40 protein-coding genes are annotated in these 42,632 nt (G+C 43.1%); 9 read left to right on the top strand and 31 right to left on the bottom strand.

Annotation, left to right across the window (positions count from 1 at the left end; genetic code table 11):
- Positions 1-184: 184 nt before the first annotated feature.
- Positions 185-589, top strand: coding sequence for a hypothetical protein (locus FFM80_RS11390; protein ID WP_171001095.1), 405 nt, complete (start codon positions 185-187; stop codon positions 587-589).
- Positions 590-931: 342 nt separating this feature from the next.
- On the opposite strand, the gene FFM80_RS11385 is transcribed toward FFM80_RS11390, so the two are convergent.
- Entirely contained in the window at positions 932-1,390 is a 459-nt protein-coding gene (locus FFM80_RS11385; protein ID WP_137640907.1) for a DUF3825 domain-containing protein, read from the bottom strand.
- A gap of 173 nt (positions 1,391-1,563) precedes the next feature.
- A complete protein-coding gene (locus tag FFM80_RS11380) occupies positions 1,564-1,824 on the bottom strand; it encodes a Mor transcription activator family protein (protein WP_137640906.1) in 261 nt (86 codons plus the stop codon).
- Between the two features lie 188 nt (positions 1,825-2,012).
- Here FFM80_RS11380 and FFM80_RS11375 point away from each other — a divergent pair, with 188 nt between their 5' ends.
- Positions 2,013-3,074, top strand: a complete 1,062-nt coding sequence (locus FFM80_RS11375; RefSeq protein ID WP_137640905.1) for a helix-turn-helix transcriptional regulator — start codon at positions 2,013-2,015, stop codon at positions 3,072-3,074.
- 38 nt (positions 3,075-3,112) lie between these two features.
- Here FFM80_RS11375 and FFM80_RS11370 read toward each other — a convergent pair whose 3' ends face one another.
- The 10 genes from FFM80_RS11370 to FFM80_RS11325 form a co-directional block, all read right to left on the bottom strand.
- Positions 3,113-4,711, bottom strand: a complete 1,599-nt coding sequence (locus FFM80_RS11370; protein ID WP_137640904.1) for a hypothetical protein — start codon at positions 4,709-4,711, stop codon at positions 3,113-3,115.
- A gap of 20 nt (positions 4,712-4,731) precedes the next feature.
- Positions 4,732-6,399 carry a hypothetical protein gene (locus tag FFM80_RS11365; protein ID WP_137640903.1) on the bottom strand — a complete coding sequence of 556 codons (1,668 nt, stop codon included), beginning with the start codon at positions 6,397-6,399 and terminating at the stop codon, positions 4,732-4,734.
- Between the two features lie 375 nt (positions 6,400-6,774).
- Positions 6,775-7,014, bottom strand: a complete 240-nt coding sequence (locus FFM80_RS11360) for a hypothetical protein (RefSeq protein ID WP_137640902.1) — start codon at positions 7,012-7,014, stop codon at positions 6,775-6,777.
- A gap of 62 nt (positions 7,015-7,076) precedes the next feature.
- Positions 7,077-8,873, bottom strand: a complete 1,797-nt coding sequence (gene lepA, locus FFM80_RS11355; RefSeq protein ID WP_137640901.1) for a translation elongation factor 4 — start codon at positions 8,871-8,873, stop codon at positions 7,077-7,079.
- Between the two features lie 9 nt (positions 8,874-8,882).
- Positions 8,883-9,545 carry a TetR/AcrR family transcriptional regulator gene (locus tag FFM80_RS11350; protein ID WP_137640900.1) on the bottom strand — a complete coding sequence of 221 codons (663 nt, stop codon included), beginning with the start codon at positions 9,543-9,545 and terminating at the stop codon, positions 8,883-8,885.
- A gap of 101 nt (positions 9,546-9,646) precedes the next feature.
- Positions 9,647-10,366 carry a GntR family transcriptional regulator gene (locus FFM80_RS11345; RefSeq protein WP_137640899.1) on the bottom strand — a complete coding sequence of 240 codons (720 nt, stop codon included), beginning with the start codon at positions 10,364-10,366 and terminating at the stop codon, positions 9,647-9,649.
- An 86-nt stretch (positions 10,367-10,452) separates the two neighbouring features.
- The gene (gene deoC / locus FFM80_RS11340) at positions 10,453-11,190 is read right to left on the bottom strand and encodes a deoxyribose-phosphate aldolase (protein WP_137640898.1); all 738 of its coding nucleotides are present in this window, start codon (positions 11,188-11,190) and stop codon (positions 10,453-10,455) included.
- Between the two features lie 502 nt (positions 11,191-11,692).
- Positions 11,693-12,535, bottom strand: coding sequence for an aldo/keto reductase (locus FFM80_RS11335; RefSeq protein ID WP_137640897.1), 843 nt, complete (start codon positions 12,533-12,535; stop codon positions 11,693-11,695).
- A gap of 81 nt (positions 12,536-12,616) precedes the next feature.
- Positions 12,617-13,612, bottom strand: coding sequence for a tRNA dihydrouridine synthase (locus FFM80_RS11330; RefSeq protein WP_137640910.1), 996 nt, complete (start codon positions 13,610-13,612; stop codon positions 12,617-12,619).
- Between the two features lie 593 nt (positions 13,613-14,205).
- The gene (locus FFM80_RS11325; RefSeq protein WP_137640896.1) at positions 14,206-14,400 is read right to left on the bottom strand and encodes a hypothetical protein; all 195 of its coding nucleotides are present in this window, start codon (positions 14,398-14,400) and stop codon (positions 14,206-14,208) included.
- Positions 14,401-14,610: 210 nt separating this feature from the next.
- Between FFM80_RS11325 and FFM80_RS11320 the strand changes: the two genes are divergently transcribed.
- Entirely contained in the window at positions 14,611-15,504 is an 894-nt protein-coding gene (locus FFM80_RS11320) for a LysR family transcriptional regulator (RefSeq protein ID WP_137640895.1), read from the top strand.
- Between the two features lie 47 nt (positions 15,505-15,551).
- On the opposite strand, the gene FFM80_RS11315 is transcribed toward FFM80_RS11320, so the two are convergent.
- The 17 genes from FFM80_RS11315 to FFM80_RS11235 all read right to left on the bottom strand — a co-directional run bounded on the left by FFM80_RS11315 (position 15,552) and on the right by FFM80_RS11235 (position 29,139).
- Positions 15,552-16,160 carry a Fic/DOC family protein gene (locus tag FFM80_RS11315; RefSeq protein ID WP_137640894.1) on the bottom strand — a complete coding sequence of 203 codons (609 nt, stop codon included), beginning with the start codon at positions 16,158-16,160 and terminating at the stop codon, positions 15,552-15,554.
- Positions 16,153-16,587, bottom strand: a complete 435-nt coding sequence (locus FFM80_RS14590; RefSeq protein ID WP_179951414.1) for a helix-turn-helix domain-containing protein — start codon at positions 16,585-16,587, stop codon at positions 16,153-16,155. Before FFM80_RS14590 ends, FFM80_RS11315 begins: the two co-directional genes overlap by 8 nt.
- Positions 16,588-16,695: 108 nt before the next feature.
- Complete coding sequence (locus FFM80_RS11305) at positions 16,696-17,634, bottom strand: nitronate monooxygenase (protein ID WP_137640893.1); 939 nt, start codon at positions 17,632-17,634, stop codon at positions 16,696-16,698.
- Positions 17,635-17,939: 305 nt separating this feature from the next.
- The gene (locus tag FFM80_RS11300; protein WP_137640892.1) at positions 17,940-19,412 is read right to left on the bottom strand and encodes a UbiD family decarboxylase; all 1,473 of its coding nucleotides are present in this window, start codon (positions 19,410-19,412) and stop codon (positions 17,940-17,942) included.
- Positions 19,413-19,914: 502 nt separating this feature from the next.
- On the bottom strand, positions 19,915-20,535 hold the full coding sequence (locus tag FFM80_RS11295; RefSeq protein WP_137640891.1) for a cation diffusion facilitator family transporter: 621 nt from the start codon (positions 20,533-20,535) through the stop codon (positions 19,915-19,917).
- Positions 20,525-20,854: an ArsR/SmtB family transcription factor gene (locus tag FFM80_RS11290; protein ID WP_137640890.1), complete on the bottom strand. Its 330-nt coding sequence runs from the start codon at positions 20,852-20,854 to the stop codon at positions 20,525-20,527. The genes FFM80_RS11295 and FFM80_RS11290 overlap by 11 nt, the downstream gene beginning before the upstream one ends.
- 258 nt (positions 20,855-21,112) lie before the next feature.
- A complete protein-coding gene (locus FFM80_RS11285) occupies positions 21,113-21,460 on the bottom strand; it encodes a hypothetical protein (RefSeq protein ID WP_137640889.1) in 348 nt (115 codons plus the stop codon).
- 19 nt (positions 21,461-21,479) lie between these two features.
- Positions 21,480-22,028, bottom strand: a complete 549-nt coding sequence (locus FFM80_RS11280) for a hypothetical protein (RefSeq protein ID WP_137640888.1) — start codon at positions 22,026-22,028, stop codon at positions 21,480-21,482.
- A gap of 122 nt (positions 22,029-22,150) precedes the next feature.
- Positions 22,151-22,804 carry a TetR/AcrR family transcriptional regulator gene (locus FFM80_RS11275; protein WP_137640887.1) on the bottom strand — a complete coding sequence of 218 codons (654 nt, stop codon included), beginning with the start codon at positions 22,802-22,804 and terminating at the stop codon, positions 22,151-22,153.
- A gap of 95 nt (positions 22,805-22,899) precedes the next feature.
- Positions 22,900-24,096 (bottom strand): ABC transporter permease, encoded by a 1,197-nt coding sequence (locus tag FFM80_RS11270; RefSeq protein WP_137640886.1) that lies wholly within the window; start codon positions 24,094-24,096, stop codon positions 22,900-22,902.
- The gene (locus FFM80_RS11265; RefSeq protein WP_137640885.1) at positions 24,096-24,818 is read right to left on the bottom strand and encodes an ABC transporter ATP-binding protein; all 723 of its coding nucleotides are present in this window, start codon (positions 24,816-24,818) and stop codon (positions 24,096-24,098) included. The genes FFM80_RS11270 and FFM80_RS11265 overlap by 1 nt, the downstream gene beginning before the upstream one ends.
- 211 nt (positions 24,819-25,029) lie before the next feature.
- Positions 25,030-25,305: a hypothetical protein gene (locus tag FFM80_RS11260; protein ID WP_137640884.1), complete on the bottom strand. Its 276-nt coding sequence runs from the start codon at positions 25,303-25,305 to the stop codon at positions 25,030-25,032.
- A gap of 152 nt (positions 25,306-25,457) precedes the next feature.
- Positions 25,458-26,990 (bottom strand): Ig-like domain-containing protein, encoded by a 1,533-nt coding sequence (locus FFM80_RS11255; protein ID WP_137640883.1) that lies wholly within the window; start codon positions 26,988-26,990, stop codon positions 25,458-25,460.
- A 165-nt stretch (positions 26,991-27,155) separates the two neighbouring features.
- Complete coding sequence (locus tag FFM80_RS11250; RefSeq protein WP_137640882.1) at positions 27,156-27,521, bottom strand: hypothetical protein; 366 nt, start codon at positions 27,519-27,521, stop codon at positions 27,156-27,158.
- A 40-nt stretch (positions 27,522-27,561) separates the two neighbouring features.
- Positions 27,562-27,819, bottom strand: coding sequence for a Mor transcription activator family protein (locus FFM80_RS11245; RefSeq protein ID WP_137640881.1), 258 nt, complete (start codon positions 27,817-27,819; stop codon positions 27,562-27,564).
- Between the two features lie 85 nt (positions 27,820-27,904).
- The gene (locus FFM80_RS11240; RefSeq protein WP_137640880.1) at positions 27,905-28,177 is read right to left on the bottom strand and encodes a Mor transcription activator family protein; all 273 of its coding nucleotides are present in this window, start codon (positions 28,175-28,177) and stop codon (positions 27,905-27,907) included.
- A gap of 233 nt (positions 28,178-28,410) precedes the next feature.
- Positions 28,411-29,139 (bottom strand): hypothetical protein, encoded by a 729-nt coding sequence (locus tag FFM80_RS11235; RefSeq protein ID WP_137640879.1) that lies wholly within the window; start codon positions 29,137-29,139, stop codon positions 28,411-28,413.
- 71 nt (positions 29,140-29,210) lie between these two features.
- On the opposite strand from FFM80_RS11235, the gene FFM80_RS11230 reads away from it, so the two are divergent.
- The gene (locus tag FFM80_RS11230) at positions 29,211-30,407 is read left to right on the top strand and encodes a helveticin J family class III bacteriocin (RefSeq protein ID WP_137640878.1); all 1,197 of its coding nucleotides are present in this window, start codon (positions 29,211-29,213) and stop codon (positions 30,405-30,407) included.
- 1,025 nt (positions 30,408-31,432) lie between these two features.
- Here FFM80_RS11230 and FFM80_RS11225 read toward each other — a convergent pair.
- A complete protein-coding gene (locus FFM80_RS11225; protein ID WP_171001094.1) occupies positions 31,433-32,530 on the bottom strand; it encodes a glycoside hydrolase domain-containing protein in 1,098 nt (365 codons plus the stop codon).
- Between the two features lie 889 nt (positions 32,531-33,419).
- Positions 33,420-33,824 (bottom strand): arsenate reductase (thioredoxin), encoded by a 405-nt coding sequence (arsC, locus tag FFM80_RS11220; RefSeq protein ID WP_137640876.1) that lies wholly within the window; start codon positions 33,822-33,824, stop codon positions 33,420-33,422.
- A gap of 300 nt (positions 33,825-34,124) precedes the next feature.
- Between arsC and FFM80_RS11215 the strand changes: the two genes are divergently transcribed.
- The 5 genes from FFM80_RS11215 (at position 34,125) to FFM80_RS11195 (ending at position 42,566) form a co-directional block, all read left to right on the top strand.
- Complete coding sequence (locus tag FFM80_RS11215) at positions 34,125-36,101, top strand: glycosyltransferase family 2 protein (RefSeq protein ID WP_223877349.1); 1,977 nt, start codon at positions 34,125-34,127, stop codon at positions 36,099-36,101.
- Between the two features lie 23 nt (positions 36,102-36,124).
- Positions 36,125-38,041 carry an ABC transporter permease gene (locus FFM80_RS11210; protein WP_223877348.1) on the top strand — a complete coding sequence of 639 codons (1,917 nt, stop codon included), beginning with the start codon at positions 36,125-36,127 and terminating at the stop codon, positions 38,039-38,041.
- 583 nt (positions 38,042-38,624) lie between these two features.
- A complete protein-coding gene (locus tag FFM80_RS11205; RefSeq protein WP_137640875.1) occupies positions 38,625-39,710 on the top strand; it encodes a bifunctional glycosyltransferase family 2/GtrA family protein in 1,086 nt (361 codons plus the stop codon).
- Entirely contained in the window at positions 39,697-41,673 is a 1,977-nt protein-coding gene (locus FFM80_RS11200) for a glycosyltransferase family 2 protein (protein WP_137640874.1), read from the top strand. The genes FFM80_RS11205 and FFM80_RS11200 overlap by 14 nt, the downstream gene beginning before the upstream one ends.
- A 56-nt stretch (positions 41,674-41,729) precedes the next feature.
- Entirely contained in the window at positions 41,730-42,566 is an 837-nt protein-coding gene (locus FFM80_RS11195) for a hypothetical protein (protein WP_179951413.1), read from the top strand.
- Positions 42,567-42,632 lie beyond the last annotated feature (66 nt).

The raw sequence follows: 42,632 nt of genomic DNA, 5'->3' as shown, positions 1-42,632 counted from the left end.
TGCCTGAACTAGCTTAGCAACTAGACCACTTCTAAGAATAGATTCTTAGTGTTGCACTTGATTTGACAATTGAGGAATTATTTTAATCGTTAGTATTTTATTAATTATCTTATTTGGAATCATCGATCGCAAATCGATTCAAAGTATTGGAACCTTTAACAAAATCGGTATTTTAACTTACTTAGTGGCCTTAATTTGTTTCACTATTTCAGAATTCATTAGCGATGTAAGTATCAACAATGACATCGCAATTGCTGGTATGATTTTTGCCGCGATTACTGTTTTAGCAATTCTAAATCTAGCTATTACTCTAGTTGATAAATTAGACATTTCAAAATCCAGCCGTATTTTCTTCGATGGCGTTTTAGGAATTGCAATTTTTGGAGCAACCGCAGCAATTGTTAGCGTCCTGCCAATTGAAGGAAATATGAAGTCTATTATAGAAGGGATTGTTCTGATTCTAGCAGGTGTTGCTGGGGTAATTGCAATTCTAGCACTACTTGTAATTATCGTAAAAATTCTCTTTGGGTCAAATAAAAAACAGGAAACAAAGACAAGCCAACAAAAAACTGAACAAAACATCAAATAGCCAAACCTAAAAGAGCCCATATTTCTGGGCTCTTTTATTATTCCCAAAGTACTAATTACTGTCATTAACACGTTTCAACTACTTTCGACAAACTCCTTTCAATTATTCCCACGAGTTAGTCTACTAAAGACTATTGGTCCATTAATTCGCTTTAGTGATTGACATAGATTCTTCTTTTCACTCATTTGTTTTTCGCTTCTTTGTTTTCATGACCACAAGTTCCGAAACACCCTGGTTGACGTGGCTTAATTGGTGACTTAACTAGATGTTCTAGTTGATATCCTGTTTTGGAATTCATTGGCATGAGCAACCGTAAACTGAATGGTAACATAGGACACCCCCTTAGCTTACTTCACAGTCCAGCGACAAGACTAAAGGTGGCAGTAGAACGCGCTGAGGTAAGGTTTCAAAGCCTAACAACTCCGACGCATTAGCCGTTTTAAAGCCTTTTAAATGCCAAGCTTGGACAGCCTCTAATTCATTGCGTTTAAAGTAAGCATAGATGGGCTCATCATATTGGGTGAATAGTCCTGTATTAAAGCAGCAGCACATCCCATAACTAGTTGTTGGAAAGTAAGTTTCAGCCGTTACTCGACCTTGATTAACCGCAATCGCCAAATTTTCAAAGGTATAGCTGACATAATTTTTTAACACTTGATTCTGCGGCCCCCAGGCTTCTGGTCGCACTAATGTCGCTAAGTTTTGGATATGTTGATCCCAGGATGTCGTGTACGAATTGCCACACCAAGCAAAATCAAATAAGTTCGTCGTCATTTTTTGTGTCATTGCAATAGTCATCATTACGTCTCTCCTTTAGTGATTACCAGTTCACTTTGGACAGCTCCAAGTACTTGTACCGGTAACTCAACTTGATGGCTTCAGTATAGTGACCCCTATAGACAGCCAGTGTCCACCAAATGGGCAAAATAAAAAGCCGTATCAATTGATTACGACTTACAACTTTCCTTATTAGATTAGACCTGCTGGCGATGTAATACTTGTTGCACCCACTTCTGTGAATACCCATACTTGCGCGCTAATTTTTGCTGATTGTGCCCATCAAATTCCGCAACGACTTTCGCGGCCGCTAATTGTCGATCATATAGATGGGTAGGAATTGTCATTTGCATACCTTTATATTGGTGGTAGATTTTTAACATCGCATCGACCCCAATCAAATCACTTAATCCGCGGTAGAATTGATGCAGGGCTCGAATATCGACCTCTTCTGTCATTGGTTGGTCACACTCCTTTTTTACTGATTATAATCAGTTCAACCGCCTTTCGATACCGCACTTATACTTGTGCTCTTACTTGAAAACGACCAGCTAAAGTGGCTTTAATTTTCAAACGTGCAACTTGACCGAACTTTGTTACACTGAACTTAACGACTCACAATTTATACAGAAAGCAGTGGTTCATCTTGGCAGCAACAGATTTTAAAACTAGTGGTCAACGCCAACTCGCCATTTATCACGACTTGATCAATGAGAATCGCCTCAAAAAGGCCGAACTTGCAGCTGCTTATAATGTCACCCCACGTTCAATTCAACGTGACATTAATGCCGTCAATGACTTTTTAACAACGATCAATGATCCTCGACAGATTAAGTACAATCCGACTTACAAAAGTTATGAGCTTCAGGTAGACACACCAACTAACGAAGTCACCGATAAACACCAACTCGTTGCTCGTGATGTTCTGGCCATCGCCAAGATTGTCCTCGCCAGCCGCGCGTTTACAAAGCCAGAATTAGACGACTTATTAGATGGTCTGACCAACCTCATTCAGCCCACTAGTCGTAAAGCCGTTAAAAGCATCATCGGTGATGAAAAAATCTTTTACACCCCGGTTCATCATGGCCAGTCACTGCTTAACTTACTATGGTTTTTCAGTGATGCGATTCGTCATCAAACGACCATGACCATCACTTATCAACGGCGCGAAAACTTTGAAGTGACTCGGACGATTTTGCCAGAAGCGGTCATCTTTTCAGAATATTATTTCTATATTGCCTGCTACAACGCCAAGCATCAGACGACGTTGTTCTACCGTGCTGACCGCATCAAAACATACCGCCCGAGCCAACCTAGTCAGCAGATTACGCGCAGTCGAAGTGATCGCTTTAACGATGGTGAATTTCGCAAGCGTATCCAATTTATGTATCCTGGCAACATTCTAAAAGTACGGTTCCAATTCTGGGGTATCGTCGAAGCCGCCTTAGATCGGTTTCCAACCGCGGAAGTCGTGCAACGGTATTTCGCCAATGGCCAAGTTGAACCGTTTGACCCTAAAAATGACCATGAACGTTACCGTCAACCAGATCAGGGCGGTAGTGTCGTGATTGAAGCTGAAGTCCTAGGTGACTACGGCGTGATGATGTGGTTGCTGAGCCAAGGCGCTGCAGTTAAGGTGTTAGGGCCGAGTGACTTTGTTGAAAAGGTTAAAACGGAGTTAACCAAGATGCAAGCTCGTTATAAGTAAACAAAAATTCGCCGCAAAAAAGTTGCGACGAATTTTTGTTACGGGATTAAAATCCGATCCCATTCTTGTTGAATATCACGATCAATCTTTTCAGTTAACTGACTATGTTTAGCCTCATTACGCATTACCTGAATAGAGCGAAAGCCCAAATCAAGTGCATTGACATAATTTAACCTTAATAAAAATTCTCCCATATTTTGAAAAAAGCCAGAACGAACGGTTGCATCTGAAAAATCTAGTGCACCAAATACTGATGTCATCGTTAATAATAATCGGTTTACATCCGGATTCTTTCCGGTTGGTAAGCTTTGTTGCACAGACAACCCATAATAAAAATGCTGCTTAGCAAACCAATACATCCGAATCAGCGTTTCGCCAACTAATACTGGAATCGATTGTGCCGCAAAAGCACGAAAATCAAGTCCTTGTTTATATAGCCAGTCACTAGTCTGAGCAACAGTCATATCCTGCCCTTTGATTGATATCGAACCAACGTTCAATGATTGTGTTGCTGCATAAAAAGGTCCTGGTACGCCAGCACCACGTCCTTTAGCACCACTTGATCCGGCCACATCAGATAAAATATGTCCAAACCAGTTTTCAGTCGCTTTGACAATCCGAACTGGTAGTGGTCCTTGAATCACACCATCTTTTTCCATATTAGTAGTTGTTGCGCGAACAATGCTACCCGTACTGTCTATAAAGGTCGCTTTGCCTGTTAACTGATCAACAATCCCAGTAATTAATCCTAAGATTCCAGGATCATGGGCTAAAGATCTCAAATGATGGTTATTTGCACTCATGCCGGCAATACCATCACCGATAATACTGGCATTATTAGCAGCATCATAACTAACCTTAAAGTTCTTCTCTAACGTTTTAATTGCACGATGCTTATCAATACTACCAGCATCTTTAATACGTTGATCCCACTGTGCTAATTGAGATGGTGTTAGCTTACCGGCTGCGCCTTTGATAGCTGCCGCTTTTTGCGACCGTAACTCAGATTGTCGGCTAAAACGACCAGCACCAATCACAATCTTATCAAACCCTTGATCAACTGTTTTTTGTAGACCAGTAGCATCTTTACCGGTCTTAATTCGGCCAACTAATAACGCATCGACCAACCCCATAATCACACCGACAACACTACTAAAAACATAATCCACTTTCTGCAAACGTGAAATTTGAAATTTATTGACCAACTCTGTTGATAGTTCGCTAAATTCACGAGTCGACATCATTTGATAATATGGATTTGATAAGTCCAACTCATGCCGATCAGCATACTCATTAGACGCTTGAACTAAGCTCGTCCAATCATTTGCCGGCGTTACTGAATCTAAAGGCTTAAATTTAGTTACTGGCTTAGATACAGTTGGTTTAGCTGTTAAAATCTGTTCCATATCACCTAGGATTTGGTCAAGCTCATCCAATTGATTATCAGCCACGCTTTCCGCATCTAATGCATCAAGAGCAGATTGGGCATCAACTTGAGTCCGTGATTGTTTTTCCAGGTCACCCTGAACACCATTCAATGCCTGATTTAGCTCATCAGTTCGCTGATTTGCAACGGTTTGTTCATGATGTTGAGTCGCTAAAATTTTAGCAACATCATTTAATAAATCATCATCCATCTTGCAAAATCACTCCAATTTTAACTCAACTTATCTGATAAAAATGCTAAGCCCTTTTTTCCAATGTTCTTTACATTAGCAGCCGTTGCAACTTTATAATAACCAATCTGGGTTAAAATCTGACTTGCTGCTTTTAAGTAACGCAAACCAACAGTACGATCTAATTGATTGTCGCCATCCCGGAAATGATAACAACCTTCCAAGATTTCACCAAATTTAGTCGCATATTTACTCTGTGCTAGCAGATCTTCTAGCTTTTCGATGTTTAGGGCATCTGGTAAATCTGCCATAACCAATTCACGTTCACCATCACCTTGCGAAGCTTTAGCAGTCGCACTAGCATTTTTTGCTGCTTGCAATTGACGTATAAATTGACGTAATTTATCAATCTGATCAGCCATTGCTGCATCCTTTTGATTAGCAAAATCTTGGGTATTAACTAATTGATCAATTCGATCAGTAATATAGTTAATATCTCCCATCAATAACGTCATTGCAGCACTTTGCCGGGTAACCGTTTTCTGTAGCAGTGACTGTCGAATATCACTTTTTTCGACAGTGTTGCCGTTAGATAACTTCTGAATACCTTGATAACCTGCAATACCCGCTGCACCAATCCCGACAGCCGCCAACGCCAAACCACCGGTCGACATAGTTGCAAAAGCCAACATTCCCATTCCTAGTTCACCAAAGGCGCCAACTGCCAATCCCGTAACACCTAGAGCAGCCAATGAAGCCCCAGCTCCGGTTCCCAATGAAACTAGTTGATTCTGAATTTTAGACGCGTGTTTATCATTTAAGCGTTGTTTAATGATTTCTTGATCCTGAACTTGTTTTTTTAAGAAAAAGTCGACCTGTTCATCCGTAACCTCTAACTGATGCTGAATGTTAATAAACTCTGGAATTTGCTTCCATTGATCTTTATCATCGCTAGTCATCATTCCTAATAAATTATTAATTAGCGATTGAAAAATAGTTGTCTGACTTCCTAATGGTACTTCTGTCTTAAGAATTGTTAACAGCTCTCCATCATCGTGGACTTGCTTCGGCTCCAAACGATAAGCCATTAAGTCATCCTTAGTCTTATCATCAACTTCTGTTGTTCCTAATAATCCAGCTAAGTTAGCATATTCACTTTCATCCAAAATACCATCACGCTTTAAAAAGTTAACAATTAACTCTAAGTACGCAGAAATAGCCGCCTGACTTAAATCATTTAATTGTAGTAATTGCTCAGTTGTTTCAGCTTCATCAACTTCAGTGCTAATATCTGTTAGCAACCGCGCCATTGGTTCCATTAAGTCACTATTTGCCACTAATACTACCGGTTGATCTTGATCAACTAGTTCAACCGTAATTGTCTGCCGAACTTGTTCTTTATCATCCTTATCTTGCCAACGTTCCTCAAGATATTTAGCACTCTTGAGCTGGTCATACTTAAACTGTATCAAGTCATAATGTGAGATACCATTTTTGATATAAACGCTATCTCCAGTAAAGACAATACCATCTTTAGCACTACCAAAAAGTGTTGAATCAATAATTGCTAATACATAGTTGGCATCAATGCCATTAGCAATTTTACTGGCGGCATTCACTAACTTCTTATCTGGAATTTCTGGAGCTATATATAGGTCTTGTTTAAAATAATCCCCTAAATGTTCTTTCAAAAATACTTCTGATTTCAATTTTTCCATCTCCTGTTTTGTTAAGCGTTTTCTTTATTATATGGCTAGTATTAACGATTTACTATCATGAATAGCTATTATGTCTTAAAATAATGTAACTTAAAATAGCGCTCCAGAAATTTTAATCACATCTCTGAAACGCTATCTTTATAGTTGCTAACGAAAACCCTCTTATTCGCAATACCAAATTCATAACTGTACTAAACGTATCCTGTAAAAACTACAAAGTTGCTGCTTTTCGCTTGCCAGTACCGTTCACTGTCAATTTGAGTTAAATTCATCAATTATCAATTGTTTGACCTAAATTAGCTTATCATGATCAATATATGCGATAATCGCAAAGTTTCGGATATTTATTGGTTTCAAAAAAGGCCACTATTCTAAATGAACAGTCGGGTACTTACCCTGCAAATAATACCGGAAAGTCGCGACCGTATCAGGATTCAAATGTATCTTAAAGTGTTCAAAATCATGATCAAAGAACCGTTGATGATTGAATTCATCAAAAATGGATAAGTTCATCATTCCACTAATCATCGCCGTTTGAACGATAAATAGTTGACTAATCTCAGCAATACTTAGCTTCGAAATTCGTTTATGGCTCACCGTTACCAAGCGTTCACTCGTCCCATAAAAACTTTGGCGATGAATAATTGTCTGACCAACACCACTGGAACTTACAGTGACAAATCCAAAATCGCATTAAATACTTCCTGTGACAACTGTAAGTCACTGTGCGCAGCTTGCCGTTTATTCACACTCTGGCGTCGCAGCAATGCCTGCTTCTTCGAAACACTACGTTGTTCACCATTAACTGCCGCATTCTTTCGTAATGGCGGAATATCGACTCGTGCCAACGGTTTGCCCTCGACCACCGCTTGTGCTGGCATCGGATAGAGCTTGCGGGGAACAACATATTTCAACTTATGCACGAGCTGTTGCGCCACATCTGGGGCATCGGCACGATGAACAATAAACGATAAAGCATCCACTCGAGCGTAGTTCAGATGCACCTCGACTTTCACGACATCCGCTAAGTCATACCCGTCAAAAGCTGTCGTCAACGTCGCATAACCATGGGTGAGCGACTTCAAAGTATTGAAGAAGTCATATGCAATTTCTGCCAAGGGTAGCCGATATTGCAACTCAATCAGGTCGCCTTGATTGCCCATATCAACGAGTTGGCCCTTATGCGCATCAGCCAGTTGCATCACAGCGCCCAATAAATCATTTGGCGTGGTGATCGTCGCTTTGACCAGGGGTTCTTCAGTCATTTCGATTTGATCAAAATCTGGAAAGTTAATTGGATTATTTATAAGCTTCGGTTGCTCGACACCCTTTAAATGGACGCGATACGTGACATTGGGCGCCGTTGTTAAGACATCCAGTCCATATTCAGTTACTAAGCGCTCGCGAATAATCTGGAGATGGAAGATCCCTAAAAAGCCACAACGAACCCCCGGACCGAGAGCTTCGGAAACTTCCGCTTGAAAATGGAATGAAGAATCATTTAAGGCGAGTTTTTCAATAGCCAAGGTCAACTCACGAATTTTTTTATTTTTTGGATAAAAGCCAGCAAAGACTAACGATTGTGCCGGTTGATAGCCGGGAAATGGCTGCGCAGTGGGCTCAGACTGACTGGTTAGCGTATCCCCAACACGCAATGCTTGGGGGTCTTTTAACCCCGTCACCACATAGCCGACCTCACCCACACCTAATTGCGATACCGGGGTCATGTCAGGCGTAAACGCGCCAATCGCTTTATTCGTGAAAGTCGTTGCATTGGCCATCAATAGATTGTCCATCCCGGGGGTTAATGTCCCCGCTGCAAGACGCACATAGGCAATGACCCCTTTAAATGAATCATACAGAGAATCAAAAACTAACGCTTTCAATGGCGCCACCGTTGAACCCGTTGGTGCTGGAAAAACATCTTTAATCGCCGCCAAAACGGCTGGAACGCCCTGACCAGTTTTTGCCGAGATTCTTAACGGGTCTACGGTAGCTAATGCTGGTGATAACTGGCGAATCTGAGCAATCGTTCGCTCAATGTCTGCCGCGGGACTGTCGATTTTATTCACAACCGGCAAAATAGCAAGGTGATTCGCCTGCGCCAAGCGAAAATTAGCCACCGTCTGGGCTTGAACGCCCTGAGTCGCATCGACCAACAAGATTGCGCCGTCACTAGCAGCAAGGCTTTTAGAGACTTCATACGCAAAGTCCACGTGTCCAGGAGTGTCGATTAAATTATATTCATATTCTTGGCCGTCACTATCAGTGTAAAAGTTGCGCACAGTACGTGATTTAACGGTAACGCCATGAGCTTGCTCAACAGCCATATCATCCAATAACTGGGCTTGCTGGTCCCGCTCACTGACCGTTTGCGTTAAAGCCATCAATTGATCGGCCAAGGTTGATTTACCATGATCAATATGCGCGATAATCGCAAAATTGCGGATATTTGTTGGTTTCAAAAAAGGCTCCTATTCTAAATGAACGGCCGGGTACTTACCCTGCAAGTAATACCGAAAAGTCGCGACCGTATCTGGTTTCAAGTGTATCTTAAAATGCTCAAAGTCATGATCAAAAAGCCGTTGATGATTGAATTCATCAAGACCGGATAAGTTCATCATCCCACTGATCATCGCCGTTTGAACGATAAATAGTTGACTAATTTCAGCGACACTTAAGCTCGGAATCCGTTGATGGATCGCTGTCGCCAAGCGTTCACTCGTCGCATAAAAGCTCTGGCGATGAGTAATCGTCTGACTCATGTTCGCACCCCGCTCTAAGATGGGGCCGCGTAAGGCATTCAGCCGAACCAATAAACTATGATGATCAATCAAGTTGCCAGTCTCTGTCAGCAGTAATGTCACAAAGTCGGCTAAGTCAAAGGTCGGTCGCTGGTTAATCTGCGCAATCAACTGGTCAAAGTACTGGTGATAGCCATCCAGCAAGATCGTCATAAATAAACTTTCTTTACTTTCAAAGTAATTAAATAACGTTCCCTTAGAGACGCCCGCCTGTTTCGCAACCGCCGCCATCGTAATCTTGCCAAACGATTGCGTCCTAAAGAGCGCAAACGCCGCGTCACCAATCCGTTGCGCACGGTCTTGCTTTTGCTGTTGCGTCAGACTATTAACCATACCGCACCTCCATTATCGCTTTTTTTCAGTCAAAAAAAGTGATCAACTTAGCTAAATTGACCACTAGTCATTTTTAAATTTAGCACGAAAGTTAACCGCCGTCAATCTTCCCGCTTGAGATCCATCACAAAGGTATTCACATCGCCCCGATATTTCGCAATCGAATACTCAACGGGCACCTCCGCGGCCGTTAACCCTTGCGTATGAAAGTAGAATAACGGGGCCCCCGTCGCCACGTTCAACAAATCAGCCGTCGTTTCATCGGCCGTTAACACGTCTAATCGCCGCCGAACACGCGTCACATCCAAGCCCGCCTGCTTCAACGTTGCATATAACGACATTTGGGTAAAATCAACTGTGGCCGGATCAACTAACGCCGTGCCTGGCAGATAACTGGTCAGTAAAACGATTGGCTGCTGATTAGCATACCGTAACCGGACCAACTTGTAGACCGGCGCGCCAACAGTTAACCCCAATTGTTCAGCGACTTCCGCGGTGGCTGTCTCAGCTTGAAACAAGAGCACTTTCGTCTGCGGCTTAAGGCCTTTACTTTGCATTTCATCATTGTAACCCTCAATAACTTGGGTAAAGGCTTGCGCGATCTTTCTTGCTTTAACCATGGTGCCCCGGCGCTTACGCTTTTCAAGCCAGCCCTGGTCAACCAGCGATTGAATCGCCTGACGCACGGTCGGCCGACTGACTTGATAGTGCGCCATTAAGTCGACTTCTCTAGGAATCAAGGTCTGCGGTGGATAGGTCCCATCTTTAAGCTTCTTCAATAAATCCAATTCAATTTGTTTATGCTTCGCTAACTCAGTCATCCGACCGCCCCCTTCTGCATTTTGTCATGATGTATCATCATAACATAAAACGGTCATCGCCTAAATCAAACGATGACCTTGCTTAATTACTGTGTGATTTTAGGATACGGCCGGTCAATCTCAATGTGGTCGATCTGATCCACCCGGAACCGTTCTTTTAAGGCTTCAATAATCTTAATCCCGGCACTGCAGCCGATCCGATCAGCCCCGGCTTGAATCATGGCTAAGAAGTCATCTGAATTGCGAATACCGCCCGCCGCCTTCACTTTAACAGCATTGCCGACAACTGATTTCATTAACTTCACATCGGCGACCGTTGCACCACCAGTGCCAAAGCCAGTCGCTGTCTTAATGAAGTCAGGCCGGACTGCCTTCGCGATCTCCGCAACTTTTTTGGTTTCGTCAGTCGTTAAATAACAATTTTCAAAGATAACTTTGCAAGGTACCCCGGATTGGCGACAAATCGCCACAATCCGGGTCATCTCATCCTTGATGTAATCATAATTACCATTCTTCAATTCGGTAATGTTAATCACATAATCAATTTCATTGGCCCCATTCTTAATAGCATCTTGGGTATCGAATTCCTTGGATTCAATACTTGTCTGGCCGAGTGGAAAGCTGATGGCTGCCCCAGTACCAATATCGGTCCCCTTAAGTAAGGCTGAACATAATTTAGATTGAACCTGGTTAATCGCCACCATCTTAAAGTGATACTGCTTAGCTTCATCACAGAGTTTTTTCATATCATCAGCGGACGCATCGGCATGTAGGTTCGTATGGTCAATCATCCGTGAAAAATCATCAATTGTATAGGCTGGCATTTTAAAGACCTCCGTTTAATAAGTTATTACATATTAAATGATAGCGGTTTCTATCACACTTGTCAATCTACCAACTGGTGCTTAAAAAGCGATTTAACGAAAAACTCGTTAAATCGCTAACTCTCAATCTTCTATTAAGTGCTTCCCGCAATCTCGAGGCGGTTTCAAGATCAAACGTGCAGGTACCAGGACCAGCTTCGGCCGCGACCTGGTTAAGCCCCAACTCGCCAGTTGACTCAACTGAGCAGTGGCACTAATAAAGCTCGTCTTCAGCCAAGCTTTAAAAACCCCATTCGCAGCAGTGAAACGGTGTCTCTGATGATTAACTACCAAGCTAATTCCCCCTCATAATAGCTGTTCATTAAGTCTAGATCAGTCACTGGTTCACCATTAGTATATCGAAGCCCAACGTTTCAGTTCAAGTTAGAACGCTCTTAACTTTTTAGAAAAAAACGCAGCTTATCAATGACTTTACGTCACTAGTAAGCTGCGTTAATGAGGCCTATTCCATAGTCGTTGACTTGGCTAACCAAGCCTCATCTTGAGGGTCAGACGAGCCTCGTTGATCTTTATTTAAACCGGCAATGGCTAACATGTCGGCCGCCGTTAACTTAAAATCAAAGACATCGATATTTTGTTCAATGCGCTTCTGGTGAATTGATTTAGGAATCACGATTTCACCGCGTTGAAGGTGCCAACGTAAAATCACTTGGGCCGTTGACTTATGATGGGCCGCCGCAATCTCGGCTAGTACCGGATTCGTCAAGACATCGCTCTTGCCTTGGCCGAGTGGACCCCAAGCTTCATGACGAATATCTAAATCATGCAACAAGGCATGCAAAGCTGTTTGTTGGAAGTATGGATGCGTTTCAATCTGATCCACCACCGGTACGACTTTGGCCGTAGTGAGTAGCTTTTCCAAATGGTTGGCTTCAAAGTTTGAGACCCCAATCGCTTTAATCAAGCCATCGTGGTACAAGTCTTCCATTGCCCGCCACTTTTCATTATAGCCAGCACTAGGCCAATGAATTAAGTACATATCCAAGTAATCCAGCTTCAATCGTTTCAAACTGGCTTCAAAAGCCCGCTTCGTCTCATCGTAAGTCGTCACATTATCCCATAATTTAGATGTCACAAATAACTCTTCACGCTTGACGTCCGCATTGGCTAACGCGGTGCCCACGCCGTCTTCATTATGATAGATTTTAGCCGTATCGAAATGCCGATAACCAGCTGCCAACGCTGCGTTGATCGAATCAGTTAAGGTTTGATCGTCAGCGACTTTAAAGACGCCCAGTCCTAATTGGGGAATTTTAACGCCATTATTCAAAGTAATCTTTTCCATGTTTAATAGCCCTCTTTAATTTTAATTTGTCATTACATATTAAAGGATAACCTATTTCAACTTATTCAGCAAGTTAGCCGTTTACAGCTCAGCTTCAAGTTTATCAATAATGGCGCGGACTTCGTCAGTCGTTTGGGTCTGCATCAGGTCGTTGCGAATCTCAGCCGCATGGCGCATGCCGCGCACGTAAATCTTAAAGAACCGTTGCAGCGGGGCAAAATGGCCTTGAATCCCCATAGCGACAAATTGGTCATAAAGATCAAGTTGATAACGTAATAGTTCCAACAATTCATGGGTCGAATGTTGCTGTGGGACCTTTTCAAAGGCGTATGGATTTGTAAAGATACCGCGGCCAATCATAATCCCATCGACCCCAGGATGGGCTTGCGCTAACTTAAGCCCCGCCTGATAGTCAGCAATATCGCCATTAATTTGTAACAAGGTGTCCGGTGCCAAAGTATCACGCATCTGAATTAAATTATCGATTAATTCATAATGGGCGGGCACCTTACTCATCTCCGCACGCGTCCGCACGTGTACGGTTAAGACCGGCACCTGTTCTTTTAATAAGAATGGAATCCACGTTTCGTATTCGTTCAAGTCATCGAACCCTAACCGAGTCTTAACACTAACCGGCAAATCCGACTGACGGGCCCCATCAATGACGGCCTTAGCCCGGTCAAAATGCCGAATCAGGTCACTACCGCTATGATTCTTAATCACCGCCATATCAGGACAGCCCATGTTAATATCAATGGCTTCGTACCCTTGACGTTGGACTTCCTGCGCCGCTTTGGTAAAGTCTTCACCACTATTCCCCCAAAGCTGAACAATCGGTTTCGGCTGTTCATTAGGGTCAATATATAAGCGACCGCGCGTTGTGAACTTGGCTTTCGGGTGAGTAATACTCAAAGCATTCGTAAATTCAGTATAAAAATTATCGGGAGCCGCTGCGCGCATCACAACGCGCCGAAAGACGGAACCGGTCACGGCTTCCATCGGGGCCAAACTAAAAAATGGCCGTTGCTCCTGTTGTGCTTGAGTGGCAATGCGTTGCCAGTAAGCTGACTGGACCACATCCATCATCTCCATTCAAAAATTAAGTTCATTAAGTCCGAGGCTAGTTGATATTTGTTGCCTGCCGGTTGGTTGCTAAAATGCTGGAACGCCATGGGCCATTTCGAAGCCAAAAAACGGTCTTCAAAACTGGCCTTGCCCTAAGCTCGGAAAAACCACCGGGCTAAGGGCAACGACACGGCTGAGCATTTTAGCAACCAACCTCTCGGCTAAGCGGCACGCATTAATTGAATGCTCACTAACCGATAAATAAACGCGATTTAACGCCGGGCGGGCCAACATTGGCTCAGTGGTGTCGTTTAACTTAGTCGAGTGATTTTCTCGAGTTAGTCAAAGCCCGGCTTATGAGACCGCTTTTGAGGCTCATAAACGCGGCCACCACGTTCCAGCCGATGCTGGACCAACCAGAGTGACAACTATCAGTTAATTGCTAACAATCCAGTATACCAAGTTTCAACTTTTAACTCAGCTAAAAAATCAATCATAGTAACACTATAGCGAGTTTAGGCCTGTCAACGCAAGCATTCAGCCGCGTGTCGACACAAAAATCGCGTGACTCAAGTTTCGAGCCACGCGACCTAATAATTGCTAAATTAATGAATCAACATCAATGCCCATAATAATAACCCAACCATCAAGGCAATATTTAAGAATTCAGTCCGTAAATCGCCGAGCTTAATCGAGCCGAACGACACGCCAGCACCAGCGTCCATATATCGGAAGAAGACCCCACTCAACAAGATGCCAATTACTAAAACTACTAAGAAAGCTAAACTAGTCGCAATCATCAAACTCAACTCCTTAAACGTATTTTAATCGGTCTCTCAAACCACGTTTATTGTGGACCAGCCGCCCCGGCCAATCAAGTTTTTCCGGCTAAAAAGCGGCCGATTTTAGCGATTTCTTATTAATAAATTGACCACCGCCAGACGCGACTAAAATCCGGTGTTAGAATAGAAATTAACTTAACAATCTTTCAACGAAAGCGGTGACAATTTTTGACGATTAATGATATCCAGGCCTACATTATGGTGTATGAATTGCGCCATATTTCGAACGCGGCCGTTGAACTGCATATGTCACAATCTGAACTTTCAAAGCGGATGCGGGCCATTGAAAGCGAGCTAAATATTCAACTCCTCAATACCTACAATAAACGGCGCCTACAGATTACCCCCGCTGGTGAAACGTTTTATCAGCATGCCTTAAAAATGATTGCCGACTATGAAGCTATGATGCAGGCCTTAGCGCCCAACCGACCGTCAACACTTAGCCAACTGACTATCGGGGCTATTCCAGTCTCTAGCCAATATCATCTAGCACCTAAGATTGCGACCTTTAACAGTAACCACGCCGATGTCGCCTTAACGTTAATTGAAGACGAAGGCAATCACGTTTTAGCCCGTTTGTTAGCCGGTGAATTTCAAGCGGCGATTATTCGTGATACCCAGACCAGCGCGTTACAACCAACCGACTTTCAAAAGCAGCCCTTGTTAAGTGACGAACTCAAAATCATCTTACCGGTTAACCACCCATTGGCTCAGCAACCGACCATTCGACTACACGAGCTCGCTCATCAATCACTCGTCAGCTTGCCAGCTGGTTCCGGGGTCTACGAGCTGATCATGTCGTTATTCACACGACAAAACTTGAAACCAAATATTTTCTTTGAAAGTACGCATATTGAAACATTAATGGCAACTTTAGCTAATAGTCAAAATGTAACACTATTATTCAAACGCTCAGCAGCCCCCTTTATGAATGACCAATTCGTGATGCGCTCATTACCGATTCCAGTATTCAGCCAGTTACAATTCATTTATCCACAGCGTGCCGGTAGTCAGTTGATGGCTGATCTAGTTAATTTTTTAACGGCTAGTGAACCAGAATAATTGCCCAAACAGCCCCGTTACCAATTGATGGCAACGGGGCTGTTCGATTAATCAAGTGGTTCTAAATAGACTTCAAAAACATGTTGCATCATGCCAGCATCATCTTCAATGCTAGCCTGTAAATAAGCGTCGTACATCGCCTGATCCGGAACCAAGTTAAACTTGAATCCTTTTTCGTAGGCCAACGCTAACGCCCAGACCCGTTGCGTGCGACCATTCCCTTCCCGAAACGGATGCATATAATTAAAATCTGAAATTACCTGGCCAAGCCAGTGCGCCAGTCGTGCTTTATCACCACGCCTCACCGTTGCGAGTTCCGCTAATTCACGATTTAGTTCCCCTTGGGCAACGCCAATAAACTGTGCTTCTAAAAATGACGTCTGGCCTTTCATCATATCGACATTACGGTACTTACCAGCCCAAGAATAGAGTCCATCAAATAAAAAACCGTGAATTTGTAACACATCATCAATACTTTCACCACGAATTTGATAGCCATTCGGTAGTGAGAAATGTTGCTGTTCTAAATAATCTTGCCGAGCCATCGTTGTTCGATACTCAACCTTAGCTAACTTATCAACATCTTCAATCTCTAATAGATTTTTCAGTACCCCATTTGGTTGAAGATAAGCATTCCAAGCTGAGTTGTTAGTCATGCGTCACCACATGTTCTTCGGCTTCGACTTGCTTTAAAATCTCACGTGGATCAATTGGACTTTGGGCATCATCCACCAAGTGGCGAACATCTTCCACAGTGGGAACATAACCCTCAAACATGTTATTAGCAATCGCATTTACAGCCGCTTGATAAGCTTTTGGGCTTGCAAACGGTACCCCCATGATCGTCAGGGCTTCTGGATCTCGTTCCAATTCAATCATTTGACTTTCTCCTTTGAAACGTTGCAATTGCGCGAACGCTTCGTGACTAGCACCGATGACTTGCAACAATTTTTTGGCCGCGCCGCTGGGAGTAAACCGACCACTTTCCCAACCTTCCAAGGTACGCACCGACACACCGAGTAGCGCCGCAAAATCTGGTCGCTTCATCTGATACCGTTGACGGATCACTTTAACTTGATTCATGTCGAGACCCCCTCTTCGATCCTTAGCATTAGTATAACATGAAGTTTACGTAATTCACGTATATAATGACTTCAAAAAAGCGTCGATTCTTATCGACGCTTCAGCTAATTAACTCAATTCGATTTTTTGATGATTAATAATCGCTTCAGCTTCCGTCATCAATTGCTGAATCACCGCAGCGGCTGGCTTGGCTTCCTTGATCAAGCCCGCGACCGCCCCACTAAAGATGACCCCATCAGTTGCATCATCTTCATACACGGCACTCCGCAGGCCGACACTCATCGCATCATTAAAAGCCTCGCGTGACACCGGCTGGGCTTCCAACGCACTCAATGCTTCGGCTTTATGGTTCATCAGCATCCGACTGGCATCCCGAATCGTGCTGCCAACGACAACCGTTGATGAATCCGTAGCCTCAACCACGGCTTGTCGCCACTGATCGCCAACCGGACTTTCTTGGGCAATTGAGAATAATGTCCCACATTGAACCCCTTCAGCACCGGCCACCATTGCACTCACCATCCCACGACCATCACCAATCCCACCAGCCGCAATCAGCGGAATCGAAACGGCATCGGCAATTTGAGGCCACAAGACTTGCGACGTCAACGTCCCAATATGGCCGCCGCCTTCCATGCCTTCCGCAATCACCGCATCGCAACCGAGGGCTTCCATCTTCTTGGCAATTTTAACATTCGGCACTACTGGTAAAACTTTGATATTGGCTGCTTTTAAGTCCGCCATATAGTTCTTCGGCGTGCCAGCCCCCGTGGTTACAATCGGTACTTTTTCGTCAATAATGACTTTCACAATCGCCGGCGTATTCGGATCCATTAACATTAAGTTAACTGCAAACGGCTTATCTGTTAAGGTACGCGCCTTTTTGATGGCCGCCCGAACCTCTTCAGCCGTTTTTCCGCCAGCGGCAATAATGCCTAAGCCACCACCGTTAGCGACCGCCGCCGCTAACTCAGCGGTGGCAACTTCTTGCATGGCCCCTTGGACGATGGGATATTGGATTCCTAATAATTGCGTTACTCGATTCATGTTTTGCATCCCCTAACTGGTTTTCGACTAAGTGAATCTTTTCACTATTAAGCATACGACAATTGTAACCGATTGCAATCTTTTTTTGTGAATCTTTGCCTTCGTTAACCATCACGATCAGTAGCGACCAATTCTAATAATCCGCTGAACTTGCAAGCACAAATCACTGAGTTAACAAAACAACAGTCCCAATGAATTCTTCTCATCAGCACTGTTGTTTAATTGATTTAGTTAATTTGACTAATTAATGCCCGTAACTGGCGGTATTGGCGATCATCACTAGTCAGTTCAACTCAAAATACACTTTATTTTAAATACTTTTCCCAATCCGGCACTTCTTTAAATTGGGCCCGTTCGAATTGGTCTTTCATATCAAATGGCACCGTGCCATCGATAACTAACTTCGAACTCATCCCTTGGAAGCGGATTGATTTAGGATCATATTGCGGCCGCTCGGAGGGGTCTAAGGGATGATTCCGCATACCAGGTAAGACGATTAAGTCCTGATCCGCTTGAAAACGCGTATTCATCGTCCAGATAACATCATTCATATCGAAGATATCCACATCTTCATCCACTAAGATCACGGTCTTTAATTCTTTAAATGCTGAGAACGCGAGTAAGGCCGCTTGGCGTTGAATCCCTTCATCGGCTTCATTTTCCTTATGAATCTGCATAATGGTCATTAGCTTTCCACCACCAGCCGGCGGATTATACACATTTAAGACTTTACCAGGAATCGCACGGTCCACTAACTGCAAGATGCTGGCTTCAGTCGGAATCCCAGCCATGCTGACATGTTCTTCGGAAGGGCCGATCACACTTTGCATAATGGCATGTTCGCGATGGGTAACGGCCGTCACTTTGATAACTTGTAACGCCGGATTGGCATCGCCATCATAACCCGGAAATTCTGGCATGGCTTTGCCAGTATGCGTGTTGATATCTTCTTGAATCCGTTCGTTTGGCATGATATAGCCTTCCAACGTATATTCAGAACGCGCAATTGCCTTTTCATCGACGGTTACCCCATCGACTAATTGGACCGCTTGTTGTCGAATCGCACCGGCTACACCGAGTTCGTTATACCCGAATGGCGTGGTCGGTGGCTCAAAAGTCGCCCCAATGGTCACGGCCGGATCTAACCCAATATTAATCGTAATCGGCATTGGCTGGTTAGCCGCTTCATATTCAGCGGCAAACGCGCCGATATGCCGACCACCGGGCATGATATAGATCCCTAATTTATCCTTATCTTCTAAGACCATCCGATGAATCGTCACGTCACTCTTGGATTTATCCATATTTGACCCAAAGACAACACCGACCGTAATATAAGGCCCCGCATCTTGGGGCGTATTGGTTGGCGCTGCCACTAACTTCCGAATATCAAAGTCAGCATCAGTGGCTTTGTGGATAACTTCGTGTGCAGGTGCATCAGTCTCCGCGACCGTCACCGGCGCGATTGGATTTGAAACCGACTCATTCAAGAATTGGCCTAACGTTTGGTAATCATGATGAAACATCTTACCCACCCGGCGCCGACTCGCCATTAATCCCATTAAAACCCGGGTATCTGGAAAACCTTTCACGTTATTAAACATCATCGCTGGCCCTTCTTGCGTTGGCCGCTGCACCGTACCACCGGCACCAATGTAGCGATAAACTCCAGAAAGTTCAGCATTGGGATCAACGGACACATCGGTTTCGTGATATTGCTTAGGATCAGCCTTAAGCTCAGCCAACACCCGCCGTAAGTCCCATGGTTGTTCCGCCATCAATGATCATCTCCTTTAAAATTTACATACTTAGCATACGGTCTGGGGAGCTGGGGTTCAATTCGAAAACGGCGGGTTTGTTATTCTTGGATGGAATAACAGAGTGTGAACGAGGACGGGTTGATGGCGAGCATTGCCTAGTATCCAGCATTACTCGGCGAACTTCCGAGTAGTGCTGGATGCGTAGCAAGCGGAGTCATCAGTCCGAGTGAACACGTTTCAGCACTAAAACTAGCAAAAAGAGCCCTCAAAACTTATCCACCAAAACAAAAAAACAGACCAATCACCCAATCACCCCCAAAGTCCTACCAATATTTAATAACCTAAACTAACAAAATCCCCATAGTTATGCACTTATCCCCCAACTTACGCACAGTTTTCCCACTCAAAGTGATTAACTAGACCAAAAATAAAAGTTATCCACCAGTGGACAACTAAAAAAGCACTGATTTGACTGGAAGTTATCCACAATTTTTCCAGTCAAATCAGTGTTTATGCCATTTTATTCACTTTTACCGCGACCCGTTTGGAACGATTCCCAGCCTTCACTGGCAATAAAATAGACTAAGACTAGTGCTGCGACCGAATCGGCCCACCACCAATTAAGTAGACTCGTAAGCACAGCGCCAATCAACACCGTTCCTGCCATATAAGCACATGTAATATTGCACATGCCATCTTCAACTAACGCTGGTGACGATAACGCCTGCCCCAAGCGCCGTTTTCGTAAGGCTAATAACGGCATCAAAATTACTGACGCCACCGCAATCGCCATCCCCATCGGACTTTCGTTGGCAACTTGGTGGGTGAATAAGTTAAATAAAGAGACTGCGGTCACATAAACCGATAACCCTAACAGAACCGTCCCAACAACTAATGATGACCGTTGTTCCGCGCGTTCAATCTCAGCTTGCGGTGCCCCCAGTGCTTCTTTGCGTAAGCGCCAAATCAGTGTCCCGCCAGCAATGATTTCCAAAAAGCTATCCAATCCAAACGCAATCAACAGAATCGACCCCGCTTGTAGTCCCGCGGTTAAGCCGACCGCAAATTCAAAAACCATCCATCCCGTTGAAAAATACTCTGTTCGCATACTTTGTTTCACTAAAGTTGTCTTATTCACCATGTCGCGCCCCCCGAATAACATGATCCGCATGAGCTAACATCTCATTAATCACATCTAAAATATGCGGATCATCTAATTGATAATAACTCGCCTTCCCCACTTTGTGCGCACTCACCAGCTGATGTTGCCGCAGTAAGGCTAATTGATGGGAGACGACCGATTGTTCCACGCTCAACAATGCCCCGAGTTCACTCACATTGAGCGCCTGTTGTTCCAAGACGTACAGTAACTGTAACCGAATCGGATTGCTGAGTAATTTAAAGATTCGGTCCGACTCTTGTAGTTGCTGTGTCGGAATTAACTTTGGTTTAGCCATCATATGTTACTCCTTTCATATGTTGATAATAACATATATAAAATTAAAGTAAACAAAAATTGGCTCGACCAAGATGGTCAACCCAATTTTTGTTCATTTTACCGATTTTTGTCGCGCCTGTTTCACTAGCTGAGCGGCGTGAAACAGATTTAAAATTGCGGTAATAAGTAACCCCGCCGTCAAAGTTGTTTTTAACAATGGTTTTAAACGCATCACAATCACTCCCTAGGTCGTCAGTGTAACGCTAAACTGACACATCACCTAATCGGAGGATTTAACCTTATCCTGCTTCTTCAGCCAAGCAGCCAACCCATAACCTAAAGCAAAAATAAGCGTCAACCCTAGCCAAGCCACCACTAACACAGCTAACACAACGCCCAGTAGTTGCCACCGTAACCCGGTATTTGCGACTAGCCAATCATGCCACAAGCCATTTAAAATCGGGTGCCCCCTTAACAGGTCAATCGGAATACTGAGAATAGCAAACCCGAGACTAATCTTGAACCAACCACTAGCCGCAGCCATCGCCTTTTTAATTATCTGAGCCATCATTTTCACATAACCACGCTTTCCATTTAAAAAACCAGACATACTCTTTAAGGCTACCATGCCCCTCACTAACGCTGACTTAATAAGATGTGCCGTACACTTCCCCTGGAAAGTGCATATCATGGTAACGACGAGCCAACTGTTGAGACGTGAAATAATGCTCATACGCCCAAGTCCCACAGCTACTAGTCTGACTGAGAATCGTCACCGACTGTCCCATTAACCGCTGCTGACTGACTTTAAAATCCCAGCCAGTTCCCAACAGTTGATTCCAACTACGGACATTCAACCAATTCACGCCACTCATCACTCGTTGCCGTGCCACGGCCCACGTCGGGTGACGCACCAGTTGACTAGGATTTAAACCTAAGACCCGTTGATGAACTTGCAATCGATGTTGATAAGTCGTCCCGCTTTGGCGTTCAACAGCTCGGAACTGATGCGTCTTAAAGGTCACCGTATCGTAAGCGCCGTTATCATCATAGTGGTACCAAGTCCGTTGCCAGCTGACTGGGAAATCCGCTAACGTCATCGTTGTCACGGCCGCACTCGACCGCTTCGTAATTGAACTCAACAACAAGACAATGATGGCTAGCACCAACAACCCAGCATTAAGTTTGCGCCGCATCAAAACACCCCCCAGCTATTAGTATAGCTTTAGGTTCGTTTAAATCAACTTGATAAATCAGTGCAGCAATCAAGAAAAAGGCTAACAACCGTTAATCAGTTGCTGGCCCTTTTCGGCTCAACCTACTTGGCAGGAGCCAAACCATGCATCAAGAAATCCAACGCGTCACGACTGGCCTGTGCGGCATCGAAATCAGCCGTCGGTGCAAAGAAGATCTGGGGCAGCACATAACTGGCCACTGTGCCGACTAAGTAGCGCACGATACGCATATTGGGCCAATCAACCAGCTCGCCGCGATCTTTAAACCGCTGCAACGCCGTCCCTAACTCGCCCGCCACCATCGCCTCTAGCTTGGCAGATAACGTCGCCACAATGTTAGGATTGCGACTCATTTCTTGCGCAAAGACTTTGATTTGTAGCCGATTCTCAACCGCAAACATCATTCGATCTTGAATGGCATACTGCAAGAAAGTCTCCAGATCATTCAAATCATTTGTCTTCAATTCATCTAAGAATTCCGTCGCCACCATTGGCACGACATGCGCCAGCACCGGATTGACGATTGCTTGTAAGATGCCTTCCTTAGTCTTGAATTGTTTAAAGACCGTCCCTTCAGAGACCCCGGCGGCCTTAGCAATCTCACTTGTGCTAGTCCGATCAAAGCCTTGTTCGGCAAATAAGGTTAAGCTGACTTGCAGGACAGCCTGCTGCTTAGCGGATAACTTCGAATTCGCCAGCGTCTTTTTAAATAAAGTTTCTACACTATTTACTTGCATTCTGGTACCCCACGTTCATTTTTCAAAAGCTTGCCTCTCTAGTATACGTTAAGCGGTCAATTGCGCCAACTTACTGCTGTATCAGGCTCAAGCCCTTACACTTTGCGATAACGTTTCAACCCCACAATATTGAGGAACGTCAAGACAACTAAGAAGATGAGCAAGATGCCAATATCAAAACCTAAATCAAAGATGGACCGCCCACGCATGATAATATCGGTAACCGCATCACCCGCATACTTGATGGGGATAATATACGAGATATCCTTGACCCAAGCGGCCATCGAATCCAAAGGAATGATCCCAGAAAAGAAGATTTGTGGCACAATCACCAATGGTATAAACTGCATCATTTGAAATTCAGAATTGGCAAACGTCGACAACAAGATTCCAAAGGCCAACGCTACTAACGCTAAGATCAAGTTGATCACAATCACACTCGCCATGTTTCCAACCACTTCGGTACCCAGTAACCAGACCGTTACGACAACGATTAGAATCGTTTGAATAACTGCTAAGATACCATAACTTAACATGTAGCCAAAGACAATCGAAGACCGTCTAACCGGCGTCGCTAATAGTCGATCCAAAGTCCCAGTGGTCCGTTCTTTTAATAAGGCCATCCCAGAAATCAGGAAGACGAAGAAGAACACGAAGAAGCTCATTAAGATTGGCATCATCTTAGCGAAGTAACCAGTATCCTGATCACCATACACATAATGATTCGTAATCTTCGGTGACTTTTGACTAGTCGACTTAGTGGCAGTCGTGGTAGCCGCTTGTTGGGCCGCAACCGCCTGACCACTAGCCTTAGCCTTGGCCACCGCTTGTTGTTTTTGAAGGGCTTGGAGCTGAGCCCGCAGCTTAACGGTTGCTGTCGTACTCTGCTTTAAAGCAGACTTCAATTGATTAATACTCGTGGCCGTCAACGCATTCTTAAACGCTAATTTTACAGTCGCCGTCTTCGTCGAGTCGGTATTCGCGTACGTTAAGCTGTAATTACTACCGTTCTTCTTAACAATGGCGTCAATAGTTTCTTTGTCTAACGCCTTTTTAGCGGCGCCTTGGGTGTTATATTTTTTAACAGTGACATGCTTAATATCAGCCATTTGTCGGTTCAGCTTGTGACTCACAGAAACCGTGCCAACCGTCACATTAGTTGCTGAATTGGTGTTAAAAATCACACTCATGAGTAACATGATTAAGATGGGGGCGACAAACATCAAAGCTAACGTCCGTTTGTCACGGAAGAGCTCCTTTAGCACCCGGTTCATAATTCCAATAGTTCGCATTAGTCAACCCCCTCCGCCTTTAAAAAGACATCTTCAATCGTCGCAACTTGATAGTGTTGTTTCAAGGCCGCTGGTGTGTCGAGTGCCATGACTTTACCAGCTAATAGCAAAGCCACGCGATCACAGAGTTCAGCTTCATCCATCACATGGGTCGTGATTAAAATACTACGGCCTTCATCTCGAATCCGACCAAGTTCAGCCCAAATCTGTCGCCGCAATGCGGGATCAATCCCAACGGTGGGTTCATCTAAAATCAATAAGTCCGGCTTTCCCATTAACGCGATTGCTAAGGATAGCCGCCGCATCATCCCACCAGAATAGCCTGCAACTCGTTTATTCAAGTCGGCCGTTAAATCCACGACTTTCGCCACGTAGTCAACTTCTCGGTTAATCTCACGCTTGGCGAGTCCTTTCATTAAGCCATAAAACTTTAAATTTTCCCGGCCGGATAAGGCATCATACAGCGCATCAGTTTGCGCCATGTACCCGATACGCCCAAGCAACTCACGGTTCGGCATCGTCGTATCAAAGACTTTGGCAGAACCGCCACTGGCAACTTCCATCCCGAGAGCCACCTTAATAACTGTTGACTTACCAGCCCCGGATGGTCCAATCAGCCCCACGATTTCACCCGGATTAACAGTTAAATTAATATCTTTTAGAACAGTTTGGTGACCAAACTGCTTAGCTAGATGCTGTAAATCAATCATTGCTTGACCCATAATTTTGCCCCCTAATAACCTGTATTTATTGATAGTCTTCTTAGTAAGTGAGTAGTTACTCACTAAACATTAATGAGTATATACGCACCGCTTCACGCTGTCAACATGGCGCGTCAATTATTAACTCACCAGACTAAAAAACAGTGACTAAAATCGTCACTGCAGGCTGATGACGCTTATCCACTAATTTACAACTAATTAGGCTAAAGCGTCATTTTAGATGATCTCCTTTTGCTGTCTGAATCGTCAAATTAACCCAACGCCGGGAATAGCCATATTTGGTGGCCAATGCCTGAGCATTGTGATGCGGTGCTTGTTGTAAGATCCGTTGTGCAACCAAGGCACTATCATAGAGATGCGCGGGAATTGAAATCCGCATTCCCTGGTAAGTCTGGAAAAATTGTAACGTGGCTGTCGGACCAATTAATGTACTCATTTCCCGTAATAACGGATGCCAACAATCTTGATTGGCTAAGTCTTCCTCCAAAAATGACCCCTCCTGCATCGTTCTTATAAATATAATTATAGTCAGTTGATTTAAGCACTGCTAGTCACTTAAGACTGGTAGAGTTCCTTACGTTTGACCGACAAAAAAGCCTGCCAAATTGACAGACTTTCTGAGTAACTACATTTCAATTTTTAGAACCAATGCCGAATTAAAGCGCCAGTACCTAATGTTAAAAAGGCGACTAATCCGCCAATCAAGCTTAATGCTTGATGACTGGTTTTAGATTCATTGGTTTGTGGTAACTTTTGATTCTTCGTAACCGCTTGAGCATGATCCGTATTAGTCGTAGTTGGCGTGGATTTAGCCGTCACCTGTTTAGCACTAGATGGCTTAGTGGCTGCCCGATTAGCATCGGTCGCTTCACTTGTCGTCTTTGCAGATGCTGACTTCGTAGAACTACTTTCAGATGGTGTCACTGCTTCATTTTTGTCGTCAGTTGATGAAACGCTGCTGGAATTCGAACTTTCAGAAGAACTATTTTCACCAAGATTTACATTCGTATCTGTATCAGGTTCTTCGGGTTCTGGGAATTCTTTGTCGTAACCTTCATCAGTATCAGTAGTCCCATTATCTTCTTCATCTGGTTCTTCAACACCAACACTTGTCCCGCCATCACCGTCGCCATCGCCAGGTTCAGGTTCCGGATCTGGGTCGGGGTCAGGATTGGGAGTAGGTTCTGGGTCGGGATCTGGCTTTTGAGTATTCTCATTCCCATCACCAGTCCCACCGTTGCCAGTGGATGATGAAACCTTTCCATTAGCTTCTTCGGAATTAGAGCCGCCAGAAGTACCGCCGCCCCAAGTCATCACGGCTTTATTCCGGAATTTATAACCAGAATGAATTAAACTTTCATCATCAATCTTAGTATAATAATCAATTACCACTAAATTACTGACCGTATCTTTAAACGCTAGATCAAAGCCATTATCATGGTAAATCACATCATACTTATCAGAGCTAATTTTATCCCGACGCTTATATGAAGAATTACTTGACCACTCCCCATCATAAACGCTGATATCTTTAATTAACGTCTGATAGTCACCAATCGTATCGCTAATTTTAACATTCTTCATATCAATTTCACGACGATCGACTAAAATAGTCCATTTAACGGTACCGTCAGCTTGGATAGTCCCTTTTTTAGACATATTAGCATCGTTGGACACCATATTGATGGTTGACTGATTATTTTCATTAAAGACGACATCCTTTTCACCATAATCATCGCCACGATATTTAGTCGCTAGATTAAGTGTCATCTTATCATTAGTCTTACCTTCCAACTGGTCATTCATGGTCACCACAACTTGACCTTCACTAGTCACTTCTGCAGTCCCAACGGTATTTCCAGCGGCATCCTTAACATTAAATGTATCACCAACAGACTTAGCTTTTAAGTTGCTTGGCAAATCAACGGTAATCGTGTCTCCGCTTTTCAGCTCTTGATCACCAAAGTCCAGATTATATTGAACATTAATCGTATCGCCATGCTTAAAATCTGGCCCATTAATGACCGTTGCTGATGTTAAATAGTTCGAATCCGTCGCGTTAAAGTTCGCTGCGGACGCTTTCGCTGGCAATGCGACCTGACTGACTAGTAAAACGATGACTAAACTAACCAACCCCAATAGCCACTGCCAAACTCGACCCTGTCTCTTCACAATAATCCCTCCATTAATTCCTTTATCTAATGAAAGTATACGTTAACCATTCAGGGGACACAATAGGTCTTGGGCGAATAGTTAGGGAAAGTTCTATTTGGCTCTAGTTATAAATAAAAAAGAGTTGCTCAAGCAAACTGACTCGAACAACTCCGTATTAATGGCTTATGCCGGATTGACCATTTCTGTGTACCCATTTTTGATTAATTGCTGCTTGAACCAGGTGTCAAACATTAAACCATTCAAAACTGACCAAACAAGGTCAACAATTAAACTGAGTGACCGACCCAATATGACCTGTAAAGCTAAATTAATCACAATCATTACAATAAGCGGGATACCAACTTTAGTCCCAAACCCCGGCGTCTTATACTTCGAACTCAACACCGCATAGAACCAAGTGAACAAGAATCCTAACCAATTAAATGACCCTTTAACAACCTTTCGATCAACTTGACCATCGACTGTCTTAACCATGACCGTATCTTTAGTGACCCGATGACTAAAATCAAACAATGCTGCAAAATCCATATGAATCTCCTCCAAATTTAAACTAATCCTTTTAACCGTCTCATGCTTTGCCAGCCAATACTCGGACGACCCAGCGTTGAGAATAACCATAATAGTGCGCTAACTCGGCTTGATTATGACCATTGAATCGGCGCCGAATCTGCTCGGCGGCCAGTTCACGATTGTACAAATGCAGCGGTAATGTCATCTGACTGCCCTTGTAATAATCGAACACGGCCCACATCCCTTCCTCACCCACCAAGGTTACTAATTTCTGATAAAAAGGCTGCAACGCGCTTTGATCCACTGACTCCCGCAAACACCCTCACCTCCTAAGTTAAATTTATAAGAACGTGGCGGTCTTTGATAGCTGACTAATGCATGTGACCTTACATGGCACTGCCCTAGTCACCTTCCTTGAACTCGTCAGTTGCGGACTTTAGCACCCGTCGCACCCACCGTTCTGAATAGCCGTACATCCGCGCCAGTTCACGCACATTATAATTTTGTGCCTCCATCCGAATAATCGGGACCAGCTTCGTTCGATCATAGAGATGGGTGGGAAACGTCACCTGAATGCCCCGTTGCTGTCTAAATATTTTTTCAACATTTTCCGGACCGACGATTTCATACAGGTCGGCATAGATACTGTTTAAGGCCGCTACTTTGATTGGCATAGTCACTAGTCACTCCTCTTGTATTTGATGACTTTAGTTTAGCAAGTGGGGGTGTCACTCAGTGTCCAGGTAATCATTGAATTTAGGGTATATAAAAAGCCGTTACCGTTAAGTAACGACCGGACACTTAATTAGTGCGACAAGCTTAATTGGGACAGTTGGTTGGTAATCGCATCTAGATTGTTTCAATTTCTATTTAGTCCTAAAGTTTTCGTATTTTTACCACGCTCCGCTTAAAGTTGGTAATCAGAGCTAACTCGCTTCGTCCATCCCTTGATTTCTTTATTATCTAAATCTCGTACATACATGAATTTGTCGCCCTCACGTGTTCGTGTAATAACTTTTGACTTAAATACCTGTAATCGATCCTGACCATTATTAATGTAATCATTAGTGACAATCTTCGCTTTATATTGCGTATAGTTTGGCGCCGTCATCACCGGTGAGTTAGCCAGGTAGTATTCCCAGTTCCAGTCAAAATCAGATTGCATCTGTGCGACTGTAGTCGTTTGTGCGTGCTTTATCCCACCACTAAACTTGTTTAGTTTTTTACCACCGTATACGTAACCATGATACTTACCATTCATCGTCACAACCCGATAATATACTGAACCATCGGCAGCGAGTCGATATCCATAGACACGGAAATAATAACGAGATCCTTTATAGGTGTCATTCCGATGGTCATGTGACAGATAATAAGCGCGATCTTTTTGCGTGTAAGTTCCCATTCGTTTCATGATTGACCGTGAAAGGACCATTTTGGCACTCTTATCACGCTCTGGCTTAGTAAATAAGCCATATTTACCAGTTGTTTCTACATTTCTTTTTGAACCACTTGTTTCCAGCTCTGTATATGGTCCGAATTGCCCTTCTGCATGTACCGTCTCATTAGTAAAAATTATACCTGACATCATTCCAATGGCAATCATGCTAGTTAAAACTACTTTGTTATTCTTCATCTTTTTCTCCTTATGACAAATACCCTTCAACCATTTCTTCGCAGTATATCACAGAATTGCTATAATGTATTTTGTATTTTTACAATAATAAAAACATTATATTTTGTGCTTGTTTTTCTCTTCATTCCGATTACTATGAAGACGATAAAAAATCATTAAATATGGACGATGGCCCCGGTTTAGTATCCGCTGAAGAGATTATTCTTACTCCTGAGAACTTTGAAACAGAAGCTGCCTACAATAAATTCATGACGCAGCATCCAGAAGCACTTAAGTCTAGCGAACCAACTGAAGAGGCTATCCAACCCAAAGTCACCCTCAAAAATGCCAATGCCGACCTAGAGCTTACTTTTATTGGGCTTCCTAACAGTAACGTTGTCCAATCTATTTATGTTGGCACAACCAACGCTTACGCTTTGCAGTTTGTCAAAGGTGGCGTTAAACAACTTTTGTCCAAGCGCAGAATGAATAAAGCAAAAAAGACTGCAACTCGCGTTTCAACAATGACGCTATACAATTTCGGTCATGGTCAAACACTACAATACTTCTCCCATAAAGGAAAAGATTACTTTTGGGTCGTCTGTAAAGCAACAAATTTAGCGGTTAAAGGCTTAGAAAAAGGTGATTTCAACTGGGGAATTCAAATCGGGCGACTTCAATTCAGGGATAATACCACCATCAACAGCTATACTGACATTCCACGCTTAGCCGGTATTGATTCAGCTAATAAAACCGGTAAACCTTACGGAAAGGTTTACCGTGTTGAAGCTGCGCTCTCCAGTGACACACACTTTCTGATGATTTGGATGAAAAACACCGCAGCAGGCATCCAATTTTCATACTACAATGTCAATACCCTAAATACGATTCTGGATAGCAAAGAAAATCAAGCTTCTAAATGGGGTGGTTATGACGATCTTCGAGTACGTGAGGCATGTAAAGGCCAGGCCCAGTTTACCAATGGTCAATGGTCAGTGCCTAACGGTGTATCTTTCCAAGGATTTGAATTTTCCGATGGTCAAGCAATCTACATTTCCAGTGGTTCCCAGTCTCAAATACCTAAAATTGGCAAGTATTACTGGGGACACGGGACACCAAGTGTCATCGTTGCGTTGTCTTACCCTCAATTTGCAAATAGAAAAAATGACAACGAAGTCGAAGGCATCCAACTAAAGGGTGATTTCATTTATGTCAGCCAGCATTTCCATAAAAGTAGTTCAAATGCTGTGGCCCAACTTGTTTTTAGAGTACCTAAGAGTGCATTCTAAAAACTGATACGTTTCCTAGAGACTAAAAGAGATACGGTTCAAAAGATCAGTAATATCCTTTCTTAAAGGCATTACTGATCTTTTTATGTGTGCTACAGGTCTCATCTAGATTAAGGGCTTTCAACTTACAGTCTCCACGGTTCCGGTTGATTTTCAATCCGTCCTAACACTGCATTCAAGATTATCATATTCACCAATAAAGTCTTACCTACAAAGTAATTAACAGCTTCTAGCTTCATGCATATTATATTGACATAAATTTAAATTAATTCCTGTTCTCTTATGAATTATCTTATGTCTTTTTTATTAAAATCCCCGATCTGAAAGCAGATAGGGAAATAAACCTACAAATTCCATGACACACAGATATATCGGTATTATAAAAATATCTTCGATTATCGTTTGAATTATAAGTAGTCGATAAAGCTTATTAACTGCATTAATTTGCTGGCTCGACTTTTCAAATTCTTTATTGATTACCTTTTTCAACTTTTTCCAAATCCAATTTCTTTTCATCTGGGTAAACAATTTTAAAAACAGAGCAATAGTAAATATCAATTGTGTTAACATTGCAAAAATTTCAGATTGCTCATAAATTGACAGAGTTGTTGTAATCATTACCATAATTTCTAACACTCGAAAAAACTTGCTTACTTTATTTAACATCTTATCTGTGTAACTAACCTTTTTAAAAATATGTTTGGAAACATATAATTTAACTTGTCTTTTAAAGTACCCGTCTATAATAACTACAAACACCCTGCAAATTGTCAGAAAAGTAAACAACGTTACCAGATAATTAAGGTCTTCATGATCAAAAAAATTAAACAGCAAGCTGCTCGGGTAAAATGTCATTGTTTTACTGACCACCATTCATTTTTATTTGATACCTATAAACTCAGTGTACCTAAATTAAGTCGGATTACACATATATAAAAGGATGGTCTTAACAACCACCCCATTTGTTAACCTTTAATTAAACAAAAATTATTAATTTTCCCAGCAAATATTTATTCAGCTATACCTTATTTGAGAGTCGAAGCCATTCCAGACACTAATAATAATGCTGCACTAGCACTTGTCCCTCCTGTTCCTGGAGCGGTAGAAAAGCCAATTGCTAAAACACCAACTATTGCAAGCCCCAACACAATCACATAAACTAAATCAGGATCTGGATTTGATACTATGTGACGTTGAATATTTTCGATGTCATTATAGACTTCTACTTCCTGTGGTGCTTCCATTGGTAGTCCTCCGACATTCCAATAAATCTCTATTTCAACTGAAATCTTAATAGTGGAATTATCACAAGATTCTTGTTTCGCACTAATAATCATCTTAATACCAATGCGTCCATCTTTTGCCACTGGTCCAACTTTAATAAATCCGTTATCTATTGCTGGCGCTAATTCATTGAATAGAGTTTCGGCATCATCGGAGTCTTTCTGTTTAAAAACATTTGGAAAATGTTGAAGGGGCGCGTTTAAACTAGTAGTAATCCTGCCATTCGTAATATCAACTTTTCCCAATTTCTTGTCATCACCAACGGTAATTTTATCTGACCACTTCAAATGATAATCTGCAATTGGCGTATAAATATCCTTTCTCATTTCAAGAGTAAAATTAGTTTGAGCAAAGATAGCCAGCGCTGGAACACTGTTAACTATATCTCCCATGATACTAGCGGGTGTAATGTCACAAGCCTCAAACTCCGATGTTCCCTCATCGCGACCTGAAGCAGCGACTTGGTCAATTCCCATATCGGCAGTAAGGTTATATTCGACAAATTGGTCAAATGCCCAATTTTTTGGCATTTTGAAACCTAAGTTACCCGAATAACCAGTAGACATATCAGAAACAAAGCAGGTTGAAACTACACCTGTCTCAGTTGCCTTGGTACAGACATTTCTAGTACCGTATATACCAATTTTATATTGCGTACAGCTAACAGCTACGCCAGTAATGTAAGGAATAACCGTACCTGGTATATTTCCATCTTCAATATCCATATCAACAGCAAAATAGATTGTTGCGGCTTTTTGCGCTTTATATCCGTCACTTATCCCTTGCGCATTATTGAAATAATTTTCATTCAAAATAATATTAAAATAACTTTCTTGCAAGAAAATTGAATAAATGCAATTACATTCGTAACTACCTGATGTAGTATACGTATGTTTTTCAAGTGTTACAATGAATATTTAAAAATTAAATTTATGGTTACAATAATAAAAAACACATTATAGACAAGCTGTAAACTGTACGAGTTAACCGATTACATTATAAATTCCATAATTATTAACCAAACTACCACCGGTTTGTTCTTAAATTCTTAATATTCAATTATACAAACAAACCTGAAATCTTATCATCGCTTTAACAATGAATAATTTCAGTTAATTTTTGTCTGAGAAAGCTCAGTGACTAAATCGGGATGTGGAAATAGGTTAACAATGTTGAGTGCAAGTTTAGATAGCCGATTAGAGAATAGGTGTTTCAACTCAGGAAAGGTTTGTTGAAGAACCGCATGAAGTAACGTACGCTGGTATTTGATATCCTTCTGTATGTGTAAATAAAAACGGGTTAACTCACAAATTCGTTGATAGGTCACAGTAAATTGATGAGAATATGGTTGTGGAACTCAGATTGGCCATTTCCAATATCAACCAGAAGGTAAAATTGACTATCCACAGATCACAAGAATTTCAAGTATCAACCGAGCCAATGAAAAAGGCCCCTCTTTTGGTACATTAAAGTGCTGTGAGGCAGCCCTAGTAAACGAGAGTATTTGCTCATTTATTAGGTTTTGACTCCATTTTTTCTTTGTGTTGACTCACCAATGCCTGTCTTACCCGATAACTCCACGATTGGGGCCTGTTATTTAGAATCTAACTAATATTGTTAATTAACTAGCACAACGTGTAACTAATATATTTGCTCATACAAAAAGCCCTACACCTATCAGACAAATAAGTGTAAGACGTCTTAAAAGTAACAATAACGACTTCCTAATTATTTTAATGCTAAAATACGCTGCTTAATCTCATCACGAACCGACCGAAAAGCCGATAATTGTGCATCTTCAGTTCCAGTTGCTTGGGCGGGATCTGGTAAGGGCCAATGCAACTTTTTGACGCTAGGCGGGGTTACCGGACAACGGTCACGGGCATCGCCGCATAAAGTCACAACTAGATCACATTGCGCTAAATACGCCGGATCAATCAAAGTTGATTGTTGCTGGCTAATATCGATCCCCACTTCAGCCATCACTTGAACTGCCCGTGGATTCAACCCATGTTGCTCAATCCCAGCAGAGGCCACGGTCCAGTCCGCTGGTAATAATTGCTTAGCAAAGCCTTCTGCCATCTGACTACGGCAAGAATTCCCCGTACATAAAAAGTAAATTTGCTTGGTCATCACCCATCACCGTCCTTTAAATTAACTTTAGTGTCCCATATTTTGGGACTTCTCACAAGTAAGCTTAGGTTTGAGATTTTCAATCTTTAGTTTATTAAAATTAACGGTATAATTTAACTTAGTAGTGATAATTTTGAATAACTACTAAATTAAAAACTAATCATTAATTCATATTTGATGCTAGTTAACTGTTCGCTAATTAACAATTATTGGATTTTTTATCGACTTTGCCGTTTTTTCTAAGCAGACGAATTCCTAATCTATAAATAACATCATAATTAATAGAAAGGTACTATGTCTATGCGCATTTCTTGGCATCGTAAAATCGTCTACGTGCTCGCAATCGCATTATCCGTCTTGTACTTACTCTGGCGGGTACTCTTTACGATTCCGTGGCACGCCCATTTATTCACCCTGATTTTTGCGTTAATGCTGGTTGGAAGTGAAATTGTATCGAATTTAACGGCCTTTGTGCTGATTATTTTCCGTATTTTAGAATCTAAAAAGAACCATAAACTAGTAATTCCTAAATTTGATTTATCGCAGCCCGTCCCCGCTATCGATGTCTTAATCGTGACTCATAATGAAGACGTGGCGTTGCTACGCAAGACGGTTAATGCCACCACTTTTATGGATTATCCGGAAAAATATAAAGTCCACATCTATATTGCTGATGACGGTAATCGTCCCGAGGTCCAGCAGCTCGCGACTGAGTACCACGTCGGTTATATCACGATGGAAAATAACAAGAAAGCCAAAGCTGGTAATATCAACCATGCAATGGCACAACTGGATTCACCGTTATTCGCCATTTTTGACACGGATATGATTCCGTTCTCGAACTTTCTCATGAGTAGTGTGCCGTTTTTTACGACTAATTGGGCACAGCGAGTCGCAGATGATAACGAGACGAAACCACTTGGCTTTGTACAAACGCCACAAAGTTTTTACAACGCCGATATTTTTCAATTTAACTTATTCTCCGAAAATTACGTAGCCAATGAGCAAGACTACTTCTCGCGCGATGTGAATGTGCTTAACGGCTACAACGAAACGGCACTCTTTACCGGGTCCAACGCCGTCTTTTTACGCGCCGCCATTGATGAAGTCGGCGGCTTTCCAACTGATACGATTACGGAAGATTTCGAACTCGGCACCCAAATCAATATGGCCGGTTATACCAGTCTGGCAACAACCCAACCCGTCTCTAGCGGAATTACCCCGGTTGATGTTAAAGGGGTTATTAAGCAACGGACACGGTGGGCGCGCGGTGTCATTCAAAGCTGTCGCAACTTGCATATTTTTTGGAATCCGCGACTTTCCTTGATTAACCGGATTATTCTCATCAACACGTACTTGTATTGGTGGACGTTTACCCGGCGCTTGATTTATATTGCGGCGCCACTGCTATACGCCCTGTTTAAAGTTCAAGTTGTTAATGCGAACTTCTGGGTGCTCATGATTATCTGGGCACCTGGTTACTTCCTATTACACTATGTTCTAAGTGATGCTTCTAGTAAGATTCGCAACGAACGCTGGGGCGAGATTCAAGAAACCTTCTTCGCGCCCTACTTATTTATTCCCGTTTTTCTGGAAACGATTGGGATTAAAGCTAAAAAGTTTAAAGTCACTGAAAAAAACGTCAAGTTCTCGTTCAAAGACCGGTTGTACATCTTACCGTACTTATTCTTATGGTCCATGACGTTACTGGCTATCATTAAGTTCAATTACGGCAAGTGGGGGTCCGAAATTATTGTCGGCAGTGTCATTACCTTCTGGCTCGTGATGCATTTTATCAACTTGAGCTTCTGCCTGTTCGTCTCAATGAAGCGCGATATTTATCGTAAGAGTGAGCGGTTTGCTCGCGAAGCCCCCGGGAAAGTCCTGATTCCTGGCACTAATCGTTGGGCCCGCTTCACCACCCGAGACGTTTCCGAAGGCGGCTTCTCCTTTGAATTCAAAGATCAATCGATTCGCATGCCGCAAGGACAACCTTTTAGCGGCATCTTATATCGTCACCATCACCCGATCCGCTTTACCAGTAAAGTTGTGCGCGTCGTGGAACGCGAACCGGTCTGGTATGCTGTCACGATTAATATTGAGCAGGCTCGTGACCAGAACAACTATTTAGAGCTGATTCATGATGGTGATAATCAACTCTTGCCAAAAGCACAAGATAACTGGATTACGCCACTGGACGAGTTGCATATGAACGTCCTAATGCACCTTAAAAATATCGAACGAACCTTAACCAGCTTTATGCGCCAAAATTCTTAACGCTTAGATTGTGAGTGACTATCGTGTCAGTTATTGGCTTTATCATTTTTATAATCGCCCAACTGGGGTACACCGGGATGCTACGGCAACTTGGTGTCAATAAGTACCTCTCATGGATTACGGCCATGATTGTGCAGACATTGTTATTGTACACGCTTGCAATGCTCAATCTACTACCATTTGCGTTAAAGGCTGTCATCTTGCTTGGGGTCAGTATTGAAGTCGTCCGGATTGCCCTGCTATTCTTCAAGCGCGGTCAGTTGGCTTTTGAAGGGATTCACTACTTTGATATCTGGATGCTCGCTATCGGGATCATCCTCGGTAAAGTCCTCTACGCTAGTCCTTTACTACATTATGATAACTATTCGCATTGGGCATTGATTGTTAAGTTTCTCCTGTTCCAAGGGCATCTACCAACTGCGGCTGAGCCGTTAATTACCTTTACGTCCTACCCACCGGCAACAGCGCTATTTATCACGCAATTTGTCAGCTGGGTCGGCTTTAGTGGCGGCGCCATGTTACTCGGCCAATTCTTATTAATCTGGGCTTGTTTCTATGCGACTTTCGCCGTTTTACGGGATCGCTCTCGCGCCTTGAACGCCTTTACACTCTGCTTCGTGATTTCAATTACCAATGTCTTTAACATTGCGATTCGGATGAATAACTTGTTAGTCGACTTCATCTTACCAATCGTCACTGCTGCCGGGATTGCTGGGGTCTACGCGTATCGCGAACACCCTAAGCTGCAGGTATTCACCGCCGCCATCTTTAGTGCTGAATTATTGCTCATTAAGAACTCCGGGGCCATGTATGTCGTCATGATTGGTTGCTATTTATTTTATGTCCTTATGAAACAGCCAACCGGTCATTGGTTTAAGCGCTGCGGGAAAAGCTTAGGCTGGACAGCACTCAGTATGAGCGCTGGCTATTTGCCTTTCTTTTGGTGGAATCAACATGTTCACGCTACCTTTGCGGCCGTTTCAAAACATCAGATTAGTACCCAAGCTTATAAACATCAGCTAGCTGGGGAAAGTTCAACGGTCATCATGAAGATTGGGCATAAGTTTCTCCAACAAATTCTCAGTTTAAATTCGCTATCAACGCGAGGCGTTTTGCTGATCAACCTAAGCCTTTTGATTGCTTGGATCGTCATTCGCCTATTCATGCATAAAAAGAATAATTTATTGGCCACCTTAATCGCCCTGGATATCAGCTTTATCGCCTACTACATCAGTGTCTTCGCGATGTATATCGTCTCCATGCCATACGCGGAAGCCATCTTGTTAGACGGCTGTGAACGCTATTTATCAAGTATGGTGATTCTAAATTTGATGTTAGGCGCGATGGCACTAGTCGTCGCGATGGACCGTGCTTACTTTGAACAACGGATTTCTAAACGATCACTACGGTCGTTTCACTCGATCATCACGAAGAATATGTATCAGATTCTGGCGCTAGGCTTGATGATTTTTTCCGTCATTCTGATGTTCTCAGAAATCAACGGGATTCAATACAACAACACACTTGGTAAAGAAGAATTACCCGTGCAGTTACCCAAGCTGGCCCCACAGACCACGACGTTAAATCATACGAAGATCTTACTCGTTGATCCACACATTAATGATGTCAACGATTACTTTACTGGCTATGTGGGTCGCTACTACTTCTTCTCCGATAAAGTTGTCGGTCAAGAAAACTTTATGTTATCGAAAAAAGCGTTCCGCACGGCTTTAAATCAGTATCAATATGTGGTCATTCCCGAATGGCATCGGACCTTCACTAAGATGGCTTGGCAAGTGTATCATCAACGGCTCAAAACCGGGATTTTCAAAGTTACGCCAACAACATTGCATCGGGTTAAAAATATTCATGTTAGTCAGGCTAAGACTAAGAAACCGACACACTTTCACAATGAATTGGATCATTTGGCACTGCGGTAATTGAGTACTAATTTGCCACTCTGGTTGGGCCAGCATCGGCTGGAACGTGGTGGCCGCGTTTGCGAGCCATAGGGCGGTCTCGCAAGCCGGGCTTTATCTAAGTCGGAAAATCACCGACCAAGATAAACGACACCACTGAGCCAATGCTGACCCACCCGGCGTTAATTAACTGGGACCTTGTAATAGGAGTCAAACAACGATTCTAGCAGAAGGATTAGTTTCTGAAATACTTTTCTTGTACCAGTGTTTTTTCGAGACTAGACCAACCATCAGTTTTGACGCTCAATGGTTGAAAAAATAACTATAGCCTTATAGCAAAAAAATTAACTTAGTTTTAGTCGTAGTGACCAGCCAGTTCGCTGTGTCGAGCCACTTAGCTGAGTGTTTTTGCTTAGGTTAGTGGCTGGTCAACGGAGACGACTAATCAACCAGCATGTCGTAACTGTTCCACCAACACTAGAGGAACAAAATAGTTAACTGACATCATCAGAATAAATTATTAAGTTTAAGTAAATCAATGTTATAATTAAATTGATATATCATTAACATTATTTAGGTATATTAAACAAAAGGGGTAACGACAATGGCCGCCATCGGAGTACTAATTCCGGCACTTAATCCGGATAATAAATTAATAAAACTTATGAATGAACTTATTACGATCACCGCACCCATCACCGCCATTATTGTGGTCGATGATGGCAGCGATGCCCAGCATCAACCCATCTTTACGCAATTGGGGACACTAACTGATTCACGTTTACATATTCTGCATCACCCGCAGAATCGTGGTAAAGGCGCGGCTTTAAAGACTGGCTTTGACTACTGTCAGCGCCAACTGCCGCAACTGACCGGGATTGCCACGATGGATTCCGATGGCCAGCACACCGTCGCCGCGCTGCAACATTGTCTACAACAGTTCGCACAGACGCCACACGACTTGGTTATTGGCGTCCGTCAATTCACGGAGACCATTCCGTTTCGCAGTCGCTTTGGTAACTTGTTGACGAGTAGTTTGGTGCGCCTGTTGACGCATCAATCGATCTCCGATACCCAGACCGGCTTGCGGGTCATTCCAATGACCTACGCCCAGCAATTAATCAACTTTCCAGGTGACCGGTTTGAATTTGAATTCGATATGTTACTGGAAGCGCGCAAATATGATGTCAAAGTGACTGAAGCCCCCATTCCCACGATTTACTTAGATGGGAATAAGTCATCGCACTTTCGCGTGATCCGTGACTCAATCGCGATTTACTCGCGCTTCTTTAAGTTTGCTGCCAGTGGGCTGGCCTCATTCTTAATTGATATCAGCTTGTTCTACTTGGTCATCTCTTTGATCGGTAATCACGTACTCAACAGTATCCTGATTGCCACGGTCATTTCACGGGTCTTGTCGTCCATCGCTAACTACTTGATCAATCATCATCTGGTCTTCGATCATGCTGGTCATCAGACCTTGATCAAGTATGGCCTGCTCTTTTTAGTGCAGATGTTTGCCTCGGGTTATTTGACCAACCTGTTGACCTGGGCACTGCCTACGACTAGCGGACAATGGATGCCGACCTTAGCCAAGATGATCGTTGACTTTATCTTATTTATTATCAGTTATCAAATTCAACGCGATTTTATTTTCAAAGAAGGAACGCCATCACATGTCCATCATTAAAAAAATCACCTACGTTTTAGCAATCGTCCTCTCAGTCATTTACTTAATTTGGCGAGTCGTTTTTACGATACCTTGGCACGCAGGTCTTTTGGTCTTGATTTTTGCTTTACTCTTAGTTGGTAGTGAGATCATGTCGAACTTAACCGCCTTCATCTTAATCTTCTTTCGGATGCTGGCATTTAAGAACAAGCTCAACTTAAAGATTCCGGACTACGATCATACACAACCATTACCGGACGTTGATATTATTATCGTGACCCATAACGAAGACGTTGAATTGCTCCGCAAGACAGTCAATGCGGCCACTTTCATCGACTATCCCGACCCGCATAAGGTGCATATCGTGATTTCAGATGATAGCAATCGGCCCGAGGTTAAAGCCTTAGCAGCTGAATACCACGCCCAATATTTTGGAATGGATGATAATCACGATGCCAAGGCCGGCAACATTAACCACACGTTACAATTCTTACACTCGCCATTATTTGCGATTTTCGATACTGATATGATTCCCTTTTCTGGCTTTCTAAAAGACACCGTACCGTTATTTATTGAAAACTTTAAACAATTAGCTGACGATGACCAAAATGTGAAACCACTGGGGTTCGTGCAGACACCTCAGAGTTTCTATAACGCCGATATCTTTCAATTTAACTTATTCTCTGAAAAAATCGTACCGAACGAACAAGACTTCTTCTCCCGTGATGTGAACGTCTTAAATGGGAGTAATGATACGGCACTGTTCACCGGTTCCAACGCGTTATTCTTACGCGAAGTCGTCGATAAAGTCGGTGGGTTTCCAACCGACACCTTGACGGAAGACTTCGAACTGGGAACTGAGATCAACATGGCCGGCTACATCAGTCTAGCAACGGCGCAGCCACAGTCTAGCGGGATTACCCCGATCGACTTAAAAGGCGTCATCAAGCAACGGACACGTTGGGCCCGCGGCGTTATTCAAAGTTGCCGCAACTTGCATATCTTTATTAACCCGAAACTCGGCTGGAAAAACCGCCTGATTCTGATCAATACGTACTTATATTGGTGGTCCTTTGCTCGACGAATCATTTACATTATTGCGCCAATTCTTTACGCACTCTTTAAGATTCAAGTTGTCATGGCAAACTTTTGGATTCTGATGATTGTTTGGGCGCCCGGGTACTTCTTACTACATTACGTCTTAAAAGATACGTCCGATTCGATTCGGAACGAACGTTGGGGTGAAATTCAAGAAACCTTCTTTGCGCCCTACTTATTCATTCCAGTTATTTTAGAAACACTGGGTGTTAAGGCGAAGAAGTTCAAAGTGACCGAAAAAAACGTGACTTTTTCAATTATTGATAAGCTGTACATCTTGCCGTACTTTTCACTCTGGCTAGTCACCTTAATTGCCATCGTCAAATTCAACTATGGTAAGTTTGGCTCCGAAATTCTGATTGGGAGTGTCATCACGTTCTGGTTGTTGATGCACTTTATCAACTTAAGCTTCTGTCTGTTTATCGCGATGGGTCGGCCAGTATATCGCAAAACGGAACGCTTTTCCCGTCAGATTGACGGTGATATCTGGCTAGGCAACAGTTGGCAAGATATGCGCACCAATGACGCGTCTGAAGGCGGACTCTCATTTCGCCTCAGCGGTGACACCCGCGACTTGGAACATTCACAACTCTTACAAGGACAAACCGTCAAGCTACGACTGCCATCACACGGTCAGTACGTGAACTTGACCGGCAAGATTATGCGGGTCAGCCACTACAATGCCGACTTCGCCTATAGTGTGCAATTGACGGTTCCCAATGGCGATGACCGCAATCATTATTTACAACTCATTTACAATGGGTTCAATGACACCTTACCACTGACGCAAGACACGTGGATCTCACCATTCGATGAGCTTTACACCAACGTGATGATTCGCTTGCAGAAGTTAGAACGGCGGGTCAGTCGGCTAACTCGGTTTTGATGTTTAGTTTGATGGGCAATTTGCAGGCTTAATGACTAGTTAGATGGGGGCACTTTATGGCTTGGTTAGGTTTAATTATTTTTATTGTTGCGTTGATTGGCTACGATGGGACCCTGCGCTACTTAGGGATTAGTCCTTATCTAGCGTGGATTACCGCGATTTTAGTCCAGATTCTATTACTGTATGCTTTTGCAATGCTGCAACTACTACGGTGGGGCATCTGGATTGTAACTGGACTGGGTATCCTCTTATTTGGGATTCGGTTTGTGCTGGGCTTCATGGGAAAAGGCCGGCTCAAATTTGAAGGGTTGCATACTTTTGACTTATGGATGATTGCGCTCGGTCTCGCGATGGCGGATGTCTTATATCATAGTCCGCTCATTCATTACGACAACTTCTCGCACTGGGCGGTTATCGTTAAATTTTTAACATTTGAAGGCCGCTTGCCCGGCGCTCGTGATACGATTATTTCATTTACATCATATCCGCCCGCTACCGCCCTCTTTATCACCGACTTTGTTTCCTTAACGAAATTCAGTGATGGCACGATGCTGGTCGGCCAATTTATCTTAATCTGGGCGGCGTCCTATGCGATTTTCGGGGCGTTGCGCGATCGGACACGCGCCCTCATGTCGTTAACGTTATGCTTCACCCTGGCAGTGACGTATGTCTTTAACATCGCCATTCGGTTGAATAACTTGTTAGTTGATTACGTGTTGCCTATTTTGACGATTGCCGCGCTGGTCGGGATCTACGTTTATCGAAAACATCCCGGGCTACTGACGGCACATACGGCGATCTTTGTCGCCGGGTTACTATTAGTTAAAAATTCAGCAACGTTTTTCGTGGTCATTATCGCGATTTACTTGCTCTACACCTTAACTAAAGGTTGAAAGTACAAAAACAGACCACACACCTTGATACAAAAGGTCTGTGGGGTCGGATATTAGTATTTTCAG

Origin of the sequence: Lactiplantibacillus dongliensis (genome assembly GCF_005405105.1) — a bacterium.
GTDB lineage: Bacteria > Bacillota > Bacilli > Lactobacillales > Lactobacillaceae > Lactiplantibacillus > Lactiplantibacillus dongliensis.
The sequence above is the reverse complement of the archived record's forward strand: the minus strand, read 5'-3'. Positions and strand labels throughout refer to the sequence as shown.

Coding starts and splice junctions, on each gene's coding strand:
- FFM80_RS11385 (WP_137640907.1), bottom strand. CDS start 1,390: ATGATGACTATTGCAATGACACAAAAAATGACGACGAACTTATTTGAT.
- FFM80_RS11380 (WP_137640906.1), bottom strand. CDS start 1,824: ATGACAGAAGAGGTCGATATTCGAGCCCTGCATCAATTCTACCGCGGA.
- FFM80_RS11370 (WP_137640904.1), bottom strand. CDS start 4,711: ATGGATGATGATTTATTAAATGATGTTGCTAAAATTTTAGCGACTCAA.
- FFM80_RS11350 (WP_137640900.1), bottom strand. CDS start 9,545: ATGGTTAATAGTCTGACGCAACAGCAAAAGCAAGACCGTGCGCAACGG.
- FFM80_RS11345 (WP_137640899.1), bottom strand. CDS start 10,366: ATGACTGAGTTAGCGAAGCATAAACAAATTGAATTGGATTTATTGAAG.
- deoC (WP_137640898.1), bottom strand. CDS start 11,190: ATGCCAGCCTATACAATTGATGATTTTTCACGGATGATTGACCATACG.
- FFM80_RS11335 (WP_137640897.1), bottom strand. CDS start 12,535: ATGGAAAAGATTACTTTGAATAATGGCGTTAAAATTCCCCAATTAGGA.
- FFM80_RS11325 (WP_137640896.1), bottom strand. CDS start 14,400: ATGATTGCGACTAGTTTAGCTTTCTTAGTAGTTTTAGTAATTGGCATC.
- FFM80_RS11315 (WP_137640894.1), bottom strand. CDS start 16,160: ATGACTAACAACTCAGCTTGGAATGCTTATCTTCAACCAAATGGGGTA.
- FFM80_RS14590 (WP_179951414.1), bottom strand. CDS start 16,587: ATGAATCAAGTTAAAGTGATCCGTCAACGGTATCAGATGAAGCGACCA.
- FFM80_RS11305 (WP_137640893.1), bottom strand. CDS start 17,634: ATGAATCGAGTAACGCAATTATTAGGAATCCAATATCCCATCGTCCAA.
- FFM80_RS11300 (WP_137640892.1), bottom strand. CDS start 19,412: ATGGCGGAACAACCATGGGACTTACGGCGGGTGTTGGCTGAGCTTAAG.
- FFM80_RS11295 (WP_137640891.1), bottom strand. CDS start 20,535: ATGGTGAATAAGACAACTTTAGTGAAACAAAGTATGCGAACAGAGTAT.
- FFM80_RS11290 (WP_137640890.1), bottom strand. CDS start 20,854: ATGATGGCTAAACCAAAGTTAATTCCGACACAGCAACTACAAGAGTCG.
- FFM80_RS11285 (WP_137640889.1), bottom strand. CDS start 21,460: ATGGTAGCCTTAAAGAGTATGTCTGGTTTTTTAAATGGAAAGCGTGGT.
- FFM80_RS11280 (WP_137640888.1), bottom strand. CDS start 22,028: ATGCGGCGCAAACTTAATGCTGGGTTGTTGGTGCTAGCCATCATTGTC.
- FFM80_RS11275 (WP_137640887.1), bottom strand. CDS start 22,804: ATGCAAGTAAATAGTGTAGAAACTTTATTTAAAAAGACGCTGGCGAAT.
- FFM80_RS11270 (WP_137640886.1), bottom strand. CDS start 24,096: ATGCGAACTATTGGAATTATGAACCGGGTGCTAAAGGAGCTCTTCCGT.
- FFM80_RS11265 (WP_137640885.1), bottom strand. CDS start 24,818: ATGGGTCAAGCAATGATTGATTTACAGCATCTAGCTAAGCAGTTTGGT.
- FFM80_RS11250 (WP_137640882.1), bottom strand. CDS start 27,521: ATGGATTTTGCAGCATTGTTTGATTTTAGTCATCGGGTCACTAAAGAT.
- FFM80_RS11240 (WP_137640880.1), bottom strand. CDS start 28,177: ATGCCAATCAAAGTAGCGGCCTTAAACAGTATCTATGCCGACCTGTAT.
- FFM80_RS11235 (WP_137640879.1), bottom strand. CDS start 29,139: ATGAAGAATAACAAAGTAGTTTTAACTAGCATGATTGCCATTGGAATG.
- arsC (WP_137640876.1), bottom strand. CDS start 33,824: ATGACCAAGCAAATTTACTTTTTATGTACGGGGAATTCTTGCCGTAGT.
- FFM80_RS11215 (WP_223877349.1), top strand. CDS start 34,125: ATGCGCATTTCTTGGCATCGTAAAATCGTCTACGTGCTCGCAATCGCA.
- FFM80_RS11205 (WP_137640875.1), top strand. CDS start 38,625: ATGGCCGCCATCGGAGTACTAATTCCGGCACTTAATCCGGATAATAAA.
- FFM80_RS11200 (WP_137640874.1), top strand. CDS start 39,697: ATGTCCATCATTAAAAAAATCACCTACGTTTTAGCAATCGTCCTCTCA.
- FFM80_RS11195 (WP_179951413.1), top strand. CDS start 41,730: ATGGCTTGGTTAGGTTTAATTATTTTTATTGTTGCGTTGATTGGCTAC.